The sequence below is a fragment of the Pedobacter gandavensis genome, assembly GCF_032678745.1.
GTDB lineage: Bacteria > Bacteroidota > Bacteroidia > Sphingobacteriales > Sphingobacteriaceae > Pedobacter > Pedobacter gandavensis_C.
Genome location: NZ_JAVTST010000003.1, coordinates 1 through 57,671, shown reverse-complemented (window position 1 = coordinate 57,671; position 57,671 = coordinate 1). Strand labels below are relative to the sequence as shown.

Annotated in this window: 48 protein-coding genes and 1 riboswitch (1 of these 49 running past the window's edge); of the genes, 23 read left to right on the top strand and 25 right to left on the bottom strand. The window is 41.5% G+C overall.

The genetic code is table 11. The features are described 5' to 3' along the window. The 13 genes from R2S10_RS11675 to R2S10_RS11615 all read left to right on the top strand — a co-directional run. On the top strand, positions 1–1,332 hold the 3' portion of the coding sequence (locus R2S10_RS11675; RefSeq protein WP_316840616.1) for a murein hydrolase activator EnvC family protein. Its footprint begins 21 nt before the window's first position; the window shows 1,332 of its 1,353 coding nt (coding positions 22–1,353); its start codon lies beyond the left edge, outside the window; it ends in the stop codon at positions 1,330–1,332. A gap of 56 nt (positions 1,333–1,388) precedes the next feature. After that, positions 1,389–1,781, top strand: a complete 393-nt coding sequence (gene tatA, locus R2S10_RS11670; RefSeq protein WP_316840615.1) for a twin-arginine translocase TatA/TatE family subunit — start codon at positions 1,389–1,391, stop codon at positions 1,779–1,781. A gap of 11 nt (positions 1,782–1,792) precedes the next feature. After that, positions 1,793–1,999: a twin-arginine translocase TatA/TatE family subunit gene (locus R2S10_RS11665; protein WP_316840614.1), complete on the top strand. Its 207-nt coding sequence runs from the start codon at positions 1,793–1,795 to the stop codon at positions 1,997–1,999. Between the two features lie 39 nt (positions 2,000–2,038). Further along, on the top strand, positions 2,039–3,457 hold the full coding sequence (gene gatA, locus R2S10_RS11660) for an Asp-tRNA(Asn)/Glu-tRNA(Gln) amidotransferase subunit GatA (protein ID WP_316840613.1): 1,419 nt from the start codon (positions 2,039–2,041) through the stop codon (positions 3,455–3,457). A 23-nt stretch (positions 3,458–3,480) separates the two neighbouring features. Continuing rightward, the gene (locus R2S10_RS11655) at positions 3,481–4,716 is read left to right on the top strand and encodes a lytic transglycosylase domain-containing protein (RefSeq protein WP_316840612.1); all 1,236 of its coding nucleotides are present in this window, start codon (positions 3,481–3,483) and stop codon (positions 4,714–4,716) included. An 84-nt stretch (positions 4,717–4,800) separates the two neighbouring features. Beyond that, the gene (locus tag R2S10_RS11650; RefSeq protein WP_316840611.1) at positions 4,801–7,116 is read left to right on the top strand and encodes an NADP-dependent malic enzyme; all 2,316 of its coding nucleotides are present in this window, start codon (positions 4,801–4,803) and stop codon (positions 7,114–7,116) included. Positions 7,117–7,119: 3 nt separating this feature from the next. Continuing rightward, positions 7,120–7,704: a Holliday junction branch migration protein RuvA gene (gene ruvA / locus R2S10_RS11645; protein ID WP_316840610.1), complete on the top strand. Its 585-nt coding sequence runs from the start codon at positions 7,120–7,122 to the stop codon at positions 7,702–7,704. Positions 7,705–7,711: 7 nt separating this feature from the next. Then, on the top strand, positions 7,712–14,881 hold the full coding sequence (gene sprA / locus R2S10_RS11640) for a cell surface protein SprA (RefSeq protein WP_316840609.1): 7,170 nt from the start codon (positions 7,712–7,714) through the stop codon (positions 14,879–14,881). A 97-nt stretch (positions 14,882–14,978) separates the two neighbouring features. Further along, on the top strand, positions 14,979–15,359 hold the full coding sequence (gcvH, locus tag R2S10_RS11635; protein ID WP_062546707.1) for a glycine cleavage system protein GcvH: 381 nt from the start codon (positions 14,979–14,981) through the stop codon (positions 15,357–15,359). Positions 15,360–15,362: 3 nt separating this feature from the next. After that, positions 15,363–15,785: a VanZ family protein gene (locus tag R2S10_RS11630; RefSeq protein ID WP_316840608.1), complete on the top strand. Its 423-nt coding sequence runs from the start codon at positions 15,363–15,365 to the stop codon at positions 15,783–15,785. A gap of 298 nt (positions 15,786–16,083) precedes the next feature. Further along, positions 16,084–16,299: a ferrous iron transport protein A gene (locus R2S10_RS11625; RefSeq protein ID WP_062546709.1), complete on the top strand. Its 216-nt coding sequence runs from the start codon at positions 16,084–16,086 to the stop codon at positions 16,297–16,299. 17 nt (positions 16,300–16,316) lie between these two features. Further along, positions 16,317–18,422: a ferrous iron transport protein B gene (gene feoB / locus R2S10_RS11620; RefSeq protein WP_316840607.1), complete on the top strand. Its 2,106-nt coding sequence runs from the start codon at positions 16,317–16,319 to the stop codon at positions 18,420–18,422. Between the two features lie 18 nt (positions 18,423–18,440). Next, positions 18,441–19,055 carry a sprT domain-containing protein gene (locus R2S10_RS11615; RefSeq protein WP_316840606.1) on the top strand — a complete coding sequence of 205 codons (615 nt, stop codon included), beginning with the start codon at positions 18,441–18,443 and terminating at the stop codon, positions 19,053–19,055. On the opposite strand, the gene R2S10_RS11610 is transcribed toward R2S10_RS11615, so the two are convergent. From R2S10_RS11610 to R2S10_RS11600, 3 genes are all read right to left on the bottom strand, one after another. After that, entirely contained in the window at positions 19,004–19,828 is an 825-nt protein-coding gene (locus tag R2S10_RS11610) for a hypothetical protein (RefSeq protein WP_316840605.1), read from the bottom strand. The genes R2S10_RS11615 and R2S10_RS11610 overlap by 52 nt on opposite strands. 583 nt (positions 19,829–20,411) lie before the next feature. Beyond that, complete coding sequence (locus R2S10_RS11605; protein WP_316840604.1) at positions 20,412–22,394, bottom strand: dehydrogenase E1 component subunit alpha/beta; 1,983 nt, start codon at positions 22,392–22,394, stop codon at positions 20,412–20,414. Positions 22,395–22,396: 2 nt separating this feature from the next. Further along, positions 22,397–23,791, bottom strand: a complete 1,395-nt coding sequence (locus R2S10_RS11600; RefSeq protein ID WP_316840603.1) for a LutB/LldF family L-lactate oxidation iron-sulfur protein — start codon at positions 23,789–23,791, stop codon at positions 22,397–22,399. A 279-nt stretch (positions 23,792–24,070) separates the two neighbouring features. On the opposite strand from R2S10_RS11600, the gene R2S10_RS11595 reads away from it, so the two are divergent. Then, positions 24,071–24,610 (top strand): GIN domain-containing protein, encoded by a 540-nt coding sequence (locus R2S10_RS11595; RefSeq protein ID WP_316840602.1) that lies wholly within the window; start codon positions 24,071–24,073, stop codon positions 24,608–24,610. Between the two features lie 162 nt (positions 24,611–24,772). Here R2S10_RS11595 and R2S10_RS11590 read toward each other — a convergent pair whose 3' ends face one another. The 10 genes from R2S10_RS11590 to pdxA form a co-directional block, all read right to left on the bottom strand. Beyond that, positions 24,773–26,365 carry a M28 family peptidase gene (locus R2S10_RS11590; RefSeq protein WP_316840601.1) on the bottom strand — a complete coding sequence of 531 codons (1,593 nt, stop codon included), beginning with the start codon at positions 26,363–26,365 and terminating at the stop codon, positions 24,773–24,775. 21 nt (positions 26,366–26,386) lie between these two features. After that, positions 26,387–26,809: a ribose 5-phosphate isomerase B gene (gene rpiB, locus R2S10_RS11585; RefSeq protein ID WP_410478972.1), complete on the bottom strand. Its 423-nt coding sequence runs from the start codon at positions 26,807–26,809 to the stop codon at positions 26,387–26,389. Between the two features lie 40 nt (positions 26,810–26,849). Further along, a complete protein-coding gene (gene tatC, locus R2S10_RS11580) occupies positions 26,850–27,740 on the bottom strand; it encodes a twin-arginine translocase subunit TatC (protein ID WP_316840599.1) in 891 nt (296 codons plus the stop codon). Between the two features lie 137 nt (positions 27,741–27,877). After that, the gene (gene accC, locus R2S10_RS11575; protein ID WP_316840598.1) at positions 27,878–29,218 is read right to left on the bottom strand and encodes an acetyl-CoA carboxylase biotin carboxylase subunit; all 1,341 of its coding nucleotides are present in this window, start codon (positions 29,216–29,218) and stop codon (positions 27,878–27,880) included. A 98-nt stretch (positions 29,219–29,316) separates the two neighbouring features. Beyond that, positions 29,317–29,793 (bottom strand): acetyl-CoA carboxylase biotin carboxyl carrier protein, encoded by a 477-nt coding sequence (accB, locus tag R2S10_RS11570; protein WP_316840597.1) that lies wholly within the window; start codon positions 29,791–29,793, stop codon positions 29,317–29,319. 71 nt (positions 29,794–29,864) lie between these two features. After that, positions 29,865–30,854, bottom strand: a complete 990-nt coding sequence (locus tag R2S10_RS11565) for a beta-ketoacyl-ACP synthase III (RefSeq protein ID WP_062546720.1) — start codon at positions 30,852–30,854, stop codon at positions 29,865–29,867. An 11-nt stretch (positions 30,855–30,865) separates the two neighbouring features. Further along, positions 30,866–31,804: a phosphate acyltransferase PlsX gene (plsX, locus tag R2S10_RS11560; RefSeq protein WP_316840596.1), complete on the bottom strand. Its 939-nt coding sequence runs from the start codon at positions 31,802–31,804 to the stop codon at positions 30,866–30,868. Positions 31,805–31,906: 102 nt separating this feature from the next. Then, on the bottom strand, positions 31,907–32,098 hold the full coding sequence (gene rpmF, locus R2S10_RS11555) for a 50S ribosomal protein L32 (RefSeq protein WP_073238280.1): 192 nt from the start codon (positions 32,096–32,098) through the stop codon (positions 31,907–31,909). Between the two features lie 18 nt (positions 32,099–32,116). Beyond that, positions 32,117–32,656, bottom strand: coding sequence for a DUF177 domain-containing protein (locus R2S10_RS11550; protein WP_316840595.1), 540 nt, complete (start codon positions 32,654–32,656; stop codon positions 32,117–32,119). 64 nt (positions 32,657–32,720) lie between these two features. After that, the gene (pdxA, locus tag R2S10_RS11545; RefSeq protein WP_316840594.1) at positions 32,721–33,800 is read right to left on the bottom strand and encodes a 4-hydroxythreonine-4-phosphate dehydrogenase PdxA; all 1,080 of its coding nucleotides are present in this window, start codon (positions 33,798–33,800) and stop codon (positions 32,721–32,723) included. Between the two features lie 181 nt (positions 33,801–33,981). Between pdxA and rsmA the strand changes: the two genes are divergently transcribed. The 4 genes from rsmA to R2S10_RS11525 all read left to right on the top strand — a co-directional run bounded on the left by rsmA (position 33,982) and on the right by R2S10_RS11525 (position 36,782). Further along, positions 33,982–34,764: a 16S rRNA (adenine(1518)-N(6)/adenine(1519)-N(6))-dimethyltransferase RsmA gene (gene rsmA / locus R2S10_RS11540; protein WP_316841098.1), complete on the top strand. Its 783-nt coding sequence runs from the start codon at positions 33,982–33,984 to the stop codon at positions 34,762–34,764. 29 nt (positions 34,765–34,793) lie between these two features. After that, positions 34,794–35,723 (top strand): 2-hydroxyacid dehydrogenase, encoded by a 930-nt coding sequence (locus tag R2S10_RS11535; RefSeq protein ID WP_316840593.1) that lies wholly within the window; start codon positions 34,794–34,796, stop codon positions 35,721–35,723. A 158-nt stretch (positions 35,724–35,881) separates the two neighbouring features. Beyond that, a complete protein-coding gene (greA, locus tag R2S10_RS11530; protein ID WP_187666133.1) occupies positions 35,882–36,355 on the top strand; it encodes a transcription elongation factor GreA in 474 nt (157 codons plus the stop codon). A gap of 19 nt (positions 36,356–36,374) precedes the next feature. Further along, positions 36,375–36,782 (top strand): HIT family protein, encoded by a 408-nt coding sequence (locus tag R2S10_RS11525; RefSeq protein ID WP_316840592.1) that lies wholly within the window; start codon positions 36,375–36,377, stop codon positions 36,780–36,782. Between the two features lie 321 nt (positions 36,783–37,103). Here the strand turns inward: R2S10_RS11525 and R2S10_RS11520 are convergent, their stop codons facing one another. Beyond that, positions 37,104–38,279 (bottom strand): histidine decarboxylase, encoded by a 1,176-nt coding sequence (locus R2S10_RS11520; RefSeq protein WP_316840591.1) that lies wholly within the window; start codon positions 38,277–38,279, stop codon positions 37,104–37,106. 159 nt (positions 38,280–38,438) lie between these two features. Between R2S10_RS11520 and R2S10_RS11515 the strand changes: the two genes are divergently transcribed. Continuing rightward, a complete protein-coding gene (locus R2S10_RS11515; protein WP_316840590.1) occupies positions 38,439–38,906 on the top strand; it encodes an Lrp/AsnC family transcriptional regulator in 468 nt (155 codons plus the stop codon). Between the two features lie 4 nt (positions 38,907–38,910). Here the strand turns inward: R2S10_RS11515 and R2S10_RS11510 are convergent, their stop codons facing one another. The 3 genes from R2S10_RS11510 to rsgA are packed head-to-tail and all read right to left on the bottom strand — an operon-like array spanning position 38,911 to position 40,630. Then, positions 38,911–39,237, bottom strand: coding sequence for a nucleotide pyrophosphohydrolase (locus R2S10_RS11510; RefSeq protein ID WP_316840589.1), 327 nt, complete (start codon positions 39,235–39,237; stop codon positions 38,911–38,913). A 1-nt stretch (position 39,238) separates the two neighbouring features. Beyond that, entirely contained in the window at positions 39,239–39,691 is a 453-nt protein-coding gene (gene dtd / locus R2S10_RS11505; protein WP_316840588.1) for a D-aminoacyl-tRNA deacylase, read from the bottom strand. An 18-nt stretch (positions 39,692–39,709) separates the two neighbouring features. Next, positions 39,710–40,630, bottom strand: a complete 921-nt coding sequence (gene rsgA, locus R2S10_RS11500) for a ribosome small subunit-dependent GTPase A (RefSeq protein ID WP_316840587.1) — start codon at positions 40,628–40,630, stop codon at positions 39,710–39,712. A 431-nt stretch (positions 40,631–41,061) separates the two neighbouring features. Here rsgA and thrA point away from each other — a divergent pair, with 431 nt between their 5' ends. The 3 genes from thrA to thrC are packed head-to-tail and all read left to right on the top strand — an operon-like array spanning position 41,062 to position 45,766. Then, positions 41,062–43,509: a bifunctional aspartate kinase/homoserine dehydrogenase I gene (gene thrA / locus R2S10_RS11495; RefSeq protein WP_316840586.1), complete on the top strand. Its 2,448-nt coding sequence runs from the start codon at positions 41,062–41,064 to the stop codon at positions 43,507–43,509. Then, positions 43,506–44,441 carry a homoserine kinase gene (locus R2S10_RS11490; RefSeq protein ID WP_316840585.1) on the top strand — a complete coding sequence of 312 codons (936 nt, stop codon included), beginning with the start codon at positions 43,506–43,508 and terminating at the stop codon, positions 44,439–44,441. Before thrA ends, R2S10_RS11490 begins: the two co-directional genes overlap by 4 nt. Before the next feature lie 5 nt (positions 44,442–44,446). After that, on the top strand, positions 44,447–45,766 hold the full coding sequence (gene thrC / locus R2S10_RS11485; RefSeq protein ID WP_316840584.1) for a threonine synthase: 1,320 nt from the start codon (positions 44,447–44,449) through the stop codon (positions 45,764–45,766). Here thrC and R2S10_RS11480 read toward each other — a convergent pair. From R2S10_RS11480 to murQ, 6 genes are all read right to left on the bottom strand, one after another. Next, positions 45,744–46,175: an META domain-containing protein gene (locus R2S10_RS11480; RefSeq protein WP_316840583.1), complete on the bottom strand. Its 432-nt coding sequence runs from the start codon at positions 46,173–46,175 to the stop codon at positions 45,744–45,746. The two genes, thrC and R2S10_RS11480, sit on opposite strands and share 23 nt — an antisense overlap. 74 nt (positions 46,176–46,249) lie before the next feature. Beyond that, positions 46,250–47,206 (bottom strand): methylenetetrahydrofolate reductase, encoded by a 957-nt coding sequence (locus tag R2S10_RS11475; protein ID WP_316840582.1) that lies wholly within the window; start codon positions 47,204–47,206, stop codon positions 46,250–46,252. A gap of 36 nt (positions 47,207–47,242) precedes the next feature. Next, positions 47,243–50,929 carry a methionine synthase gene (gene metH / locus R2S10_RS11470; RefSeq protein WP_316840581.1) on the bottom strand — a complete coding sequence of 1,229 codons (3,687 nt, stop codon included), beginning with the start codon at positions 50,927–50,929 and terminating at the stop codon, positions 47,243–47,245. An 88-nt stretch (positions 50,930–51,017) separates the two neighbouring features. Next, positions 51,018–51,127: riboswitch (SAM riboswitch) on the bottom strand. A 244-nt stretch (positions 51,128–51,371) separates the two neighbouring features. After that, positions 51,372–52,124, bottom strand: a complete 753-nt coding sequence (locus tag R2S10_RS11465) for a Bax inhibitor-1/YccA family protein (RefSeq protein ID WP_316840580.1) — start codon at positions 52,122–52,124, stop codon at positions 51,372–51,374. Between the two features lie 55 nt (positions 52,125–52,179). Further along, positions 52,180–52,749, bottom strand: coding sequence for a hypothetical protein (locus R2S10_RS11460; protein ID WP_316840579.1), 570 nt, complete (start codon positions 52,747–52,749; stop codon positions 52,180–52,182). An 11-nt stretch (positions 52,750–52,760) separates the two neighbouring features. Continuing rightward, positions 52,761–53,567, bottom strand: coding sequence for an N-acetylmuramic acid 6-phosphate etherase (gene murQ, locus R2S10_RS11455; protein ID WP_316840578.1), 807 nt, complete (start codon positions 53,565–53,567; stop codon positions 52,761–52,763). A 184-nt stretch (positions 53,568–53,751) separates the two neighbouring features. Here murQ and R2S10_RS11450 point away from each other — a divergent pair, with 184 nt between their 5' ends. Continuing rightward, positions 53,752–55,326 carry a S41 family peptidase gene (locus tag R2S10_RS11450; RefSeq protein WP_316840577.1) on the top strand — a complete coding sequence of 525 codons (1,575 nt, stop codon included), beginning with the start codon at positions 53,752–53,754 and terminating at the stop codon, positions 55,324–55,326. Between the two features lie 8 nt (positions 55,327–55,334). On the opposite strand, the gene der is transcribed toward R2S10_RS11450, so the two are convergent. Further along, complete coding sequence (gene der / locus R2S10_RS11445; protein WP_316840576.1) at positions 55,335–56,636, bottom strand: ribosome biogenesis GTPase Der; 1,302 nt, start codon at positions 56,634–56,636, stop codon at positions 55,335–55,337. A gap of 47 nt (positions 56,637–56,683) precedes the next feature. Further along, positions 56,684–57,562 carry a GTPase Era gene (era, locus tag R2S10_RS11440; protein ID WP_316840575.1) on the bottom strand — a complete coding sequence of 293 codons (879 nt, stop codon included), beginning with the start codon at positions 57,560–57,562 and terminating at the stop codon, positions 56,684–56,686. Positions 57,563–57,671 lie beyond the last annotated feature (109 nt).

Sequence of the window (57,671 nt, the reverse complement as noted above, 5' to 3'; positions counted from 1 at the left end):
TTCCTCTTCTTATTTTTATTATCCGCAAACTTCGCCGTTGCGCAGAACAGTTCAGAGCTTAAAAGAAAAAAAGAAGCCATACAACGGGAGATAGAACTGCTTCAGAGAAACCTGACCAAGACGGCTAAAAACAAGAAACTTACGCAAAGCCAGATCAATGCCTTAAACACCAAAATCAGTTTAATGCAGGATAAGATCACGGTTATCAATTCTGAGATTAAGAACCTGGACAACCAGATTCACGAAAATACCAATACGGTTATCAATTTAAAAGGACAGCTGTCGCAACTTAAAAAAGAGTATGCGGGGATGATCCGTTTTGCACAACGCAACCAGAACGCCTACGATAAGATGATGTTTGTGTTTGCCGCCAGCGATTTTAATCAGGCTTATAAAAGGATCAAATACCTGCAGCAATTTGGCCAATACCGGAAAAAGCAGGCAGGATATATTCAGGGAACACAAAAAGACCTGAACTATAAGATTGTAGTACTGGACAAAAACTTAAAGCAAAAAAGCAGTTTGCTGCATGAGCAGGAAAGTGAAAAAGATAAACTGGGCAAGAACAAGAATGAGCAGGCTCAGGTATTGAATAAATTCAACAAGCAGGAAAAACAATATAAACAAGACATTGTAACCCGTAAGAAACAACAGGCACAGATCGACAGAAGCATTCGTGCAGCGATTGCAAGAGAGATTGCGATTGCCAAGAAGAAAGCGGAAGACGAAGCGAGAGCTGCGGCAGAGCGTGTCAGACTTGCTGAAGAACGTGCGAGAGTGGCTGCAGAACGCGCCAGAGCTGCGGCAGTTGCGAAAGCAAAGGCTGAAAATAAACCTGTTCCTGTTGCCCCGGCACCTGTAGCCAAGGCTAAAGTGGCCACGGTAAATAGGAGTAACAATTACCTGACGGCAACTCCGGAAGCCGCAAAGCTATCTGCTGCATTTGAAAGCAATAGAGGTTCCCTGCCATGGCCGGTAGCCACTGGAACAACTACAGAGAGTTTCGGTAAGCATAAAGAAGGACAAGCGAGCTACGATAATGCTGGTATTACCATACAAACCAACGAGGGCGCTGCGGTAAGAGCGGTATTTAACGGAAAAGTTACCCAAATCGGAAATGCATTGGGGAGGTACTATGTACTGATCAAACACGGACAGTATTTTACCGTGTATCAGAACCTTAAATCCGTTAGTGTAGGCAAGGGAGAGGATGTAAGTACCAAACAAACCATCGGAACAGTCGCTTCCTCAGGTGATAGCCCGGAACTTCAATTCCAGATTTATAGAGGTCAGGTTGCACAAAATCCTGCGGGTTGGCTCTCTGCAAAATAGAGGATTGAGCGAGAAATGTTTATATTTGTATATTGAACTAAAAAATAGAGCTTAAAATGTATTCAGGAACAGTATTGGAATTCTTAAATATGGGCGGTGGTGAGATTATGTTGATCCTGGCCGTTGTTCTTTTGTTATTTGGAGGTAAAAAACTTCCAGAATTGGCAAGAGGTTTAGGAAAAGGAATCCGCGACTTTAAAGATGCCTCAGAAGGGGTGAAAAGAGAAATCCATCGCAATATTAATTCCGTAGGTATCGTAGACGATCTTAATGATGTGATCAACGACAATAGTCGTCACCATCCAAAAGAAACAAGTTTGGAGGAACAAATGTATCCAGGTAGCACACCTGCTCCTGCTGCAGAAGGAATTGATTTAGAGAAAAAGGATGTCGTTGCTGCAACAAGCACTGAAAATCCAAAAATTGAAACAGATAAAACACAACTTTAACCAATAATATCATGTTAAACACATTCTTAATAGCTGGCTTAGGTGGCGCGGAAATCGCCATTATCTTGGTAATTGTTTTATTGCTTTTTGGTGGTAAAAAAATTCCAGAACTAATGCGTGGCTTAGGTAAAGGCATTAAAGAATTTAAAGACGGAAAAGACGGGATGGATGATGCTGCTGACAAAGTAGAACAAAACCGCAGTAACAAACCACTATAGGTTTTAATCCGATTTTTAAATTTAACCTATTCTTGAAATTTGAAGAAGTATAACTCCTTATCAGAGATACAAACCCTTATTGCTCAAAAAAAACTAAGTTTAACTGAGCTGCTGGATCACTATTTTAAGCAAATAGAAACTCATGAACACCTCAATGCTTTTAATGAGGTGTTTTTTTATTCTGCGGCCGCTCAGGCAAAAGTAGTTCAGGAGAAAATTGACAATGGAACTGCCGGTAAACTGGCAGGCATGGTGATTGGTATTAAAGACAATATTTGTTATAAAGACCATATCGTAACCGCATCTTCCAAAATGTTGGAAGGTTTTGTTGCTCCTTATTCTGCTACCGTAGTAGAGCGTCTATTGGCGGAAGATGCCATCATCATCGGAAGACTCAATTGTGACGAGTTTGCCATGGGTGGCTCTAATGAAACTTCTTTTTATGGCGCGGTGAAAAACGCGGCAGATGCAGAACGTGTTGCCGGAGGCTCTTCAGGAGGTTCGGCAGTAGCGGTACAGGCAGACCTATGCTTATCAGCATTGGGAACCGATACTGGTGGTTCTGTAAGACAGCCTGCTGCTTTTTGCGGTTGTATCGGAATGAAGCCTACTTATGGCCGCATCTCCAGGTACGGCGTAATCGCGTACGCTTCTTCTTTTGATCAGGTAGGTACCATCACTTCTTCTATCTCTGATGCTGCATTGTTGCTAGAAGTTCTGGCAGGTGTAGATGAGTATGATAGCACTGTTTCTAAAAAAGAAGTGCCGGATTATACCGCTGAGTTAGCAGCAGTAGCTCCAAAAAAGATTGCCGTATTAAAAGAGACACTGGAAAGTGAAGCTTTAGATCCGGAAATTAAAGCAGCTATCCTTAGCGCAATCGAGCGTTTTAAAAGTCAGGGGCATACCGTAGAGTATGTGTCATTTGACTTGCTGGATTACCTGGTTCCTGCTTACTATGTATTAACAACAGCCGAAGCTTCTTCTAATTTATCCCGTTACGATGGGGTTCATTATGGGCATCGAAATATGGACGCGGTTACTTTGAACGACTTATACAAGACTTCCAGAGCGGAAGGTTTTGGAGAAGAAGTGAAAAAACGCATCCTGATTGGTACGTTTGTTTTGAGTGCGGGATACTACGATGCGTACTATCAGAAAGCACAACAGGTGAGAAGACTGATCCGCGAAAAGATGGAAGAAATGCTGGTAGATTACGATGTAATCTTAAGTCCGGTGGCTCCAACTCCTGCTTTCAAAATCGGTGAAAACATGGACGATCCATTGGTGATGTACATGGCAGATATCTTTACCGTATTGGCATCGCTGACAGGAATTCCGGCAATCGCAATTCCTTTGGGCAATAATAATAATGGTTTACCGTTAAGTTTACAGCTTATGGCAAAGCACTTTAGGGAACAGGAACTCTTGTCTCTGTCCCATACATTTTTAACCTAGACCCATGTCACCAAACATTGCCTATGAAAATAAATGTACTATTTGCATCCTGTATTGTAGCATTAACCAGCTTTTCAGCAGCAGCCCAACAACAACGGCAACAACAAGGTTCTTTAGCAATTATTGATACCGTTGCCCTACCAATTTTAGCAGAAACACCAAGTTTTTACAACCATAATTACGTGTTTAAGGCCAGACTGGATTCCATTCAGAAAATGGTTCCACTCAGCTATAATGAACATGTACAAAAGTACATCGACATTTATAGTGGCCGCAAAGACATGATGGGGAAGATGCTCGGCTTGTCCGAATACTATTTCCCTGTTTTTGAAAAAGCACTGAAAAATTATAATATTCCCGAAGAAATTAAATACTTGCCCATCATAGAGTCTTCTATGAATGCCCATGCGGTTTCCAGGGTAGGCGCCACAGGTTTATGGCAGTTCATGTTTGCTACGGCGAAAGATTATGGACTGAACATGGACAACTTTGTGGATGAAAGAAAAGACCCAATACAGGCCAGTTACGCAGCAGCAGCTTATTTTAGAGATGCTTATCAGGAATTGGGCGACTGGCTCCTGGCCATTGCCGCCTATAACTGTGGAATGGGCAATGTGAAAAGAGCCATCATAAAAGCGGATTCCCATGATTTCTGGGAAATCAGACCTTATCTCCCGCTGGAAACACGTAATTATGTGCCTGCATTTATTGCCGCCATCTATGTGATGAACTATTCAGGGAAACACCAGATTAAATCACAACAATCTGCATTCGTTAAATATACCGATACCATCCATGTCAATCGTTTTGTGTCTTTGCCTCAATTGGCAACGGCATTGAGCATAGAGGAAGATGCCCTTTGCAGTCTAAATCCAAGCTATAAAAAGAAGATTGTGAATGGCACAGAACTGGAACCTAAGCGCATCATTATTCCTAAAGTGAATATGGCACAGTTTGCAGAAATTTATGAGGTATTGAACAATACGGAACTGGATGTAAATCAACAGGTATTTCTGGCTTCTAACGATGACCGTAGGAAGTTAAAGAAGAAAATTGCCCCGAAACCTGCCGCTGCCATCAGCTATCATAAAGTAACTCCTGGACAAACATTGAGCGCTATTGCCGATAAATATCATGTAGAAGTACAGGACATAAAAGTGTGGAATAGTCTTAAAAGCTCTTCGATTGTACCCGGGCAAAAGTTAAAAATCCATAACCCAGAAACTGCTAAACGTAAATTATCCGCCATTAAAGGCTAATCCTTGCTTCCCAATTCTGATTCCTTTTTTATTTCAGGGCTAATTAAAAGATTGTAACTTTGGCCCTTTATAAATGACTGATTTATGAGTAAAATTAACAGGAAGCAAGATGCTTTGGATTACCACTCGCAAGGGCGACCGGGAAAAATACAAGTTATACCCACGAAACCAACGAACTCTCAGAGAGATTTGGCGCTGGCATATTCTCCAGGGGTAGCTGAACCTTGTTTAAAAATAGCAGAAAACGTTGAAGATGTATATAAATATACTGCCAAAGGTAACCTGGTAGCTGTAATCAGTAATGGTACAGCTGTTTTAGGTCTTGGTGATATTGGTCCGGAAGCGGGTAAACCGGTGATGGAAGGTAAAGGCCTTCTTTTCAAGATCTTTGCTGATATCGATGTTTTTGATCTGGAACTGGATACTAAAAACGTTGACGACTTTGTTAAAATCGTAAAAGCCCTTGAGCCAACTTTCGGTGGGGTGAATTTAGAAGATATCAAAGCACCTGAGTGTTTTGAAATTGAGCGTCGCTTAAAAGAGGAGATGAATATCCCTGTAATGCACGACGATCAGCATGGTACCGCCATTATCTCTGCAGCAGCATTAATCAATGCTTGTGAGTTGCAGAAAAAGAAAATGGATAAGGTGAAGATTGTGGTGAATGGTGCCGGTGCTGCCGCGATTTCATGTACCCGTCTTTATGTATCTTTAGGTGTTAAAAAAGAAAATATTGTGATGTGCGACCGTTCTGGCGTCATCAGAGCAGATAGAGCTGTACTGGATGCAATCAAAGCTGAATTTGCAACTAAAAGAGACTTAAATACGCTGGAAGAAGCAATGAAAGATTCGGATGTATTCATCGGTCTTTCTTCTGCAGATTGCGTAACTGTAGATATGTTGAAATCGATGGCTAAGAATCCTATTGTTTTTGCAATGGCGAATCCTAACCCGGAGATTGCTTACGAACTGGCTATCAGCTCTCGTAAAGACTTAATTATGGCTACAGGACGTTCTGATTATCCTAATCAGGTGAATAACGTACTGGGCTTCCCATATATTTTTAGAGGTGCTTTAGATGTTAGGGCAACCAGCATCAATGAGGAAATGAAAATTGCTGCAGTGAAAGCGATTGCTGAACTGGCTAAAAAATCTGTTCCTGAGGCTGTAAACATGGCCTACAATGAAAAGAATATCAAATTTGGTAAGGATTATATCATTCCTAAGCCGGTAGATTTGCGATTGATGACCAATGTTTCTTCGGCAGTAGCCAAAGCAGCAATTGATTCTGGTGTTGCCCGTAAAATCATCACCGACTGGGATGCTTATACTGAAGAGTTGAAAACCAGATTAGGTATGGACGATGCGATTATGCGCGCCATCACTAATAAAGCGAAATCTGATCCGAAACGTGTGGTATTCACTGAGGCGGATAACTATAAAATCCTGAAAGCAGCACAGATTGTTAAGGATGAAAATATTGCTATTCCTATTTTATTAGGAAAAAGAGAGGTTATCGAGCAGATCATTGAAGAGAATGCACTGGAATTAGAAGGTGTAGAAATCATTGATCCAATGTTGGAGCCGGAACGCATGCAAAAATATGCGGAATCTTTGTATCAAAAGAGACAAAGAAGAGGGGTGACCTTGTTCGAAGCCAATAAGTTTTTACGCGATAGAAATTACTTCGGTGCTTCTATGGTGGAATTCGGTGAGGCAGATGCGATGATCTCTGGTCTGACTAAAAATTATGTGTCTACCATCAAGCCTGCTTTGCATGTGATTGGTACGGAACCAGGTGTAAACCGTGTTGCCGGAATGTACATGATGATGACCAAAAAAGGTCCGGTTTTCTTTGGTGATACGACCGTAAATGTAGACCCTACAGTGGAAGAATTGGTAGATATTACCCTATTGCTGGATCAGGCGGTACGTAAGTTTAACATTCAACCACGTATTGCCCTACTTTCTTACTCTAATTTTGGGTCAAACGAAGGTGTTGTTCCTGAAAAAGTGAGAAAAGCGGTGAAGATTCTTCATGAAAAACACCCTGAAATTATCGTAGACGGCGAAATGCAAGGAAATTTTGCAATTAACAACTCTTTATTGAAAGATAACTTTCCTTTTAGTAGCTTAGTAGATGCCCCTGCAAATACACTGGTTTTCCCTAATCTGGAATCTGGAAATATTGCCTATAAATTGTTGCAGGAACTTGGTGGTGCAGAAGCGGTTGGTCCGATTTTATTAGGATTGAACAAACCTGTTCACATTGTACAGTTGGGTAGTTCAGTTCGTGAGATTGTAAACATGGTGACTTTAGCTGTGTTAGATGTACAGTCGAAAGAACAGGAAGCACTAGCTAAAAAAGGTGGTCTATTGAAAAAGTTAATTAAGAAGTAAGATATGTATGAATATATTGATGGTAAGCTCACCTTTAAATGCCCCGCTTATATTGTTGTGGAGGCCGGAGGAATTGGTTACCATATCAATATTTCACTAAATACTTATAGCAGTCTGGCAGATGTGGAAAGATGTAAGGTTTACCTCTGGACACATATCAAAGAAGATGCACATACCTTATATGGATTTGCAGAGGAGGGAGAGCGCAGGCTCTTCCTTCATCTGATTTCCGTTTCTGGAATCGGCCCGAATACGGGTAGAATGATGCTTTCTTCAATTACCCCTGTGGAAATTCAGACGGCTATTGTAAATGGTGATTTACCTTTGATTCAGCGGATTAAAGGAATTGGTGCGAAAACTGCGCAACGCCTGGTATTGGAGTTGCAAGACAAGTTGAAAAAAGAAGGTACAGGATCATTGATCGCTGCACCATTAAATAATACTGCTAGAGAAGAAGCTTTATCTGCCCTGATGATGCTCGGGTTTGCAAAACAACCAGCGGAAAAATCAATTGACAGTGCAGTGAAAAATGGAGGTACGGATTTAACAGTAGAACAAATGATAAAAATCGCTTTGAAGAACTTATAGAATTACCTTGAAAACCCTATTAACGCTCCTCTTTACCTTTCTACTCTGCTTTGGCGGACAAGCTGCTTTTTCACAAACGGTGAGGCCTCAGCAAAGAAATTCCGATACGACCAGAAATTCCTTCAGTTTGAAGGAAAAACAACGCTTAGGGCTTAGAAACCTCAATAACTCCTTCAAACCGCTTCCCGATAATGTGAAAAGGGAAGTCGAGTATGATGCGAAAAATAAAAGATACATCATCCGTCAGTTGATTGGCAACCAGTTGTTCGCCGCCCCGCAATACCTGACGATCGAAGAATACCAGCGTTTGGTAAACTCTGAGATGAAGCGCGACAATTGGCGCATGTATTCCAACGAAGAAATTAATGAAGTCAGAAAGACTGGGATTATCCCTAGTTTAAAGGTCAATAGTAAGGCTTTTGAACGCATTTTTGGCGGTACAACCATAGATATCCAGCCTCGTGGTGAGGCCGAACTGACCTTCCTGGGAAGAATCAATAAGAATGAAAATCCGCTGTTTAATGAGCGCCAACGCGTACAGGGGAATTTTGATTTTAACCAGCGCATCCAGATGGATGTGATCGGTAATATTGGTACCCGGATGAAGGTCAATATGAACTACAATACCGAAGCTCAGTTTGATTTTGAAAATCAGGTGAAGCTGGATTACGTAGGTGGAAAGGATGATATCATCCAGAAGATTGAAGCCGGTAATGTGAGTCTGCCTTTAAGTACCTCTTTAATCAACGGTACACAAGCCCTTTTCGGGGTAAAAACACAATTGCAATTCGGTAAGCTGAATGTGAGTACGGTATTCTCTCAACAGAAATCGCAATCGCGGGAGATCCGCATCAATAATGGGGCACAACAGAATGAATTTAGACTGAGTGCCGATAATTATGAAGCCAACAAACACTATTTCCTAGCCCATTATTTTAGAGACAATTACAATAAAACCCTTTCTACGCCACCAACGATTACTTCAGGGGTGTTGATTACCAGGGTAGAAGTCTGGATTACCAATAAAACAGGAAATACGCAGGGTTCCAGAGATGTGATGGCTTTAATGGATTTAGGAGAGAACAGGCCTTATAACCCGACGATTGTGGGCGGTGCTTCTGCGCTTCCTTCCGGATTTGACAATCCGCAGTTCCCCAGACAATCGAATAGTTTGTTGTCACAATTGCCGGCAGATGCGCGATTTACCAATTCCAATGCAATCATTCCTTTCTTTGCCGCTACCGGGGCAACAGACAACTATGCCAAGCTAACTTATGCCAGAAAACTGGCCGATAGAGAGTTTACCTTCCATCCACAGCTGGGTTATATTTCCCTGAACAATGCCTTGAATACAGATGAGGTGTTGACCGTTGCTTACCGATACACTTACCGTGGGGTCGAGTATCAGGTAGGGGAGTTCTCTACAGACGTTTCTTTTGATGCAGGTCAGCCAAAGGTTTTGTTTACCAAAATGCTGAAAAATGAAACTTTGAAAACGAAGTTGCCTATCTGGGATCTGATGATGAAAAACATCTATTCTATCGGTGGATACCAGATCAGCCCAATGAATTTTAGACTGGACATTCTTCGTATTGACGATAAATCTGGGGTAGAAAAGCCTTATATCGAAGTTGGAGAAAAGCTGGATGCAGACCGTAGGCCGCTAAAGAATAAGCAATGGATTCAGGTGACTGGCTTAGACCGATTGAATCAACAAAAGGAACGTCAGCCTGATGGGGTTTTTGATTTTGAAGCAGAGAATAAACCTTTCGGAACCAATGAAAATATCTCATTTAATACGCCGGTAAATAACAATCCGGGGAATACAAATAGTTCGAATACCAATCTGACCAATTTCTCTACCAATACGATTAATGGTTATATCACCATCGACCCATTGAACGGGAAGGTGATTTTCCCTTTAATTGAACCTTTTGGTAAGGATTTAGCTGATCAGTTTGATCCTTCAGAATTGGCCTATATCAATCAATATACTTATCCTGCTTTATACGATTCGACTAAAGTGGTGGCGCAACAGTTGTTCAGCAACCAGAACCGCTATTTCATTAAAGGAGCCTACCAAAGTCAGGTGGCTTCAGAATTCAGTTTAAACTCCATCAATGTTCCGGAAGGATCGGTAAAAGTATTTGCCGGTACGATTCCTTTGCAGGAAGGGGTGGATTATACGGTGGATTATCAGGGTGGAAGAGTGAGAATCCTGAATACGGCAGTCCTGATTTCTGGTCAGCCGATTAGAATCTCGACAGAAAATAATGAGCTTTTTGGTTTACAGCAACGTTCGTTGTTTGGGACCAGATTCGATTATAAAGTAAACAATAAATTGAATTTGGGGGCAACCCTGATGAACCTGACGGAGAAACCGCTTACCCCAAAGGTGAATGTGGGTGAAGAGCCGATTTCGAATACCATGTGGGGCGTAGATTTAAGCTATAGCACCCCTTCGAGGTTCCTGACGAAATTGGTGGATAAGCTACCTTTCATCTCTACGAAAGTACCTTCGAGCCTGACTTTCTCCGGGGAGTTTGCACAGTTGATTCCTGGTCACCCGAAAGCCCTGAATTTTGGCGGACAAAAAGGTGGCGTGAGTTACCTGGATGATTTTGAAGCTTCACGATCGGTGATTGATTTGAAAAGTTCAATGGCATGGCAGTTGTCGGGAACACCACAATTGTTTTCTGAATCTCAAAGGATCGACGACCTGAGCTACGGTTTCAACAGGGCATTGATTGCTTTCTATAACATTGACCCGATATTTTACAATAGGAATGATGGCAGTCTGCCTGCCGGGTTAAGGAATAATAAACAGGAACTTTCTAACCATTATGTTCGTCAGGTGATCGAACAGGAAGTATTCCCTTTTAAAGAAACTGGTACAGGACAGCCTTTTGCTTTGCCTACTTTGGATGTTGCCTTTTATCCAACCGTTCGTGGTCCATATAACTATACGCCTACAGGATTTAATCCTTCAGGACAGTTGAACAATCCAAGAACCCGTTGGGGTGGTTTGTTCAGAAGAATTGAAACGAATGATTTCGAAGCCTTAAATATTGAGTTCATTGAGCTTTGGGTAATGGACCCGAATATTTATAAACCGAATGGTTTGGGTGGTGATTTGTACTTCAATCTCGGTAACATCTCTGAAGACATTTTGAAAGATGGAAGAAAGAGTTTGGAGAATGGTCTTCCTGCCAATGGCGATCCTTCTATGTACGATGAAACGAAATGGGGAAGGGTACCGAAATTGCAACCGGTAGTTCAGGCTTTCGACAATGATCCGAATGCCAGAAAAGCACAGGATGTAGGATTAGACGGATTGGCTAATAAAGATGAGCAAACGAAATTTTCTGACCTGATCAACCAGATCAAAGGACAGCTGAATCCGGATGCTGCTTCGGCTATTGAAAATGACCCTTCTTCTGATGATTACTTATATTTTAGAGGTCCGGAATTTGACCGTGAGAATGCAGGGATCTTAAAGCGTTACCAGCACTATAACGGAACGGAGGGTAACTCTAAAACTGCAGAGCAATCACGTGCTGAACTGGGCGTAGAGAACTCGGCTTCTACTTCTTTGCCTGATGGAGAAGACATCAACAGAGATAACAATATGACACAATCTGATGAGTACTTCCAGTATAAAGTTTCTATGCGTCCGGGCGATCTGATGGTAGGGCAAAACTTTGTTACGGACAAGGTGACTTCTCAGGTGAAACTGGCTAACGGTAGTACGCAACCGGTAACCTGGTATCAGATTCGTATCCCTCTTGCACAATACGAGGACCGTATTGGTGGTATCCAGGATTTCAAATCTATTCGTTTTATCAGAATGTTCCTGACCAACTTTGCCGATACTACGGTATTGAGGTTTGGAAAAATCCAATTGGTAAGGGGAGAATGGAGACAATACAATGCCAATGATGAAGCTTCACAAACGATCGTAGATCCTGCTTTAGGCACGAATGCACCAGACGGTTCTACTATTGAAGTGGCTACAGTGAATATTGAAGAGAATGGAAAACGTACGCCGATTCCTTATGTGATTCCTCCGGGAATTGAAAGAGAGCGTGATTTTAGCAATTACCGTGGGGATACCCGTCAGAATGAACAGGCACTTTCCCTGACTTTCAAGAGCCTGAAAGATGGTTATGGCAGGGCGGCATTCAAAACTGGATTCAACGATTTCAGGTCTTATAAACACCTGGAAATGTACATCCATGCGGAAGCTTTAGGTTCAAGTAATTTAAAAGACAACGACCTGAGTGCCTTCCTGAGAATTGGTACCGACAATCAGGACAACTATTACGAGTATACACAACCTTTAAAGGTGACACTTCCAGGAACCAGCGACCCTTATGCGATCTGGCCGGAACAGAATAAAATGGACATTACGCTGGAACATTTCCAAAAAGCGAAACTGGCCAGAAATAATGCGAAAACGAGTACCGGTGCGCCTTGGCCAATCAATATCCCCTTTAATTATACCGTAGATGGTAAAACAATTACCATCAAAGGACAACCGGATATGAGTAAGGTAAGGGTGTATATGCTGGGGGTTAAAAATCCTTACCAAAGCAATGGTGATGATGGTATGGATAAGAATGGTATTGTATGGTTCAATGAGCTGCGTTTAACGGAATTTGATGAACGTGGTGGTTGGGCTGCTACTGCCAGAATGAATGCGAAACTGGCAGATTTTGCCGATGTGAATGTATCCGGTAGTAAATCAACCATCGGTTTCGGTTCTTTAGAAACCCGGGTGAGTGAGAGAAACAGAGCCGACAATGTATTTTTTGACATCTCTGCAAGTATGGAACTGGGTAAGTTCTTCCCTAAGAAAACAGGGATTAAGGTGCCGATGTTTGTGAGTTATTCGAGCCAGGTAGCGACGCCTCAATACAACCCGAGCATGCCGGATATTGAGTTGAAAAATGCGCTGGATGCCGCTTCAAAATCACAACGCGATTCGATCCTGAATTTTGCGCAGGACTATACCACAAGAAGTAGTATCAACTTCACAAATGTGAGAAAAGAAAGAACAGATCCGGAGGCAAAAGCTAAGGTTTGGGATATAGAAAACTTTAATGTGAGCTATGCTTATACCAAGTATTCGCACCGCGATTTTATCATAGAAAGTAATTTCCAGAAAACTTACAGGGCTTCGCTAGGTTATAATTATTCGGGTATGCCGAGGGTTTATGAGCCTTTCAAAAAGATCATTAAGAACAATACACTGGCGCTGTTAAAGGATTTCAATTTTAGCCTGATGCCTTCTTCGATCAATTTCAGAATTGATGTAGACCGTTTCTATGCGGAGAACAGTTTGAGAAACAATGATCCGATGAACTCTATTCCGGTGAATACGACCTTTAATAAAAACTTCCTGGTGTCCAGAGTTTATGGAATTTCATGGAACTTGAGTAAGTCACTGACCATGGACATTGATGCGACCAATTATTCGATTATTGATGAGCCTTTTGGTAGAATTCAGGGATTAAAAAGAGATACCTTATGGCAGAATATGATGAGGTTAGGACGTACGACAGATTATAGTCACAACCTGAACTTCACCTATAATTTGCCAATCAATAAGATTCCGGGAATGGATTGGGTAAGTGTAGCGACACGTTACGGTACCAATTTTAACTGGCAAACGGAGCCACTTTCTACATTGAGAGATCCAAATATCAATCTTGGAAATACAATTCAGAACTCCAGAACGATCCAGATCAACCCTAATTTAAACCTGGCATCGCTTTACAATAAGTTCGGCTTTGTACGTAAAGGAAGCGGACAAGGCAAACAAAATGTTTGGGTAGGCTTGCTAACCAGTGTGAAAAACGTGGTGGGTGCTTATACGCAAAGCAAGGGTATTTTCTTGCCGGGTTATTTGCCGAAAACAAATTACTTCGGAATTGATCAGGCAACAGGTGCGCCGGGATTAGGTTTCGTATTGGGTAGTCAGCGGGACATTAGAAATGAGGCTTTACTGAAAGGCTGGATCACCAGTGATACCTTACAGTCGCAGTTGTACATCAACACGATGAGGGAGGATCTAAGCTTTACGAGTTTAGTGGAACCGATCAAAGATTTGTCGATTACGTTAACGGCCAACAGAAATAGAACGAGGAACTATTCTACCAATTTCAGGTATGATGAGGAATCGAGAGGATTTTCAAACTTTAGCCCTTTTACAACGGGTGATTACAGCATTTCTTATATCAGTCTGGGTACTGCTTTCTCGGAGAAATCCGGTGCTACGATGTCTAAACTGTTCAACGAGTTTATGTCGAACAGGGTAGTAATTTCGCAACGCTTAGGTTTGTTGAATCCGAACTCTTCAGGTGTAAGAAACGGGGCATATGCAGATGGTTATGGCGGGGAGTCACAGGATGTATTGACTGCTGCTTTCCTTGCTGCTTACAGCGGTAAAGATGCGAAGAAGTCTAGCCTGAACTCTATGCCTAATATTCCATTGCCGAACTGGAGATTGAGTTACAGAGGACTAATCGGGATTCCGTTTATTGCCGATCGTTTTAGTTCATTTGACTTGAGACATTCTTATCGCTCTGTGTACAGCATCAGTAGCTTTAACTCGCTATTGAAGTACCAGGAGAAAGATGGTTCGGTAGTAAGTAGAGATTTAAACGACAACTTCCTTCCGGAGTTCCAGTATGCGCAGGTGACGATTGCAGAACAGTTCTCTCCTTTGATCGGTATTGATACGCGTTTGAAAAACAACCTGACGGCTAATTTTGAGATTGGCAGGTCTCGTTTATTGGGCTTAAATATGTCGAATAGTCAGCTGGCACAGTTAACGGAAAACAATATGGTTTTCGGACTGGGTTATCGTACTACGAAGTTCAGGTTCCCGTTTGGCTTGTTCAAAGGATTGAAAATGGACAACAATATGGACTTTAAACTGGATGTGGCAATCAGGGATAACAAGACGGTGATATACCGTGCAGACATCCTGGAGGCAGAAGTTTCTTCCGGTGCGAAGAACATTACCTTAAGACCTAGTGTGGATTATATCCTGAACCAACGTTTTAATGTGCGCTTGTTTTACGATTCGAACATCACGAAGCCTTATACTTCACAAACCTTTAATACGTCATTTAGTAATTTCGGATTTAGTTTGAGAGTTACCCTGAATTAGGCATTGTGATAAATGCTTATATTAATTACCTTTGAATCGGCAGAAGCGTAAAGTAGAAGCCAAGAGTTTAAGCAACGACAATAAAAAAATTATACACATGAATTTTCCATCAGAATTAAAGTACACTAAAGACCACGAATGGGTTAAAATTGAAGGTAACGAAGCCTATATCGGTATTACTGATTTTGCACAACGTGAGTTAGGTGATATTGTATACATCGATATTAATACCGTGGGTGATGAAGTAAGCAAAGACGATGTATTCGGTACAGTAGAAGCTGTTAAGACTGTTTCTGATTTGTTTATGCCAGTTACTGCTACTGTAACTGAAACTAATCCTGAATTGAATGACAACCCTGAATTGGTAAATTCTGACCCTTATGGAAAAGGATGGATGGTTAAAGTAACACTTTCTGATGCTGCAGAAGTTGCAGGTTTATTAGATGCTGATGCTTATAAAGCTCTTGTAGGAGCTTAATCAATGAATTCTAAAGCATTAAAATATCAGGTATGGTCCATATTATGGACTGTGGTCATTTTAATCCTTTGTAATATGAAAATGCCTGCCTCTACTTCGGGGTCAGGCATTTTTTTTGAAGGATTTGATAAGTTGGTACATCTTGGGTTTTTCTTTGTATTGACCATTTTGCTATTTTATGGAAGGATCAATTATCAGCACAGCTATAGCTTTGGCTCCTTAACCATTTTCAAGGTGATCCTGATTACTGCAGGTTTAGGTGCAGGGATTGAGTTTCTGCAATGGAAGGTATTTACCTACCGATCTGCTGAGTGGTGGGATTTCGGTTGCGATATGATTGGTGTGTTTATGGGGGTATTCAGTTTTGTGTTATTGCATAAGTCGGATTATCATAAATCTCTTCAACATGAAAAAAGTAAAGGTTAAACTATTGCTGTTATTTGTTGCGGTTGCGCTAAGTAGCTGCGGTATTTTTAAAGGAGGCTGTCAATGTCCTCCGGTAAGTTATAACAGCTATCCACAGCGATAAAAATAAGGGGTATCCAAATAGTTACCCTACTGTGACTTTCGGATTATTTAATAGTGCTTATAATGCTGTTAAACGGGATTCTATGGGGGCTCTAAGCGGCTCTGGTATTTGGAATTATTATAAATTAAGGCTAAATTGCGCCTGGTTCAGGAAAGGAAATCAGTTCCGATCCGAACATAAATAACCTATAGAAAGATGAAGCTATCACAATTGAATCCAGGGGAAAGAGGTACTATAGTTGAGTTTACAGATCTTGAAATGTCTGTAAAACTAATGGAAATGGGCTGCTTGCCTGGGGAAGTTGTAGAGGTAGAAAGATTTGCTCCACTTGGTGATCCGATCGCGATCCGTGTGGCCGGCTATCAACTTTGTTTGCGTAAGAACGAAGCATCTGTTATCATAATTCAGTAATCATATTGGCTAAGGATTTGAAAATAGCGCTGGTTGGGAATCCCAATACAGGCAAGTCTACTCTTTTTAACCTGCTGACAGGTTTAAATCAAAAGATCGGTAATTTTCCGGGTATCACCGTCGACAAAAAAGTTGGTTATTGTAAGCTTGCTGATGGCAAGGTTGCAGAAATTATCGACCTTCCGGGAACGTATAGCTTATATCCAAAGAGTAAGGATGAAAGCATTGTGTTCCAGGTATTGGCAGATAAGGGAAATGCAAGTTACCCGGATGTGATCGTTTTGGTGGCTGATGCGACCAATTTAAGAAGGAACTTATTATTGTATACGCAGGTTGCGGATTTGGAATTGCCGATGATATTGGCGCTGAACATGACCGATATGGCCCAGAAGGAAGGAATCGACATCAATGTCAACCTGCTTTCAGAAAGATTGGGTATTCAGGTGGTGGCGATCTCGGCAAGGAGCAAAACCGGATTAACGGAATTAAAACAAGCGATTGCAAATACCACCAAAATTGCCACTCAGGCAAAAGGTGCAGATATATTGGCCTTAGCTCCGGAAGCAATTCAGGAGGTGAAAGCCAGAATAAAAACAGACAACGACTATTATGCGATGCAGGTTTTACACCAGCACCAGCATTTAGATATTTTCTCTGATGAAGACCATGCGGCATTTGAACAGATTAAAAAAGCGCATGATTTTGAAACATCAAAGATCCAGACTGCAGAAACGATTGCCCGCTACCGTCATTTAGGAACGGTACTAACTGGGGTAATCGAGGATACCGGTGCAGCGAAAAAGTTTGCATTTTCTGATAAAATCGATGCAGTACTGACCAATAAGTTTTGGGGTTTCCTGATTTTTATTGGCATCCTGTTCTTCATTTTTAACTCTATTTTCTCCTGGTCAACGTACCCAATGGAGATGATTGAGGCAGGTTTTATGAAGCTGACAGAACTTGGTCATGAATATTTACCGGAAGGTATATTGACCAATTTATTTCTCGATGGGGTGCTGGCAGGTTTAGGTGGTGTGGTGGTCTTTATCCCACAAATTGCCATTCTCTTTGCATTTATCTCCATATTGGAAGATACCGGATACATGGCCAGGGTAACCTTTATGATGGATAGAATCATGAGGAAGTTTGGCTTGAGTGGTAAGTCCGTGGTTCCTATGATTGGTAGTTTGGCTTGTGCCGTTCCATCCATCATGAGTGCCAGAAACATAGAAAGCTGGAAAGATAGAATCATTACTATCATGGTAGCTCCTTTGGTGAGCTGCTCGGCAAGGCTACCTGTATATACCTTATTGATCGGTTTAGTAGTGCCGGAGAAAATGGTATGGGGTTTCATTAACCTGCAAGGTTTAACCTTAATGGGAATGTACCTGATCAGTATTGTAGCTGCGGTATTGGTGGCTTTTGTGATGAAATTTATCATCAAAGCAAAAGAGAAATCTTACTTCATCATGGAGTTGCCGGTATATAGAATGCCGCGTTGGGGCAATGTGCTGTTCACGATGTACGAGAAGTCTAAGACTTTCGTTTTCGAAGCGGGTAAGGTGATTATCGCGATTTCTATTATCCTATGGGTGATGGCTTCTTACGGACCTTCGGATAGCTTTGCCATGATTGACAAGAAATACGACATGATAGAGGCTCAAAAAGATAGTGTGCAGATTTCTACGCTGGAAAGAGATAAGTCGGCAGAGAAGCTGGAAAATTCTTACGCAGGGATATTAGGTCATGCGATAGAGCCGGCAATTAAGCCTTTAGGTTTTGATTGGAAAATAGGGATTGCATTGATCACTTCATTTGCTGCCAGAGAAGCTTTTGTAGGAACCATGGCCACGATTTATAGTGTGGATGGTGGTGATGAAGCAGTAGGTACGATCCGTGATAAGATGAGGGCCGCTGTGAATCCGGATACCGGGTTACCAGTGTTTACTTTTGCTACCGCATTTTCATTGATGCTCTTTTATGCTTTTGCGATGCAGTGTATGAGTACGGTTGCGGTAGTATTCAGGGAAACGAAGTCCTGGAAATGGCCTTTAATACAGCTGACCTATATGACCGCAATGGCCTATATAGCCAGTCTGATTGCCTTCCAGCTTTTGAAGTAATTTACTTATCTTGAGCAGGTGAAGAAGGAGGATATTTTAGCGCAATATATGCCCCCGGCGGCAGCACCGATCATCGCGAAGTGGATAGACTATTTTCAATGTGAGTTTAAAATATCTAAAAACCGGGTGACTAAATTGGGTGATTACCGCCATCCCTACCAAGGGCTGGGGCACAAAATATCCGTGAACAACGACCTGAATCCTTATGCTTTTCTGGTCACGACTGTTCATGAATTTGCACATCTACTCACCTGGAACGACCATAAGAATAAAGTGAAGCCGCATGGCGGAGAATGGAAGCACAATTTTAAGCGGATGATGGCGCCTTTTATTGAGCAGAGTATTTTCCCTAAGGATGTGGAACTGGCAATTGTAAGCTACCTTCATAACCCTTCTGCTGCAAGTTGCACGGATTTAAAACTCTCCCGTGCGCTAAAGAAACATGATCCCTTAAAAGAGGCTTCCCGATTAGAAGAACTGCCTTTAGATGCCGTATTTACCATCAAAGATGGCCGACAGTTTAAAAAAGGAGAGCGACTGAGGAAAAGATACCGCTGCCTTTGTCTGGATAACGGTAGTGTCTATTTGTTTAATCCTTTGGCAGAAGTCACTTTGGCTGCGACAGGGACATAAACCGCCTCTTTATCGGCTATTTCCCATTTAAAATTTAACTTTTCATTCTTGAATATAGTAGGTTGCTGCTGCAGGCTGTCGATCAGGGCATCTGTTGTTTTGACTATTACATTGGCGGTATAACCATTTTGTCCAGCACCTTTAAGTTGTATGATGCTTTCTTCGGGGATGTCTATAAACTGCTCAAAATACATTGCAAAAGGGCCTCTTTGTGCAATGGCATCTTCCATTGTTTTCAATTGCTGTTCTTCGTTTGATGTGGTTTGAGAAGCGGTAGCCACCTGGGTACTTGTAGCCGATTTCAAGGATAAAAAAGGTTGTTTTTTGAGGGCTTTCTCTTCGGTTGCGCTACGTTGTTCTTTTTTAAAGGCAATGTTATTTCTGAAATAGGTACGCGTTTCAGTCAGGCCATTACTGCTCTTGTTGAGTTCATGGATGAGGATTAAGCTGTCGTTTTTCAGGTAGTATTTTTTGCTGCGGTTGCTGATCAGCTTATTGTCCAGATATTCTTCATATAGGGCTGGCTTGCCATTATAATTGTACTTTTCTACATACATCGACTGCTCGCCCTGGAGGTAGATCAGACTGCTTTGCTTCTCCAATGCGGCAAGATTTTTCTGGATGGAATCTGCGTATTGAAGGATAGATTTATCAGTCATTGCAGTGGCTGAGCTTTGATTTATCAGGTCTGCCTGAGGATGTTTGGGTTGTTGATTACAGCCAAATATAGAGAGGGTTATAGGGAGAATGAATAATAGATAAGTGTGCTTCATAAGATTCCTTAGGTAATTCAAGGAACTAAAATGCGATTATCGTGCCATGAAATAGTTTAGTTTTTAGTCTGCGTAAATAGGGGGGTAAATTAAATTAGTTTATTTTAGTATAGTTTGAGTAATCCACCAAAAATAGACCACTTGATGAATTCGCTGTTTTTTCTTGGATTACGGGAAATAAAAAAGTGAGTTTCGGTAACTTGGAAATGATGGATTATAGTCAACTAAAAATGTATAACAGGAAACTTAATCAAAACTAATGGGTGATATATTTGGACTACTTATAGGAATTGCAATATGTGTACTTATATTTCTTGCTCTTCGCCAAATCATGTTGTGGTACTGGAAGGTCGATACAATTATTGAAAATCAAGAGAAGTTGATAAAACTTCTAGAGGAGCAGGCTGTAAATCAAATAAAGCATAATCAGTATATTGAAAAGAACGTATATGCTATTAAACATCATTTAACCGAGCCTAAATAATGACCAATGACATATTTCAAAACTCTCACCACCGGTGAGACAAATTAGCTGGAAGATTAATATGATGGATAATAGGTTTTTAAAGGAGGAATGACCTTTTTAGTAAGCAAGCAACTTGTCAATCACTCCGGATAACCTGCTTTTCGCAAGAAAATTGTCTTCCAGTACCTTACTCATGGGAATAGCGGTATCTGAGCTTGCACAACGCATCACGGGTGCATCCAAATCGTTGAAGCAATGTTCTCCGATCCATGCGGCTAGTTCTGCGCCAAATCCACTGCTTAAGGTATCTTCATGAAGGATCAGGACTCTGCCGGTTTGTTTTACAGCATCGCTTACTGCCGTTTTATCCCAGGGTTGTAAGCTGCGTAAATCCAGGAGTGTGATGCTCAATTCAGGATGTGCTTCAATATAGGATAATGCCCAATGTACGCCAAGACCGTAAGTAATAATACTCAGCTGCGTACCTGTTTTCAGTACCTTGGCTTTACCAATTTCAACATGATATTCCCCTGTTGGAACGGGGCCTGTTAAACTTCGGTAAAGATATTTGTGTTCAAAAAATAACACTGGATTAGGATCATCAATGGCGGCAAGCAAGAGTCCTTTAGCATCTTCCGGAGTGGAGGGGTAGACGATTTTTAGCCCGGGGGTTTTCGTAAACCAGGCCTCATTGCTTTGCGAATGAAAAGGACCTGCACCTGTTCCGGCTCCTGTAGGCATCCTGATCACGACATCTGCTTTTTCTCCCCAACGGTAATGGGTTTTGGCCAAATTGTTCACGATTTGATTGAAGGCACAGGTCACGAAATCTGCAAATTGCATTTCTACAACAGATTTATAGCCATTGATGGAAAGGCCAAGGGCCGCACCTACAATCGCGGATTCACAGATGGGTGTATTTCTTACCCTTGCTTTACCAAAAATAGCGGTAAATCCTTCTGTAATCTTGAAAGCACCACCATATTCGGCAATATCCTGACCCATTAAGACCAGGTTATCGTGCTTATACATCCCAATTTTCAGGGCACCTGTAATCGCATCCAGGTAGCGCATTTCTGTACGCTCAACTTCTTCCGGAAGTAACACAGGTTCGAAATTAACAGGGGCATACATATCTTCCAATTCGGCAGTAGTATTGGCTGTAGGCTCTTCTTCCTGGAATGCGGCTTCTATTTCATGCTCGATACCGGCTTTAAAATCTGCCTTAATCTCCGCGATGATCTCGTCGGTTAATACGTTTTCCGACATTAGGTAGCGCTCAAAGTTCGCTACAGGGTCTTTCTCTGCCCAGGCATCCATTAATTCCTGAGGAACATATTTCGTGCCTGAAGCCTCCTCATGACCCCTCATTCTAAAGGTTAAACACTCTACCAATACTGGTTTCGGATCTTTTCGGATTTGAGTAGCAATGGCGGCTAAAGTATCATAAACTTCCAGGACATTATTCCCATCAATTTGAACGCCTTCAATACCGTATCCTACTGCGCGATCTACCAGGTCCTGACATTTATATTGTTCGCTGGTAGGGGTAGAGAGGCCGTAGCCATTGTTTTCTATCAGAAAAATCACAGGAAGGTTCCATACAGCGGCCACATTGATGGCTTCATGAAAATCACCTTCACTGGTGGCGCCATCACCGGTATATACTAAAGTTGCTTTTTCCTGACCGGAGATCAGGTCGGCAAGAGCGATACCATCGGCAACAGCCATTTGAGGTCCCAGATGGGAAATCATGCCGATGATTTTATAGTCCTGAGTACCGAAATGGAAGGAGCGATCGCGGCCTTTTGTAAAGCCGTTCAATTTGCCCTGCCACTGCGCCATTAGTTTTTTCAAAGGGATATTACGTGCGGTAAATACCCCCAGGTTTCTGTGCATAGGGAGGATATACTCGGATTCCTCCATTGCCAGTGTACTTCCAACGGCAATGGCTTCCTGACCGATGCCGGAAAACCATTTGCCAATTCTGCCTTGACGTAATAGGATAAGCATTTTTTCCTCTACCATTCTGGGGTAAAGCAATTGCGTATATAAACTTAATAATACCGCATCATTCTTATCTTTTCTGTCGAACTGCATATTTATGGGTTTTTGTTTGCTTTCTTTTTCTCCTCGTAAAGCTTCGCAAAAGACTTAGGTGCAACCTCCGGCATGTTCCGGTATTTGCCCCAGCTCTTTTTGAAGAAAAACCTTAGGAAGAAGTTTTTCATTTTTCCACCTATCATGTCCATTCTCGACCTTTTCTGCATTCCAGTCGTGAAGGCATTCCATCCGATTTCTTCCGTTTTGGTGTTTTTATTGTCTGCCACAGCATCTCTTCTATTCAGCAATAACATCTTGTGAACGTCAATTTTTACCGGGCAGACCTCTGTACACTTGCCACATAAACTGGAAGCATTGCTGAGGTGTTTGAACTCTTTCATCCCCTGTAAATGTGGGGTGATGATGGAGCCGATTGGCCCACTATAAGTGGTGTTATACGTATGACCGCCTATATTCTTGTATACCGGGCAAGCATTTAAGCATGCTCCGCAACGGATACAATATAGCGCCTGACGTTGTTCTTTTTGTGCCAGTAAATTGGTGCGACCATTGTCTAGCAGTACCACATACATCTCTTCCGGACCATCTGTTTCATTTGCTTGTCTCGGGCCACTCAGTATCGTATTGTATACGGTTAGGTTTTGTCCGGTGCCATGGCTGGATAATAATGGCCAGAACAAGTCCAGATCCGCCATAGAAGGGATTACCTTTTCAATCCCTACAATCGCAATATGGATTTTAGGAAAGGTGGTACATAATCTGGCATTTCCTTCATTTTCCGTTAGGGCGATACTGCCGGTATCTGCAATTAAGAAGTTTCCTCCGGAGATACCGATGTCTGCTCTCAGGTATTTTTCCCTAAGCAGTTCCCTTGCCTTTTGGGTAAGTTGTTGTGGTGTGGCATCTATTGGGGTGCCAAATTTATCATGGAACAGCTTTGCAATTTCCTCTTTGCTGAGGTGCATTGCAGGGGTAACAATATGGTATGGAGCCTGACCTAGCAGCTGAACAATATATTCGCCAAGGTCGCTCTCTAAGGATTCAATGTTATTTTTCTCCAGGAAGTCGTTCAGGTGAATTTCTTCGGTGGTCATTGATTTTGACTTGATCACCGTTTTTCCACCACTTTTCTGGATGATGCTTAAGATCTCTCTCTGTGCTTCTTCTACATCATTTGCCCAGATTACTTTCCCCCCTCTACGTTGAAAATTGGTTTCAAATTCAGGAAGAAACTTATCCAGGTTCTCCATCACCCTCCATTTAATCACATGCGCTTTCTTCTTTGAGTTTTCTAAATTCTCAAACCTCGACACACCCCGCTCTACCGCAACATTATACTTGCCAATATTATGATTAATTGTCTTGCGATGCCCTAAATCAAAGGCTTTTTCATCGGCCTTAACCAAAAATTCATCAGATATCTTCATCGTCATCAAATATAAAAATAATTAAGCTTCGGTTGTGACCTGCATCATTTATTTCAGGATCAAAAGGTTTTTAGGCGATTTGACCGGATTTCCCTGCTTAAATCACAAGATAAGGAAAGGAAGAGGAGTATCGACGAAATTATTTCGTCGATTGGTCGAGAAGTTATGGGCGTTCGTCGAGAGGTACACTGTTGTGGTCTAAAGCGCCAAAAACCGCTGAAACGTTTCTCCCATGAGGACGTCTTAATTACAAAACAACCTTAAAAACTTAAAAAATTAAAAGATATGAAAACTGCAATCAAAACTCTAATCGCTTCAACATTAACAGCTATCGTTTTAACTTCTTCAGCCCTTACTACTATCGCTAAAGATAAACCAGCAACGAGCATCAGCGCTCCTGTAAAATTCAATAAAGTAGTAGTTACCGGAAATGCCAATGTGGTACTGGTACAAGGAAGCAGAGAAGACATCAAGAGCTTTGATGCGATTGATGAGAATAGCACCAGTGTGAAACAAAAAGGCTATACCTTATACATCAACTCTACGGATAAAAGCACGATTTATGTGTATGTGAAAGACCTGCAAAGAATTGATGTGGCGAACACAGCAAACGTTAAAACTCGTGGTAACTTTGATTTAGCAGTTCTTCAGGTCTTCTTAAAAGACGAAGCTAAAGCAAACTTGAATGCTACTGTAGGTAGTCTTTATACAGACATCAGCGGTTCTTCAGACCTGAAAATGGCGGGTTCTTCAAAAGAACATGCATTGGTTAGACATGATGTTTCTAAACTAAACCTGAACGACTTTGTAATCGCTAAACTTTAATAGCCTTCAACAATCAAACCACCAGCCTACATTGGCTGTCGACATATACCTGACACACATAGGAAACATCCTGACAAAGAACCGCTCTAAACCTGGGCGGTTTTTTTGTGCATAAAAAAACCTGCTCGAGGCAGGTTTTTAATATTTTAAAGCGGGTACTGATTAATTCTTTTTGGTACCGTCTTCGTTCTTATCCACTTTCGGACGGGTAGGACGATTTGCCAATTCCCAGGCCGTGTGGTATACTAATCTTGCTCTTTTAGCCAGCATTGGGAAATCGATCTTACTGATTTCATCTCCTGGCTGGTGGTAATCCTCATGTACACCGTTGAAATAGAAAATTACAGGGATGCCATGTTTAGCAAAGTTGTAATGATCTGAGCGGTAATAGTAGCGGTTTGGATCAGTTCTATTGTTGTAACGTTCGTCCAATTGAATGCCTACATAGTCTTTATTTGCTTTCTTACCAATCTGATCTAATTCAGAACTCAACATATCCGAACCAATGATGTATACGAAGTTATTGTCTTTTTCATGCTCTTTATCACCACGGCCAATCATATCGATATTCAGGTTGGTAATTGTGTTTTCCAAAGGAAATATCGGATGCTCAGAATACCATTCAGAACCTAGAAGACCTTTTTCTTCACCGGTAACGGTCATGAACAGGATGCTTCTTTTAGGGCCTTTACCAGCTTTTTTCGCTTTGCTAAAAGCTTCTGCCAACAGCAATACGCCGGTTGTTCCGGAGCCATCATCATCAGCACCATTGTTGATCTTATCGTCACCTTTTACTTCTGGAGTGATGCCGATATGGTCGTAATGACCAGTAACCACCAACACTTCATTTTTAAGTTTCGGATCAGAACCTTCCAGGAAGCCCAATACATTTTCTGCTCTCACTTTTTCCTCTATTCTCTTTGCAGAGGCAGAGATGGAAACATTGATTTCCTGTGTTGCAGGTTTACCGCTATCAGCGATTTTCTTTTTTAAGTCTGTCAGGTTAGTTTTTGCGGCTGCAAGGATTTGATTGGCAACACCTGATCCGATATAGATCACCGGAGTTTCTTGTGGGCCATTCAGTTTTTCAAGCTCTTCCTTGGTTCTCATGACTAACTTTGGGGCAGTCAGGTAAGTTCTAAGGTTTTCCGGCATCACTTCTACTGTAGGATCGATCAGTAACACTGCTGCTGCCTTTTTCTCCGTTAGGTATTTTACTTTAGCCATCATTGCAGACCTGCTGTTCGAAGAACCTGCAGTACCATTTGGCTCTCCTGATTTGAAGACCATCACCACTTTTCCGGCAACGTCTACGCCTTCAAAATCATTGTAACCTTCTTTATTCAAGCCATAGCCTGCAAATAACACATTACTGGTATTGAAGCCGAAACCTGCTCCTGAAACAGTTTGTGGAATGATATAAAATTGTTTTAAAGCTTCTGCAGGTTGACCATTGATGGTTAAAACTTGCGAAAGCGTAATGGTTACCATATCAATTGGCTGGAAATAATCTCCGTTTACCGGTCCTTTTAAGCCCAGGCTTTTGAAATAGTTCTTGATATAATCGGCAGCCATCCAACCTCCTTTTTTACCTGTTTCTCTGCCTTCATATTCATCAGAAGCAAGCACGGAAAGGTGTTTATAGGCATTGTCTTTGTTAATGGTTTTGCTGAAGCGAACGGCATCTTTATTTTGTGCAGTAGCGGAGCAAGCCATTGTAAGTACGAAACTGGCGTACAATAAATGTTTTTTCATCAGGTTATTTTTGGTTAGCAATTAGCAAGAAATCTTGTTGACTCTGTTCTCATGTCTGCCACCTTCAAATGCAGTATTTAAGAAGGTAGTTGTCATTTCTTTCGCCAGATCTTCAGATACAAATCTTGCTGGAATACATAATACATTGGCATTGTTGTGTACCCTTGCCAATTCCGCAATCTCGTTCAACCAGCAAATGGCTGCACGGATATGCTGGTGTTTATTCGCAGTGATGGCCACGCCATTTGCGCTACCGCAAACCAGGATGCCGAAAGTATATTCTTTGCTTTCTACAGCCAATGCCACAGGGTGAGCAAAGTCAGGATAGTCAACTGATTGCGAGGAATGCGTCCCGAAATCTTTGACTTCATAGTCGGAAAGAAAAGACTTTAATAATTCTTTGTACTCAAAACCGGCATGGTCGGCGCCGATTGCAATTTTCATTTTTGGGGCTGTTGACATCTTCAAAAATATGTAGTAAAGGTTAGTATTTTCTAATTCTGGCTACGCCATAAAGCTCTTTGTTTCTTTTACGCTCAATTGCGGCTGAGATATAAATACTGAATTCATACAACAGGAACAGTGGAGCAGCAACAATCAGCATGGTATATGGATCAGCAGTTGGCGTAACTATAGCCGCAACAATCAGGATTAATACAGACGAATATCTTCTGCTGGCACGCATAAATGCCGGGGTCATGACGCCCAGTTTAGATAGAATGTAAATGATGACTGGCAATTGGAAAATCACACCAGAACCGATGGTCAGCGTCATTACCGAAGACAAGTAAGAATCGATGGTAAAAGTATTTTCAATGTCCGGACTCACAGTAAAGTTGGTCAGGAAGTTGATAGATAATGGACAAATCAGGAAGTAACCGAACATAATCCCCAGGAAGAAAAGGAAGGAGGCGAATGCCACAAATCCACTTGCGGATCTTCTTTCATTGTCATGAAGGGCAGGTTTTACAAACAGCCATACTTCAAACAGGAGGTAAGGGATTCCTAAAATAATTCCGACCATTACACAGGAGTTCAGTTGCAGGGTAAATTGTCCTGCCATTTCCGTGTTGATAATTTTGGCATCGATCTTAGTGATACAGAGGTCCTGGCCCAGAGTAGGGAATTTCTCTACCAGTTTACACATCATTCTGTAGGTCCAGAAGTTAGGGTTTTTAGGCCCCATGATGATGGTATTAAAAATATAGTCAGTAAAATAAAAAGCTCCGGCTGTTAATAATAAGACTACTGCTAATGCGCGCAACAGATGTTTACGGAGGACGTCGATATGGTCAAAGAATGACATTTCTGCCTCTAAAGTTTTTCCTTTTTCTTTTATAGCACCAATAAGGTCCCTTTTCTTAGTATCACTCATGTACGTTATTTGTAAAACAAAAATACCATTCTATTTTGTTTAGAATGGTATTTACGTTTTAAATCTACTAAATAGTTTTTATTAGCGGGAATTTGCTTTGTAACAAGTATAAATCCCGCTAATACGATGACAAATTCTTACTCTGTAAAAACAAAAGTCTCCATGAATTTAGTGGTAAAGTTACCTGCTCTAAAGTTTGGATCTTTCATTAATTTCAGGTGGAAAGGAATCGTCGTTTTAATACCTTCGATTACAAATTCACTTAAAGCACGCTCCATAGTACTGATGGCTTCTTCGCGGGTTTGAGCCACACAAATTAGTTTAGCAATCATGGAATCGTAGTTAGAAGGAATCTGGTAGCCTGCATATACGTGCGTATCTACTCTTACCCCATGACCACCCGGAGAGTGGAAGTTGGTAATTTTTCCAGGACAAGGTCTGAAGTTATTGAATGGATCTTCAGCATTGATCCTGCACTCGATAGCGTGCATATTTGGCAAGTAATTTTTTCCTGAGATTGGTACGCCTGAAGCTACTTTGATCTGTTCTTTGATCAGGTCATAGTTGATTACTTCTTCGGTTACCGGGTGTTCTACCTGGATACGGGTATTCATCTCCATGAAGTAGAAATTACGGTGTTTGTCTACCAGGAACTCAATTGTTCCGGCACCTTCATATTGTACCGCGATGGCACCTTTGATGGCTGCTTCACCCATTTTCTCACGAAGTTCAGGAGTCATGAAAGGAGATGGTGCTTCTTCAACCAGCTTTTGATGGCGACGTTGAATAGAACAATCACGTTCTGACAAGTGACAAGCCTTACCATATTGATCTCCGATGATCTGGATTTCAATGTGACGAGGATCTTCGATATATTTTTCTAAGTAAAGACCATCATTACCAAAGGCTGCACCCGACTCTTGTCTGGCACTATCCCAGGCATTTTCAAAATCTTCATCTTTCCAGACTACGCGCATTCCACGGCCACCACCACCGGCAGTTGCTTTAAGGATAACCGGGTAGCCCATTTCATTGGCTATTTTAATACCATCTTTGAAATTATCAAGCAAACCTTCCGAACCTGGAATGGTTGGAACACCTGCTTTTTTCATCGTTTCTTTTGCGGAAGCTTTATCACCCATTGAGTTGATTTGCTCCGGTGTAGCACCGATAAATTTAATTCCATAATCACGGCAAACTGAAGAAAACTTAGCGTTTTCAGAAAGGAAACCGTAACCTGGGTGAATGGCATCTGCATTTGTTAATTCTGCAGCTGAAATAATATTCGGGATGCTCAGGTAAGAATCCTTACTTGGTGGCGGCCCTATACAAACGGCTTCATCGGCAAAACGTACATGTAAACTCTCTCTGTCTGCAGTAGAGTAAACAGCTACGGTTTTGATGCCCATTTCTTTACAGGTGCGGATGATACGCAAAGCGATCTCGCCCCTGTTGGCAATTAGTATCTTTTTAAACATATATTTTTTCTTTTCCCCCCTGAATTTAGCCAGGGTGTATTAAGTAATGAGCTGTTGATCTTTTTCTTCCCTAAGGAGTATAGATTCAACAAAACGAATTACATAGGTTCAACTAAAAATAACGGTTGGTCATATTCTACCGGAGAAGCATTTTCTACAAGAACCTTAACGATTCTACCAGAAACTTCACTTTCGATTTCATTGAACAATTTCATCGCTTCGATAATACAGATCACTTTACCTACTGGGAATTCATCACCTACATTTACGAAAGAAGGTTTATCCGGGCTAGCTGAACGGTAGAAAGTACCGATCATTGGTGATTTAATAGTGATGTATTTTGAATCATCTTCCGCAGCAACAGGTGCTTTAGTTTCTGTTGGGGTAGTTGGTTGCGGAGCTGCTGCTGCCGGAGCCACTGCTGGAGCAATCTGTGCTGGTACCGTTGCCTGAACGTAGGTAGGAGCTTGATTGGTTTTAATCGTTATTTTGAAATCTTCCTGCTCAATAGCGACTTCATTTACGCCCGAACGAGAAACAAATTTAATAAGTTCCTGAATTTGTTTGATATCCATTTTTTGGTGTTTTTTAGAGAAAACAGTATGTCTTAACAATTATCTAAGTTAAGATTAATTATTTTATAAAATTAATAAGCCCATTTTAAGTACACGGAACCCCAGGTGAAACCACCTCCAAATGCCGCAAGGATGATGTTATCGCCTTTTTTCAATTGGCTTTCCCATTCCCATAAACACAGTGGAATTGTTCCATTGGTTGTATTTCCGTAACGTTGAATGTTGATCATTACCTTTTCTGTGCCGAGTCCCATTCTTGATGCTGTAGCATCGATGATTCTTTTATTGGCTTGATGTGGAACCAACCAGGTCACATCATCAGAAGTCAGGTTATTGCGTTCCATGATTTCGGCCGCAACATCTGCCATATTGGTGACTGCAAATTTGAATACTGCCTGCCCTTCCTGATGCACTACGTGCTCATTATTGTCGACTGTCTCATGGCTTGCAGGTCTGGCAGAACCGCCAGCTTTTTGGTGTAAGAATTGACGACCGGCACCATCGCTTTTCAGGATGGAGTCCTGGATGCCCATTCCTTCCTCATTTGGCTCTAAAAGAACAGCACCACAACCATCACCAAAGATGATGCAGGTAGTACGGTCCTGGTAATTGATGATCGATGACATTTTATCGCCACCAACAACCAATACTTTTTTATGTTTACCGGATTCGATGAACTGAGCCCCTGTAGATAGTCCGAAGATGAATCCTGAACAGGCAGCCTGCAGGTCATATCCCCAAGCATTTTTCGCACCGATTTTGTCGGCAAGAATATTTGCTGAAGCAGGGAAAGGCATATCAGGAGTAGTGGTACAGAAGATGATCAACTCGATCTCTTCTGCGGTAATTCCACGTTTCTTAAGTAGACCATTCACGGCATGAACTGCCATGTCTGATGTCCCTAATCCTTCACCTTTCAATATTCTCCGCTCCTTGATCCCGGTTCTGGATAAAATCCATTCGTCCGTAGTTTCTACAATGGATTCTAGCTCTTTATTAGTCAGTACGTAATCTGGTACGTAACCATTAACAGCCGTAATCGCAGCGTGAATTTTATTCATTTTCAATGTTCTTATTTAAATGCAGCTTGAATTTTACCTACCAAGCCAGTAGTAATCATGTCTCTTGACTGAAGAATCATGTTTTTAACTGCTGTCGGACTTGAAATGCCATGACCTATGACCACAGGAGCATTGACACCTAAAACCGGGCTTCCGCCATAGTTTTCATAGTTAAATCGGTCAAAGAAATCATCCTTTAAACCTCTTTTTAGTGTCAGTACATAAAATGATTCTGCTAGTTTCAGCATCACATTTCCTGTAAATCCATCGCATACAATTACGTCAGCCTTGTCGTTGAATAAGTCCCTTCCTTCTACATTACCCACAAAGTTGAATAGATTGGTATCCCTCATTAAAGGGAAAGTAGCCAAACTAAGCATATTGCCTTTTTCATCTTCTTCACCAATGTTTAATAAAGCAACTTTAGGTTGTTCTATACCAAACATACATTCGGCATACAAACTACCTACAGCACCAAATTGAAGCAAGGTATCTGGCTTACAGTCGGCATTAGCACCAACATCAAGCATTAAACCCAGGCCTCCAGAGAGTTTTGGAAGAATTGTTGTGATACATGGCCTGATGATTCCCGGAATAGTTTTGACACTAAACACGGCACCAACAAGCATTGCACCAGAATTACCGGCGCTAGCAAAGGCATCGATTTTACCTTCTTTAAGTAAGGAAAAGCCGACAGCAATGCTGGAATTAGGCTTTTGAACAATAGCCTTAGTGGGATGTTCGCCCATACCAATCACTTCTTCGGTATGAACATATTCAAAGTGATCCGGATTGAATCCGTTTTCAGTGAGAAGGGGCTTAATCTGCTGAGTATCTCCGATCAACACTATGTGTTCCCCGGGAGATAACAATTGATGGGCAGCTATTGCTCCTAAAACGTTCGCTTTAGGAGCATAGTCTCCGCCCATTATATCGAGACCTATTTTCATAGTAAAAAATCAGTTTGTGTTTAGAAGGCTAAATTGCCCTTGTTTTCCTTCGCTAAAGGTAATCGTTAGCGAACTTAAAACACAAACTATTTTTCAAGAAAATTAACCTATTGAAGTGTTTTCAATAACCAATTTACCGTTGTAGTATAGGTTACCATCAACGTTGTATGCATGGTGAGGTACGTGAATTGCACCAGTGGTTTGACAAGTAGCCAAAGAAGGAGCTACCGCTTTATAGTGAGTTCTTCTTTTATCTCTTCTACTCTTAGAAATCTTGCGTTTTGGATGTGCCATTGCTGATTTGTTTAATTATTATTTTAATTTTTTTAATGCTGCCCAACGCGGGTCATCATCGTTATTTTCTTCTTGTTGTTGTTCTTGTTTATCAATTGAAAAACTTTCCAGTCTTGCAATCATTTCCTGGTCGCATTTCTGGCCATTGCCATCCTGCTCACAGGCTTTAATATACGGTACAGATACATTGATGAGTTCATAAATCGGAAGTGCAACATCTAGTTCACTTTCTTTTTTACTCAGGACAATGATTTCTAAATCATCACTTTCCAGTTCATCTTCAGCAAATTTTACAATCTGCCTTTCTTGTATACTTATTGGTGCATTAAACTCCGACAAACATTTGTCACAATCCAATACGATTGTTCCTTTGATGTCGAAATGCAAAAGTAGCATTGTTTCCTGTTTATCCAGTTCAATGCCAACTTTTAAGTTTCCTTTTTTTACTAAAGAGTAGTCAAAGGCATCAAAAAAGCTGTTATCAACCTCAAATTCAAACTGATGCTTGCCGATTTTAAGGCCGGTAAATGGGATTGAAAATTGTTTTAATGGTTTCAATTGTAACAAAATTTTAGCCCGCAAATGTAGGAATTATTTTATAGAATTAAAATGTTTTTTCATTCTAATTTGCGTCGTCTTTTATATCCGCTGCAGTTTCTATAATTTTTCCACCACTTCTCAGTTGATTTTTCAATAATTCTTCCTGTTCTCTTCTGTTCCTCACGATGTGAGTTGCTGCAAATAAGGCTTCTATAAATGAAGTCGGATCAGCGAGGTTCTTTCCTGCAATGTCGTATCCTGTGCCATGATCTGGTGAGGTACGGACGATTTTCAGGCCTGCAGAATAGTTCACTCCGGTGCCAAAAGCGATGGTCTTAAAAGGGATCAAACCCTGGTCATGATACATCGCCAATACGGCATCAAATTGCTTGTAACTTCCCTTGCCAAAAAATCCATCAGCAGGGTAAGGACCGAAACAAATTACACCTTTATCGAAAGCTTGCTGGATGGCCGGCATTATAATTTCCGCTTCCTCCTGTCCCAACAATCCGTTATCGCCGGCATGAGGATTTAACCCTAAGACTGCGATTTTCGGTTTTTCAATCCAGAAATCTTTCTTTAAACTTTCATTCATCATGACCAGTTTCTTCACAATTTTCTCAATCGTGATGCTTTTTGAAACTTCGGTGATTGGAATATGTCCGGTTACTACGCCTACTTTAATGTCTTCACTCACCAAAAGCATCAATACGTCGTTGCTTCCACTGCGTTCCATCAGGTATTCGGTATGTCCCGGGAATTTAAAGGTATCTGATTGTATGTTGTGTTTGTTGATCGGGGCAGTTACCAATGCATCAATTTCTCCTTTGATCAGGTCTTCTGTTGCTTTCTCTAAAGAGAGCAGGGCATATTTTCCACCAATTTCATTGGCTACGCCCAGGTCGATTTTTACATCTTCCTCCCAGCAATTGATCATATTCGCCTTCTTCGGATTGGCCAATGCAGCCTCAGTAATCACATTGAAGTTGAAATCACTCAGCCCTAAAGCCTTGCGATGGTAAGAAGCAACTTTGGTATGTCCATAAACGATAGGGGTACAGTAATCGAGGATTTTGCTCTCTGCTAAAGTCTTAAGGATGACCTCCAAACCTATGCCGTTCACATCTCCGATGCTGATTCCAATTTTAATCTTATTGCTCATACTTCAAAAAAATTTAGCGCAAATTACAGATTTCATTTTAAAATGGTTGGTTTTTCCTACGCTTGTATTTAATTCTCAAAATGATATCCTTATTTTTGATGGTGTAGAGGCTGTTTTAGTGGATTGTTGGTCTGATACTCGCAAAACTTTGCTTATTTTGCAGCTTTTAGAAGGAGAATATATGAGTTTGGTTAGGGCAAAAAAACATTTAGGACAGCATTTTTTAACGGATAAAAAGATTGCCGCGAAAATCGTGAACGGTCTGGTACATACCGATCAGTACAAACAAGTGCTGGAAGTAGGACCAGGGATGGGGATTCTCTCCGACCTTTTATTGGAAAGAGAAGATTTAGAAACTTTCATGATTGATATCGATGTGGAGTCTTATCATTTCCTGCAGGAGAAGTATCCGCAATTGGGAACGCGTTTAATTAATGGCGACTTTTTAGCACTGGACCTTTCTTCGATCTTCAAAGAAAAATACGCCATCATTGGTAACTTTCCTTATAATATCTCTTCTCAGATTCTCTTCAAAATCCTGGAAAACAGGTCGCAGGTAGTAGAAATGGTAGGGATGTTCCAGAAAGAAGTTGCAGAACGTTGTGCTTCCAAAGAAGGGACGAAAGATTACGGAATTTTAAGTGTCCTGATTCAGGCCTATTACAATATAGAGTATTTATTTACCGTGAAACCGGGTACGTTTAACCCACCGCCAAAAGTAAATTCTGGCGTGATCAGGTTGAGTCGTAATGATGTGGAAACATTGCCATGTGATGAGAAGCTCTTCTGGCGTACGGTGAAAGCTGGCTTTAACCAACGTAGAAAAACCTTGAGAAATGCACTTTCAGGGGTAGTTCCAAAAGATAAAATGGACGATCATATCTTCTTCGACAAACGTGCAGAGCAATTGAGTGTGGCGCAGTTTATTGAGCTGACGCAGCATTTAGCCCATCTTTCACAATAATTTATTAGTATCAAATCATCAGCCATAATATGAGTAAAGGAAGAATTTTAATCGTGGATGAGCTACATCCTGTTTTTAAGGAAGCTGCCATCGCTTTAGGATATGAAGTGGATGATCAGCCGCTGTATACCCGCGAGCAAACACTGGCAGCGATTTCCAATTATCAGGGGATTGCCGTTAGAACGAAATTCAGAATCGATCAGGAGTTGATGGCCGCAGCGCCTTCATTGAAATTTATTGCCAGAGCGGGTGCCGGATTAGACAATATTGATGTGGATTACGCAAAGAGTCGTAACATCGAACTGTTAAATGCGCCGGAAGGCAATATGGATGCGGTAGGAGAGCATGCCACCGGGATGCTGTTGTCTTTGATGAACAATTTGCGTAAGGCTGATCTGGAGGTTCGTAATGGCAGCTGGGACAGAGAGGGCAATCGCGGTTATGAGCTGAAAGGTAAAACTGTTGGGATCATCGGTTACGGATTTATGGGCAAGAGTTTTGCAAAGAAACTTGCCGGATTTGAAGTAAACGTGATTGCTTATGATAAGTATAAGACAGGTTTCAGTGATGCCTATGCCAAAGAGGTGAGTATGGAAGAGATCGTGAAACAAAGCGATGTATTGAGTCTGCACATTCCTTTGACTACGGAAACCCGTCAGATGGTGGATGAAGAATACTTCTTTCATTTCCGTAAACCTATCTTTTTTATCAATACTGCCAGAGGCGAAATTGTCAACACCGAAGCCGTGTTACAAGCGATTAATTCAGGGAAAATCCTGGCCGCTGGTTTAGATGTGCTGGAAGTGGAGAAATTTCCGGCTTTGCAAAATACCCCATGGTTTGAGGCGCTTAAATCGTCCGGAAAAGTAATCCTAAGCCCACATGTTGGCGGCTGGACCTTTGAATCTTACCGTAAAATTTCGGAAGTTTTGGCAGATAAGCTTGCTGCCGTCATTTAAACAGACATTTTAGATAAACTGCCCAAAATCAAATTAAATAATTTGTTTTTGTGGTTATACCCCATTATCTTCGTTTTTATTGAAGCAAGACTATGTTGGCTTAACAGCCTAATATAGTCTTGTTTGTTTTTATAGTACTACATAAAATAAATTGAGCTATGACAGAGGTTACCTATTATACCCAAGATGGTTTAGACAGACTAAAGGAAGAATTACATCATATGAAAACTACCGGAAGACAACAAATCTCTAAGGCAATTGCCGAAGCAAGAGATAAGGGTGATCTTTCCGAGAATGCGGAATATGATGCAGCGAAGGAAGCGCAGGGTTTGCACGAAGCTAAAATAGCAAAATTGGCAACCACGTTGTCTACCGCCAGATTAATTGATGAATCAAAGCTGGATACTTCTAAAGTATTGGCATTATCTATAGTAAAGATCAAAAATGTAAAGAACGGTTCCACCATGTCTTACCAATTGGTAGCAGAAAGTGAAGCGGATCTTAAAACTGGAAAAATCTCCGTTAAATCTCCGATTGCCAAAGGTTTACTTGGTAAATCAGTAGGTGATACCATAGAAATTCAGGTTCCTGCGGGAATGATTGAATTTGAAATATTAGAGATTACCCGATAACCCATTAATTCCCCATTCCATGGCAAGTATATTTTCAAAAATAGTAGATGGTGAGATCCCTGCACATGTTGTAGCGGAAACTACCGAATTTCTGGCTTTCTTAGATGTTAGTCCCCTTACCATGGGCCATGTCCTGGTGATTCCTAAAAAGGAAATTGATTACATCTTTGATATGGAAGAGGAAAGCTATGTTGGACTAATGATGTTTGCTAAGATTGTGGCTACAGGGCTAAAAGAAGCATTCCCATGCAAAAAAGTAGGCGTAGCCGTAATCGGCCTGGAAGTACCGCATGTACACATCCACCTGATCCCTATGAATGCAGTGAATGATATGAACTTTAGCAAAGAAAAACTGAAGCCTTCACAAGAAGAATTGGCGGAAGCAGCATTGAAGATCAAAGCAGCGTTAAATGAAACGACCGCTTAATCGATAAAAGAACAAGGGTGTTTACCCGAAATGAAAGGGCGTCTTTATAGGCGCCCTTTTTTTATGGAAAAAATCGCCTTGCGCTCTGGAAGACTGGCAGGTTCAGATAGGGTTGGGAAGGGGTTCGGTTAGGGTTCAGTAAGGGTTGGTATAGGGTAAAGGTATCCAAACCCTTACTGAACCCTATGTCAACCCTAAGCAAACTAGCCATTCATCCCGGACTGTTGGCCGGTTTTTGACCATAGCGATATTTAAGAGTAATTTCTTGTTTTTGGAAGGTAATGAAATGAAGGCTGCCCAAGAATTTTGGGCAGCCGATTTCTATAGGGGGGTAAATGTAGGGGCAGGTTGTTGTTGCTGGAAGCTGTAATTGATCCCCTCTGGGTTGGCTACCAGGTCGGCAATCAATTCATCAATCTGTGCATGGTCCACATTGGGCATGCAGATGATGTGGGAAAGGCCATTTTCTGAGGCCAGTTGCCATTTCTGACAAATCCACCTCGAAGGTGCAGGGAAAACTACCGTAATGGCGTTTGGATTGCTCCAGGCTTCTATTCCTAAATCTTTCAATCTGGCTTCCGCATAGGCAGCAATACTCAGACTGTGTAATGCCCTTTCTTTTAAGCCTTTCAGGCCTAGTTTTTTAAGGGTATACCAAAGGAATAACGGTGTATGGCCATTTCTGGAGCCCGTAATCGTGGTATCAACACTTCCAATGTAATCAATGGATCTTGCGATCCTGTCGCGGTTGGTTTTCTTGACAATCACTAATCCGCAGGGGATCGGTGATCCCAGGAATTTATGACCGCTAATGGCAATACTATCTGCGCCATCGGCAAAGTCGAATGCAGGTCTAGGCTCAATAAAGGCACTATAGCTGCCAGACAAAGCACCATCTGCATGAATGTAATGGTTCTTTATGGCCAGGTTTTTCAGGATGCCCTTGATCTTTTTCACATCATCTTTCGCTTCGGTCATTGTGGTGCCGATATTGGCAAAAATAACCACGGGAAGGTGTCTGTTCATCAATAAACTATTGTGGAGATCTTCATAATCCATCTCACCATTTTCCTGAGAACGAATGGCAATGTTTGGCATGTTTAGCAATAGCAGGTTCTTCTGTACACTGTAATGTGTAGAATCAGAATAGTACACCATTGCCTTTGGGTAAAGCTCTCTGGCCAGATAAAGGCCATATAGGTTGCCTTCGGAACCACCATTGGTCACGTATCCCCACCAGTTATCGGTAGGAGCGCGAAACAGGTTTGCAAAAAACGCAATGACTTCTCTTTCCATCTCTCTTGTATCTACCGCATAGGTGGATTCTGTAAAGGGATCTCCAAGGTTATTGATCGGATATTGTAAGAATGGCAATAGATCGGTATAATCAAAATCTTTAGCTACTGGATAGCCGAGAAATAATCGCGTTCTATCCTGTACTTTTTCGTAGAGGTCAGATAATCTTTTGTTGTCTTCGCTGGAAAGATGAGTTGTCATGGTTCTTTTAGGTGGTTCAGACTACAAATCTATAGATCTCCATTCAATTGACCTTTGATGTGGCTTATATTAGAAAATAAACACTTAATTTTGTAGATATGTAGTTTTATTCATCTTAATGAGGAAGAATTGCTGCAAAAATCAGAAAAACTAAACTAGATGGAACAGTTCGATAAGATGGATCAGCGCATATTAAATGCGTTACAGCAGAATGCAAGGCTAAATACAAAGGAGATTGCGCATAAGGTAGGGCTTACCGTAACGCCTACTTACGAACGTTTGAAGAAGATTGAAAAGACGGGGGTGATCAAGAATTATGTGACTTTGCTGGATCGGGAAAAGATCGGGAAAACACTGGCCGCATTTTGCAACGTGACCTTGCAGGTGCATTCTCTTCCTTTGTTAAAGAATTTTGAAGCGGCAATGACTAAGCTCGATGAGGTGATGGAATGTTACCACGTTGCCGGAACCTACGATTATCTGTTAAAAGTAGTGGTGAATGACATGAATAAATACCAGGATTTTTTAACGAATAAGCTGGCCGCAATAGAAAATATTGCCAACGTAAACAGTTTGTTTGTGATGACAGAAATCAAGCACAATACTGCCTATACGATTGATAAATAAAAGACTATTTAAGTTTTTCGTTGTTTTTATGACGGTCGGTATCTCTGATCGTCTTTTTAACGAGGTTTTTTTCCAGGGCGCTGGTCAGGTCAATTCCGGTCTGATTGGCCAGGCAGATCAACACAAATAGCACATCGGCCATTTCATCGCCAAGGTCTACGGCTTCATCACTTTTTTTGAAGGATTGCTCGCCATATTTTCTGGACATGATTCTGGCCACTTCACCCACTTCTTCCATAAGAATTGCGGTATTGGTGAGCTCATTGAAATAACGGATTCCTGTTTTATTGATCCATTGGTCTACGGTTTCCTGGGCTTCTGCTATCGTCATGTTATTCTTTATTTTTAGTATCCATCATAATGGTGACAGGTCCATCATTCACTAAACTGATCTTCATATCTGCACCAAAGATTCCTGTTTTGATTTCTTTTTGAAGGAGGCTAGAGAGTTTTGCAATCATTTCTTCATACAAAGGAATGGCTTTATCTGGTCTTGCAGCTCTGGTAAAACCAGGTCTATTGCCTTTTTTTGTTGCCGCGAAGAGGGTAAACTGACTGATCAGGAGAATATTTCCACCAACATCTGCAAGAGATTTATTCATCAGGTCATTTTCATCTCCAAAGATTCTCATGTTTACAATCTTCTGGCTAAGCCAGTCCAGGTCTTCTGAGGTATCGCTATCTTCAATACCCAATAATACTAGAAAACCAGTGTCGATATTGCCAGTAGTTTTTCCTTCTACTACACAACTGGCTTGGGTAACTCTTTGTATAATTGCTCTCATAGGGATTAAAAAGCGGGATTAAGCGCGGGTTTCGTTACCATGGAAAATACTCAGGTAACTTTCATACCTGCTGATTTCAATTTCTCCATCTTCTACCGCCTTAAGTACGGCACAACCTGGTTCATTGACGTGTCTGCAGTTGTTAAACTTACATTTGTTCATCAAGGCACGCATTTCTACAAAATAATGGCCTAGTTCTTCAGGTCTGATATCGAAAATACCCAATTCACGTATGCCGGGAGTATCAATCAGGTATCCGCCAAAAGGTAAGATATGCATTTCTGCAAAAGTGGTGGTATGTTGACCTTTGTCACTCGCTTCCGAGATTTCTCCGGTTTTGATGTGTCTATCTGGAAGTAAAGCATTGATCAGACTTGATTTTCCTACGCCGGAGTGTCCGGAAAACAGGGTAGTTTTATCTTTTAACAGGCTTTCTATTTGTGGGATGTTAGTCCCTTCTAATGCCGATACCGTATAACAAGGGTAGCCGATGTTTTCATAGATGTGCTTGTATTCTTCTAAAACGGCAAGTCCGTCTTCATTGAACAAATCCAGTTTATTGAAGATCAATACTGCAGGAATGCGATAAGCTTCCGCGGTAGCGAGAAAACGATCAATAAAACCTAGTGAGGTTCTTGGAGAAACCAGGGTGACCACTAAAAATGCCTGATCCATATTGGCGGCAATGATTTGCGCCTGCTTAGATAGGTTGATGGATTTACGGATGATGTAATTGTTCCGCTCATGTAATTTGTGAATTACCCCATTTTCTGAGTTTGGCTCCAGCTCAAAGTCTACCTGATCGCCTACGGCAATAGGGTTGGTGGTTTGAATGCCCTTGATCCGGAACTTCCCTTTAATACGGCAGTCGTATCTGTTGCCGTCTTCTGCCTGTACCTGATACCAGCTTCCTGTTGATTTTATGACTAATCCTTGCATATGATGGCGTAAAGGTAAGAAAATGTTTGTCGGGAATCAGGGTTTGCAAGTGCTTAGCTGTTGCTTTCCGCAAAACCGGGGTAAATTTACTGCTGTGTCGGCTTTTCCTGATTTTTGCTATTGAATATGAGTGTGTTAAGAAGATGTTTTTCGGAAAGTACGCTGTAGGGGGCTTAATCGTGATTTTTTTAATATTTGAGCAAATATTTATGTAATCATTTGTTAATTAGAAAAATATAACTTTACTTTACGGCATACAGCACTAAGTGTAAAAAGTACAATGTTTAATAATTCAACCATTATTTCCATTATTATTACCACCGGGATCTCTCGGAGGGAGGATAGCTAATGGGTATAAAATACTAAAAATAAAAACCACAAAAAGCGCCTTCCTCTAATCGGGGAAGGCGCTTTTTTTTTAACCTAAAACTATGAACATATTAAAATTTGGAGGTACATCTGTTGGTTCCCTGGAAAGCATTACTGCTTTGCTGGGCATCTTAAAGGAGCAGCAAAGCGCTGAAAATCCTATCGTCGTCTTATCTGCCATGAGTGGGGTAACGAATGCCCTGGTCGATATGGCAGAAAACGCAGGAAAAGGGAAGATTTATAGTGGGGAAATGGCGGCAATTGAAAAGAAACATTTTGAAGTGATCCGCACATTATTGCCTGCTGGGGCGCAAAACCCGGTACTTACCAAGCTGAAAATCTATTTTAATGAACTGGAAGATATTTTGCAGTCGGTCTATAACCTGAAAGAACTGAGCCTGCAAACGAAAGACCTCATTTTAAGCTATGGAGAGCGCTGCTCGGCAGTGATGGTTAGCCATATTGCGAAGCAAACTTTCCCGAATGCCCTATATGTAGATGGTTCTGAATTGATAAAAACAGACCATAACTTCGGACAAGCGAAGGTAAATACCTACCTAACAGAGACGTTAATCAAAGATTTTTATGAGTCAAATGCCGATAAATTATTATTTGTAACTGGTTTTATTGCCAGTAATGATGAAGGCAGAATTACCACTTTAGGAAGAGGTGGAAGCGATTATACTGCTGCAATCTGGGGTTCGGCCTTGAATGCACAGGAAATTCAGGTATGGACTGATGTTGACGGAATGCTGACTGCCGATCCAAGAATCGTGAAAAAAGCCTTTTCTCTAGCGGAGTTGAGCTATACGGAAGCGATGGAGCTTTCTTATTTTGGCGCTAAGGTGATTTATCCGCCAACGATGATTCCCGCTTTCTTAAAGCGTATTCCTATTGTCATCAAGAATACTTTCAATACCGATTTTCCAGGTACTTATATTAAACATGGTGCAGGGAGTTCAAAATTGCCGATAAAAGGGATTTCTTCTATCGATGAGATCAGTGTATTGAACCTTTCCGGTAGTGGAATGGTAGGAAAAGCAGGTTTTAGCGGACGCTTGTTCTCGATGCTTTCCCGTGAGCAGATCAATGTGATTCTCATTACACAGTCTTCTTCTGAGCATAGCATTACTTTTGCCGTTAAACCAAGCGATGCCTTGAAAGCATTGGCATTGATCAATAAAGAGTTTGAATTGGAATTGCAGGCCAGAAAGCTGGAATATCCAGAAGTAGAAAACGGTCTTGCTGCATTGGCCATTGTAGGTGAAAACATGAGACGTACCCCTGGAATGTCAGGAAAGTTGTTCCATGCTTTAGGTAGAAACGGGGTTAATGTAAGGGCAATAGCCCAGGGTTCTTCGGAATACAACATCTCTGTAATCATCTCTAAACCGGATTTGTCGAAAGCAGTAAATGCAGTGCATGATGCTTTTTATGCAAATCTGAAAAGAACACTCCATGTGTTTTGTTTGGGAACTGGGAATATTGGAAAGACTTTATTTGCACAATTGGAAGCACAAACGGACTTCCTGGCCACTAATAATGACCTGCAGGTAAAGGTAATGGGCGTTTGTAATACCCGTAAAATGCACCAGAATGTAGATGGTATCGCCCTGAGCAATTGGGAAGAAAACCTGGAAAGTAATGGTGAGCCAGCTGATTTGCCATTATTCATCAAAAAAATGAAGGCAATGAACCTGCCGAATTGTGTGTTTGTAGACAATACTGCGAGTCATAATCCAATTCAGTTTTATCAGGATGTGTTGCAATCGAGCATTTCTGTGGTGACTTGTAATAAGATTGGTAATTCTGCAGATTATGAGCAATATGTGGCCTTTAAACAGGCGGCAAGAACTTATGGTGTAGATTTTCATTATGAAACCAATGTGGGTGCGGGCTTACCGATCATCCGTACTTTAAAGGATCTGATGATGAGTGGAGACCGGATTGATCGCATTGAAGCCATCTTATCAGGTACCATCTCTTATATTTTCAACAATTATAAAGACGATAAATTGTTCCATGAAGTGGTGAAGGAAGCGCAGGATAAAGGCTATACGGAACCGGATCCTAGAGACGATTTGAATGGAAAAGACTTTATGCGTAAAATGTTGATCTTGGCGCGTGATGCAGGTTATCCATTAGAAGAGACTGATATTAAGATCGAAAGCATGCTTCCTCCGGCTTGTCTGGCTGCAGCTACAGTAGCTGATTTTTATCAGGAACTTGAAAACAATACTGAATATTTTGAAAAGTTAAAGAAACAGGCAGCAGAGGAGAAAAAAGTGTTGCGCTATATCGGGAAACTGGAAGCAGGGAAGGTGGAAATCACTTTGCAGATGGTAGATGATGGCCATCCTTTCTATATGTTATCTGGAAGTGACAATATTATTTCATTTACCACCGACCGTTACAAAGACCGTCCATTGGTAGTTAAAGGCCCTGGTGCGGGTGCAGAGGTGACTGCCGCAGGTGTTTTCGCTGATATTATAAACGTTGGTAAACGATGAGAGAATCTATAAAAGTTTTTGCCCCGGCTACTGTAGCCAATGTGGTTTGTGGCTATGATGTGTTGGGTTTCGCGGTGAATGAGCCGGGTGATGAAGTGATCATGAAATTAACTGGTGGTTCTGGAATCACCATTACAAAGATTACGGGAGATGATGGGCGTTTGCCATTAGACCCTAAGAAAAATACGGTTAGCGCGAGTGTGCAACATTACTTAAACCATATCGGGAAACCGGATACCGGGATAGAGATTGAACTGCATAAAAAAATGCCTATTGGCAGTGGATTGGGTTCCAGCTCGGCGAGTACGGTAGCGGGATTGTTTGCCGTGAATAATTTATTTGATGAATTATTGACTAATAAAGAGTTGGTTCCTTTTGCAATGAAAGGGGAGGAACTGGCCTGTGGGTATGGGCATGCGGATAATGTGGCTCCGGCTTTAATGGGAGGTTTTGTGCTGATCAGAAGTTATGAGCCTTTAGACATTATCAGTTTACCGCACCCGGATGATTTATATGCGGCAATCGTTTATCCTGAAGTGGATGTGCCGACAAAAGATGCCAGACAAATGATCCGCTCTAAAGTCTTGCTGAAAGATGCCGTGACGCAATGGGGGAATGTTGCCGGTTTGGTGAGCGGTCTGTTTTTGAAAGACCACGAACTGATTGGTCGCAGTATGACGGATATTTTGGTGGAGCCTACGCGTTCCATCCTGATTCCTGATTTCTACAAGATGAGGTCTCTGGCGATGAAAACCGGTGCCATTGGATTTGGGATCTCCGGTTCCGGACCTTCGGTGTTTGCTTTAACAAAAGATGAGGAAACGGCTAGATCCATCACCCAGAAACTTCAGCAGCATTTAAAAGGAATTGGCATCAACAGCCTTTCTTTTGTATCCTCAGTAAATAAAAAAGGCCCTGTTATTTTAGACTAAGAACGATGAAATTATACAGTACAAACAACCACGAATTAAACGTCGACTTCCCAACAGCTGTTTTTAACAGCATGCCTTTGGATAAAGGCTTATATATGCCGGTAAATGTTCCTTTACTGGAGCCGGAATTTATTGAGAACATCCATAAATATAGTCTGCCGGAGATTGCTTTTAAAGTGGCTTCCACTCTATTGGAAGGCGCAATTCCTTTGGATGATCTGAAGAAAATTGTGGAGGATACCATCAGTTTTGATGCACCAGTGGTGGAATTGGAAAAGGATACCTATGTATTGGAGCTTTTTCATGGCCCATCATTGGCTTTTAAAGATTTTGGTGCCCGTTTTATGAGTCGGATTATGGCTTATTTCTTAAAAGATGGGGAGCAAATGCTGGATGTGTTGGTGGCTACTTCCGGTGATACCGGAGGTGCAGTGGCACTGGGTTTCCTTGGGGTGCCCAATACCAGGGTGACGATCCTTTATCCAAAAGGAAAAGTATCCGAGATTCAGGAGTTACAACTGTGTACAAATGGGCATAATATTCATGCAGTAGAAGTAGATGGTACTTTTGATGATTGTCAGCATTTGGTGAAACAGGCTTTTTCTGATGTAGAATTGAATGAGAAATTGCGCTTAACTTCTGCGAATTCGATCAATATCGCCAGATTGATTCCGCAAACTTTTTATTACTTCAATGCCTGGGCACGCTTGCGCAGAGCGGGTAAGAAAGCGGTGGTTTTCTCGGTGCCTAGTGGTAATTTCGGGAATATTGCGGCGGGATTACTGGCTTATAAAATGGGCTTGCCAGTGCAGCAATTCATTGCGGCAACCAATGTAAATGATACGGTTCCTCGTTTTCTGGAGACAGGTGTATACGAGACCAGGCCATCGGTGCAGACTTATGCAAATGCGATGGATGTGGGTGCGCCAAGCAATTGGGTGAGGATTATGGATCTTTTTAAACAAGATCGGGAAGCTTTAAAAACTGTGTTGAAAAGCTATACCTATACGGATGAGCAAACGCTGGCAGGTATCCAGTCTATTTATGATCAGTATGGGTATATCGCTTGTCCGCATACCGCGATTGCAGCGCTGGCCTTACAGGACTATAAAAAAGAAAACCCAGCGCAAGATGCGGCGGGTGTGTTTTTATCTACGGCTCATGCCTGTAAGTTTCCAGATGTGTTTCCTGCAGCATTAGCGGCAAAGATGGAGATCCCTGCTTCCGTACAAGAGTTGGCACTAAAGACCAAACACGCAGAGCGGATGGATACTGCTTATGGTTCTTTTAAGAACTACCTGACTACTTTTTATGAAAACGCATAATGGCAATGTCACCCATCATGAAATTGAGGGTGCTGTCGCTGATTGAATAACTACTGGTTTTCTTTAACATTTCTAAGAAAGTGGCCTCTCCTTCACCGGGACAGGCCATTTTTGTCATGGCCATCGGATGGGTGAAATTGATGGTGCTGTCGTCCGCCACTAAAGCGCCGGAAAAAGAATTACAACTGGTATTGCCGCTTACTTTCTTATTGGTAATGTCGAAAGTTAGGGTTGGTTTTTTTGCCGGATACAATCCGTTAAAGGCAATTCTAGGGCCTGAAATATAATCCAACTCCCATGTTCCTCCTAGCTCAGACAAGCCACCATTTCCTATTGTTCCAGGTTTTAGGGTGGTACACGCAGCAAAACTGCTGGTCATGACGATTGCCAGTAAGATGATTCTTTTCATAGCCTTATGATTTTAATGATAGCCGAAAGGTACAAAGAGTATTCCAAAAAATACCGATCGGCTATCAGGAAGGCCTAAAATACAGCGTTAGCGATTTTTTTAGTAGGCTCTGGATTCCCCATTGTATAGAAGTGAAGAACTGGTGCGCCCATTTCTTTCAGCTCTTTACATTGGTTGATCATCCATTCTATTCCTACCTCTTTTACGTCTTTTTCAGACTTACAAGATTGGATCGCTTCGCTCAGTTCCAAAGGAATATCCAGGTGGAAAATTTTTGGTAAACTGATCAGTTGTTTACTGCTGGTAATTGGTTTTAAACCCGGGATAATAGGGACATTAATCCCGTTTTCGCGGCATTTATCTACCAGGGCTTTATATTTTTTATTGTCGAAAAACATCTGGGTAACGATGAAATCTGCACCCAGATCTACCTTATGTTTTAAGTATTTGAAATCGGTATCCAGGTTTGGCGACTCATAATGTTTCTCCGGATATCCGGCTACTCCGATACAGAAATCTGTCTTCTCTGAGTTCTCCATATCGTCGTGCAGGTAGCGTCCATTGTTCATGTCTACTACATGTTGTAACAATTCTGAGGCATAGGCATGACCATCCGGTGTAGGGATAAAAGCGTTGTCGCTTTTTCGGGCATCACCACGCAATACCAGGACATTATCAATACCCAGGAACTGAAGATCGATCAATGCATTTTCAGTTTCATCTTTGGTGAAACCTCCGCAAATCAAATGAGGAACCGCATCTACTTTGTACTTGTTCATGATTGCGGCACAAGTGGCAACTGTACTTGGACGTTTTCGGTAAGCTACTTTTTCCAACAGGCCGTTAGCATGTTGTTTGTAGATGTAATCTTCCCTTAAATAGGTCACATCAATAAAAGGAGGATTGAATTCCATCAAAGGATCTATGGCGTCAAAAATGCCTTTAATACTTTGTCCTTTGATAGGTGGCAAAAGCTCAAATGAGAACAGGGTTTTTCCTTTTGCGTTACTGATGTGGTCTACGATCTTCATTAAAATATTGCTTGTTAGGTGTCGTTATCTGTTTAATTAGTAAGCCAGGTTAGGGCTTAACCATCTTTCCACTTCTTCCAGTGGCATGTTTTTTCTACTGGCATATTCTTCCACCTGATCTTTGGTGATTTTTCCCAGACCGAAATATCTTGACTGCGGGTGAGCGAAGTAAAAACCACTAACTGCTGCAGTAGGATACATGGCATAGCTTTCTGTTAAGCGGAGTCCGATTCTGTTTTCGGCATCCAGCAATTCAAAAAGGGTTCCTTTTTCACTGTGTTCCGGACAAGCAGGATAGCCTGGTGCCGGACGAATACCTGCGTATTCTTCTTTGATCAGGTCTTCGTTGCTCAGTTTTTCATCCTTTGCATAACCCCAGTAATCTTTACGTACCAGCTCATGCATTCTTTCTGCGAAAGCTTCTGCAAGCCTGTCGGCCAATGCTTTTGCCATGATACTGTTATAATCGTCGTAGTTGGCTTCAAATTCTGCAACTAATTCATCACAACCAATACCTGTGGTTACGGCAAAGCCTCCGAAGTAATCTGCTACACCTGATTCTTTTGGTGCGACAAAGTCGGATAGGGCATAGTAAGGTTCTCCGGCCACTTTTTCCGCCTGTTGGCGAAGGGTGTGGATGGTTACTTCTTTACCTTCAACGTCCAGGATAATGTCGTCGCCAACGGTATTTGCCGGCCAGAATCCAATCACGCCTTTAGCGGTCAGTAATTTCTCCTCTACAATGCGTTTCAACAAGGCCTGAGCATCATCAAATAGTTTTTTCGCCTCATCACCAACGGTTTTGTCGTTGAAGATTTTAGGGTAACTGCCACGCAATTCCCAGGTATGGAAGAAAGGTGTCCAGTCGATATAAGGAACAAGATCTTCCAATGGGTAATCTTCAAATACTTTGGTTCCTGTAAATGCAGGGGCAGGAGCTACCTGATCCAGGTCGATCTGAAACTGATCTTTTCTGGCTTCTTCAAGGGTTTTAAAGCGTTTATCAGAGCGTTTGTTTAAATGCGCTTCTCTTGCTTTATCATATTCCTGTTTGATTCCCTCAATATAGGCACCTCTGGTTTCCTGATTCATCAGGGTACTGCAAACGGTTACACTTCTGGAAGCATCCAATACGTGAATTGCAGGGCCTGAATAGTTTGGCGCTACTTTTACAGCGGCGTGGATTCTGGAAGTCGTTGCACCACCAATAATCAGAGGAATTGTAAATCCTTCGCGCTCCATTTCTTTGGCGAAATGTACCATTTCATCCAATGAAGGCGTGATTAAACCACTCAATCCGATAATGTCGGCATTGATTTCTTTGGCTTTTTGAATGATGGTTTGTGCGGGTACCATTACGCCCATATCTACGATTTCGAAGTTATTACAGGCCAGTACTACACCTACAATGTTTTTACCGATATCATGCACATCACCTTTTACAGTGGCCATTAATATTCTTCCTGCTGAAGAGCTGGTGTTTCCATCAGGATTGTCCAGTTTTTCCTGCTCAATAAATGGAAGGAGGTAAGCTACCGCCTTTTTCATTACACGGGCAGATTTTACTACCTGTGGCAGGAACATTTTTCCAGCACCAAAAAGGTCTCCAACGATGTTCATTCCGTCCATTAAAGGACCTTCGATCACATGGATTGGTTTTGGGTATTTTTGTCTGGCTTCCTCTACGTCGGCATCCAGGTATTCAATAATTCCTTTTACAAGAGAATGGGAAAGTCTTTCTTCTACAGAGGTTTTTCTCCACTCTTCGTCTCTTACAATCTCTTTACCTTTAGATTTGATGGTCTCAGCAAATTCTACCAATCGCTCTGTAGCATCTTCTCTACGGTTCAGCAATACATCTTCCACGCGTTCTAATAGTGCCGGTGGAATTTCCTGGTATACTTCCAGCATCCCTGCGTTTACAATCCCCATATCCAGACCTGCTTTAATGGCATGGTACAGGAATGCAGAGTGCATCGCTTCCCTTACGGTATTGTTTCCGCGGAAAGAGAAGGAAATGTTAGATACTCCACCACTTACTTTGGCATGAGGCAGGTTTTCTTTGATCCAACGTGTCGCATTGATAAAATCTACGGCATAGTTGTTATGTTCTTCCAGACCGGTGGCTACGGTCAGGATATTCGGGTCAAATATGATGTCTTGTGGCGGGAAACCTACTTCATCCACGAGGATGTCGTAAGAGCGTTTACAGATTTCTTTTCTACGCTCAAAGTTATCCGCTTGTCCTTGTTCGTCGAAGGCCATCACTACTACAGCTGCGCCATAGTTCATGATCTTTTTGGCACTCTCAATGAATTTCTCCGATCCTTCTTTTAGAGAGATGGAGTTCACAATTCCTTTTCCCTGTAAACATTTTAATCCAGCTTCAATCACCGACCATTTCGAGGAATCGACCATGATTGGCAGCTTTGAAATGTCTGGTTCAGAAGCGATCAGGTTCAGGAATTTCACCATAGCGGCTTCGCCATCCAACATCCCTTCATCCATGTTGACGTCGATGATTTGGGCACCACCTTCTACTTGCTGACGGGCAACAGTCAAAGCGGCTTCATAATCACCACCTAAAATCAGCTTGGAGAATTTCGGAGATCCGGTGATATTGGTACGTTCTCCGATGTTGACGAAAATGCTTTCTGGAGTAACGGTTACCGCTTCCAGTCCACTTAATCTTAAATATGGAGGTACTGTAGGAATTTTTCTTGGTGCTATTTTTTTAGCTTTAGCAGCGATACAGGCGATGTGTTCCGGAGTTGTTCCGCAACAACCACCAACGATATTTACGAAACCATGCTGGATGAAATCTTCCACCAGGTGTGCAGTTTCATGCGGCATTTCGTCGTAAGCACCAAACTCATTAGGTAATCCTGCATTTGGATAGGCAGATACATAACAAGTGGCTTTTGCAGAAAGCTCTTCAATGTGTGGTCTCATGTCTTTAGCGCCTAAAGCACAATTGAAACCGATGCTGATCGGGTCGGCATGGATCACAGAGTTTAGGAATGCCTCTACGGTTTGTCCGGATAGGGTTCTTCCTGAAGCATCGGTAATGGTTCCAGAGATCATGATCTCTATCTTTTTACCGATTTCTTTCTCGTATTTTTTGATGGAAAATATGGCAGCTTTAGCGTTTAGCGTATCGAAAATGGTTTCAATCAGCAATACATCAGAACCACCGTCTACCAATCCACGTACCTGCTGGTCATAAGCGGAAACGAGTTCATCAAAGGTTAGTGCCCTGTATCCAGGGTCGTTCACATCTGGTGAAAGGGAAAGGGTTCTGTTGGTTGGCCCTACGGCACCTGCCACGAAAGATCTTCTATCCGGGTTTGCCGCCATGAAATCGTCTACCGCTTCGCGTGCAACTTTTGCACCGGCATAACTCATTTCATAGTCCAGCTCTTCCATCTGGTAATCCGCCAGGGAAATGCGTTGGGTACTAAAGGTGTTGGTCTCAATAATATCTGCACCGGCCTTAAGGTATTCGGTATGTATTGCTTTGATAATATCGGGACGGGTAAGGTTCAGCAAATCGTTATTGCCTTTCACATCACAAGGGTGATCTTTGAATCTTTCACCTCTAAAATCTTCTTCTGTCAGGATGTAACGCTGGATCATGGTACCCATGGCTCCGTCAATAATCAATATGCGTTTCTCTAACTCTGCTCTAATGTCCATTTTTTTATTTCTCCGGGTAACGCGCATTTGTTTATATCCAGACAGGAGTGTCCTGTCGGGTATGTTTTATACGCTTCAAAAAGCTTATTGAAAAGTCCGGTATCGGGTCGACTTTAACTTATCTTTCGGGATCCAATGGTCCGGTTCCAGTAGAATGTAGCACCTTGTAAGCACAGGTTGCTAAGACATCGCAGGGTCTAATCCCTCCGTCTTTCTCTATAAGCCCTGCAAAAGTGCAACAAAGAAAAATGATTTCCAAAAAAACAGCACTTAAAGCATATAATATTGCAATTGCCGGTAGTATTATCAGGCAGATCGGAATAATATTCTGAAAATCTGTGGGTTTGTGCTTCAAAATGCTTTGAAAAATGAGCGCTGCTTAATGGTTTCCTATAAGATTTAGGAAAGTATCAGATACGCAGAAGGGCCATCAAAAATTTGACGGCCCTTCTGCTAATGTGTTTTTAGATTATTTTCTATCTCCGAAGATTCTCAATAAGAATAAGAAGATATTGATAAAGTCAAGGTATAGTGACAATGCACCCATGATCGCTAATTTTTTACCATCAGCTTGTACGATAGGATCACCACTTTCTTCCAGACCTGCACCAATACGTTTCAGTTTTTGAACGTCATAGGCAGTTAATGCAGTAAAGATGGCTACACCAAAGAAGCTCATTACATAACTGAATGTTGGGCTACCTATCCATAAATTGATAAGACTGGCGATGAATAAGCCAATTACACCTACACCTAAGATAGGACCAAATTTAGTTAAGTCTAATTCTGTAGTATATCCTAAGAAGGCCATGATTCCGAAAATACCTGCTGCGGCACCAAAACAGGCCACAATAGATCCTGCGGTATATATTAATAAGATATAGCTTAAACTGATTCCCAATAAGATGGAGAAAAGTACAAATACTCCTAATAGGGCGCCATAAGAAAGGCGGTTAAAGCCAGCTCCCATCAGCATCACTAATCCTAGTGGGGCAAACATAGCGACATATCCTAAAATGGTATTTCTTCCAGTTTCTGGGCTTCTCAACATATCTAATGCTGCTGGTGAGCTTGATACCAGAAAGGCTGCCAGGGTTGATACACTTAAGGCAATGAACATCCACAGGAATACATTTGCGAAGAATTTCTTAGCAACGACTCCTCTTTGCTGCTCCACAAATACTGATTTGTGTGCCCATTCGTAATTATTGTTGTTATCCATTTTTCTTTTAATTTTATTATTTAAAGATACTAATTTGTTTACGTTCTTACAAAACCTATGCCCCAAGCCTTTTTGTCAGCGTTTCCTCTACTTTCTTGAAAATTTGCAGGGGTTTTAGGGTTCTCCATGCCAAATCGTCAAGCTGACCGCCAAAGTTGATGTAGTAATCGAGGTTTGCACTTCTGAATTCTTCGATTACATGTTCCTGGAAATTGATACCGCAAATCCATCCATCTTCAACATCCTGGAACCACTCTTCATAATAGCTGTCTTCGGAAGAATGGAAGTTCAATATGTTTTCTCCGATGAGAATAAATTTGTTGATGCCTTCATCTATCATGAGTTCCAGAATCTCTCTTTTGAGTAACATGATGTCGTTGTCTATAGCATCATTCCATTCTCCGATAAACTCAATAATCGCATAATTCCGCTCATAATCCGCGTACAATACTTTTATGTATAGGGTGTTGGAGCCGAAATCATCCCATTGGGGGTGGATTAAAAAGTTATACAGTTGCTTATCAAAATAGAATTCTGAGTATTCTGTATCATAAAATGGGGAACGTTCATCTTCTGCTGCGATGTAATCGTCGCGCCACAGGTAGAAAGGTTCGATTTCGTGCATATAAATTCCTGTTATTTGCTGCCAGCTTCTACTGCTTTACGCACGCTGCCGTACCGTAAAAGTAAGTCTTCTGCTTTCGCATAGTCAATATTTAGTTCTTCCATTACCATTTGTGTGCCACGATCTACCAGTTTATGGTTGGTCAGTTGCATATCTACCATTTTATTTCCTCTCACCCTTCCGAGTTTAATCATGACGGTAGTACTCAACATATTTAAAACCAGTTTTTGTGCAGTTCCTGATTTCATACGGGTAGAACCGGTCAGAAATTCGGGGCCTACCACTACTTCTACCGGGAAATCGCTTTCTGCAGCAATGGGGCCGCCTTCATTACATACGATACATCCGGTAAGGATGCCATGCTGACGCGCAGTATTTAATCCGCCAACTACATAGGGTGTAGTGCCGGAGGCTGCCAATCCAATTAAACAGTCTTTTTCATTGATCTGGTACTCCTGAAGATCGATCCAGGCTTGTTTGTCGTCATCTTCTGCATTTTCTACTGCTTTTCTGATCGCGGTATCGCCACCGGCAATAATACCTACTACCCAGTCGAATGGAACACCAAATGTTGGCGGGCATTCTGAGGCATCAACAACCCCCAGACGGCCGCTAGTGCCTGCACCAATGTAAAATAAGCGCCCACCATTGCTCATGCGTTCGGTTACTGCAGTTGCCAGTTTTTCTATTTTTGGGATCACTTTCTCCACAGCTAAAGGGACGGTTTGATCTTCCTTATTGATGCCCTGAAGAATTTCAAGGACAGACATCTGATCGATGTGATGATATGTTGATTCCTGCTCGGTTACTCTGATCATGTTTTTTTTGTTAAAATTGAGTATTATCTTTTTAAACGCGAAATATTCGCCTATGATATAGGTTCTTTGGGAACAAAGTTGCAACATTCTTGTTAATTCTTAGAAAGAGTAAACAATTGTTAATGATTAGGACTTAATTTACTAAATGATAGGGTTATTTTATAACTTTACGCAGCAATAAACCATGAAAAAGACCACCCGTAACCACCTTTTAATCGCCCTTACCTATTCTCTAACTTTAATAGGGGGGATGTTTGCTGGGTATAAGTTTTTAAAAGATCAGGGTTATAAGCTTCAAAAGCCATTGGCTTACGCGGCGGATAGCAGCAGGAAGGTCGATGAAATCATTCATATCATCAATAAAAACTACGTTGACGAGGTGAATGCGGATAGTATGCACCATTTGCCAATCGATAGTTTACTCCATCAACTGGATCCACACAGTGTTTACCTGCCTCCGGCTAAAGCCAATGAATTTGCAGAAACATTGGGCGGTAATTTTGAGGGAATTGGTATCGAGTATTACATTTTGAATGATACTTTATTGGTGACGAATGTGGTAAAAGATGGTCCGGCATTTCTTTCCGGGATCCGTCAGGGAGATAAAATCCTTAAAATAGATACCATGTTTGTGAGCGGAAGGGATTTGCCGAGAGAACAAATGATCGGTAAAATCAAGGGTAAGAAAGGAACTGCGGTGAAATTAAGTATCCTGCATCCGGGAAATCCTCAGCCAGTATTGCTTAGTGTGAACCGCGCAAGGGTAAAAGTGAGCAGTATTGATGCCGCTTATATGCTCAATCAGGAAACGGGATATGTGCGCATCAGTAAGTTTGGTGCCGATACGGACTCAGACTTTGTAGAATCTGTACGCAACCTGAAAGGAAAAGGAATGAAAAAGTTGGTGTTGGACCTTCGCGACAATGGGGGAGGCTATCTGACAGCTGCAACTGGCCTGGCCAATCAAATTCTTTCTGAAAATAAACTAATTGTATATACCCAAGGAAAACATGAGCCGCGTACCGATTACTTTACTACCGGTGGTGGGGAGTTTGAACAGGGTAAGCTGGCGATATTAATCAATGAAAACTCTGCTTCTGCGAGCGAAATTCTTGCCGGAGCGGTTCAAGACCTGGATCGTGGCATTATCATCGGACGCCGTTCTTTTGGTAAGGGATTGGTGCAGGAGCAATTCCCTTTTGTGGATGGATCTGCTTTAAATCTGACTATTGCCAGGTATTATACGCCATCGGGTAGAAGTATTCAGAAGTCATATAAGAAAGGCTATAATGCCTATCAGAATGAAATCGAAGACCGCTTCAATGATGGAGAGCTGACTTCTGTGGCTGTAAAAGATAGCTTGAAGAAGAGTAAAGCCTTTTTAGGAGGTGGCATCCAGCCGGATATCTATGTAAAAATGGATACCAGTGGTTTCAACAGGTTTTATGCGAAACTGATTGCCAAGAAGGTGTTGTTTGATTTTGTGTACGACGTATTGGGAAATCGTTATACAGGGCCCTTTTTAGAACAAAACCTTGCAACCTTTACCATTAATGATGCAGATTACAAGGATTTAGTTAAATATATTCAAAGTAAGAATATTGTCATAGAGCCTAAATTACTACAGGCAGCAAAACCTTTAATCCTGAATGATGTTAAAGTTTTGCTTTGTAAATACCACCTGGGTGATGCCGGTTATTACAAAGCACTCAACTTAAGCGATGCGATGGTCAAACAGGCATTATCCAGTTTGCAGTAATTTATAGATTATTTCTGTCTGAAATAGATCTGGATTGGTGATCCGGAAAAATCGAAGTTTTCACGAAGCTTGTTTTCAATGAAACGTTTATACGGTTCCTTGATGTATTGAGGTAAGTTACAGAAGAAAGCAAACATTGGTGAAGTACCATTGATTTGCGTAATGTATTTGATCTTGATGTACTTTCCTTTCAATGCTGGTGGCGGATATTTTTCAATAATCGGCAACATCACATCATTTAATTTAGAGGTTGGAACTTTCTTTCCTCTGTTTTTGTGTACTTCCAAAGCAGTTTCAATTGCCTGATGAATACGTTGTTTGTTGATTACTGAGGTGAAAACGATCGGTACGTCAGTGAATGGTTGCAATTTAGTACGAATCTGATCTTCAAAAATCTTAGTGGTCTTGCTGTCTTTTTCTACTAAATCCCATTTGTTTACCAGGATCACGATACCTTTTTTGTTTTTCTCAGCCAGGTGGAAAATGTTAACGTCTTGCGATTCTAACCCTTCCATTGCGTCGATCATTAAGATCACGACATCAGCTTCTTCCAAAGCTTTGATGGTACGCATTACAGAATAAAACTCAATGTTCTCTTTTACTTTGGTTTTCTTACGAAGCCCTGCAGTATCGATGAACATGAATTCATGTCCAAATTGATTGTAGTGGATATGTATAGAATCTCTTGTTGTTCCAGCGATTGGCGTTACAATATTTCTTTCTCTACCAATCAGTGCATTGATTAGTGATGATTTTCCAACGTTAGGTCTGCCAACAATAGTAAGTTTAGGCAATGTATTCTCTTCTTCTACTATATCTTCGAAGTGTTTGATGACATCATCTAATAAATCACCTGTTCCAGAACCGGTCATAGAAGAGATCGGGTAGATCTCACCTAAACCAAATCCGTAAAATACGGAAGCATCATTTTGTAATTGAGTATTGTCTACTTTATTTACAACGATGAATACAGGTTTATTGCTGCGTCTAAGTAACTGTGCAATTTCGTCATCCAGGTCGGTAATGCCGGTTACGACATCCACCATAAACAACAATACAGTTGCTTCTTCGATTGCAATAACCACTTGTTCGCGGATAGCTGCTTCAAATAAATCTTCGGAATTGGCTACATAGCCTCCGGTATCAATAACAGTAAACTGCTTATCAGTCCATTCTGCCGATCCGTAATGACGATCACGGGTTACACCGCTAAAATCATCAACAATGGCTTTACGACTCTCTGTTAAGCGGTTAAATAGGGTAGATTTGCCTACGTTTGGTCTTCCGACGATTGCGATAATGTTGCTCATGTGTATGTATGAATTGTATTAATTATTAAGGGGTTGCAAAGGTAAGCTTAATTTTCGTACCCGAAACTTTTTAAATAGTTCTTTTTACTACGCCAGTCTGGAACCACCTTTACAAAGGTCTCTAAAAAGACTTTTTGATCCAGGAATTTCTCGATATCCTTACGGGCCTCAGTACCAACCTTTTTAAGCATTGCTCCACCTTTACCAATCAGGATATTTTTCTGAGAATCACGTTCTACGATGATCTCTGCGCTAATCCTGGTGATTTTTTCTTCTTCTTTGAATGAAGTAATTACTACTTCTGTACTATATGGAATCTCTTTCTGGTAGTTGTTGAAGATCTTTTCTCTGATGATTTCTGAAACGAAGAACCTTTGTGTGCGGTCTGTCAAATCTTCTTTATCATAGAAAGGAGCATGTTCCGGTAATTGATTCAATACCGTTTCCATAATACCATCCAGGTTATATAGGTGTAATGCAGAGATGGCATATATATGTTTAGGATTTAGCTTCTCCTGCCAGAAGGCCATTTTGGCTTCTACCTCTTCTTGAGTAGCATTGTCGATCTTATTGATCAGGACAATCATTGGGATCGTAGTATCAATGATCTTATCTAATACATCGTTCTCATCATGTGTTTCGTTAATGTCGGTAACGAACAGAATAAGATCTGCATCAGTAAGCGCTCCTTTTACAGAACTCATCATGGAATCTTGTAAACCATAACGCGGTTTTATGATCCCCGGAGTGTCCGAAAATACGATTTGATAATTTTCTTCATTGACGATTCCCAGAATACGGTGACGGGTAGTCTGAGCTTTCGGAGTAATGATAGAAAGCTTTTCACCCACCAGGGCATTCATTAACGTTGATTTACCCGCATTGGGCTTACCAATTATACTTACAAAACCTGCTTTATGTGACATGAAAATATTTTTTGAAATAAATTTGCACCACAAAGAAACGAATTATATCTTTGCATTCCAATTCGGAGGAAGAGTTAACCAATTAATTAACACAATCGGAATTGTATAT

What these genes read in the sequence shown, in the direction of transcription:
- thrC (WP_316840584.1), top strand. Translation starts at nt 44,447, where the DNA reads ATGAAATTATACAGTACAAACAACCACGAATTAAACGTCGACTTCCCA.
- R2S10_RS11450 (WP_316840577.1), top strand. Translation starts at nt 53,752, where the DNA reads ATGAAAAAGACCACCCGTAACCACCTTTTAATCGCCCTTACCTATTCT.
- rsgA (WP_316840587.1), bottom strand. Translation starts at nt 40,630, where the DNA reads ATGCAAGGATTAGTCATAAAATCAACAGGAAGCTGGTATCAGGTACAG.
- R2S10_RS11525 (WP_316840592.1), top strand. Translation starts at nt 36,375, where the DNA reads ATGGCAAGTATATTTTCAAAAATAGTAGATGGTGAGATCCCTGCACAT.
- R2S10_RS11590 (WP_316840601.1), bottom strand. Translation starts at nt 26,365, where the DNA reads ATGAAAAAACATTTATTGTACGCCAGTTTCGTACTTACAATGGCTTGC.
- tatA (WP_316840615.1), top strand. Translation starts at nt 1,389, where the DNA reads ATGTATTCAGGAACAGTATTGGAATTCTTAAATATGGGCGGTGGTGAG.
- der (WP_316840576.1), bottom strand. Translation starts at nt 56,636, where the DNA reads ATGAGCAACATTATCGCAATCGTCGGAAGACCAAACGTAGGCAAATCT.
- R2S10_RS11520 (WP_316840591.1), bottom strand. Translation starts at nt 38,279, where the DNA reads ATGACAACTCATCTTTCCAGCGAAGACAACAAAAGATTATCTGACCTC.
- greA (WP_187666133.1), top strand. Translation starts at nt 35,882, where the DNA reads ATGACAGAGGTTACCTATTATACCCAAGATGGTTTAGACAGACTAAAG.
- R2S10_RS11595 (WP_316840602.1), top strand. Translation starts at nt 24,071, where the DNA reads ATGAAAACTGCAATCAAAACTCTAATCGCTTCAACATTAACAGCTATC.
- accC (WP_316840598.1), bottom strand. Translation starts at nt 29,218, where the DNA reads ATGTTTAAAAAGATACTAATTGCCAACAGGGGCGAGATCGCTTTGCGT.
- R2S10_RS11630 (WP_316840608.1), top strand. Translation starts at nt 15,363, where the DNA reads ATGAATTCTAAAGCATTAAAATATCAGGTATGGTCCATATTATGGACT.
- R2S10_RS11475 (WP_316840582.1), bottom strand. Translation starts at nt 47,206, where the DNA reads ATGAAGATCGTAGACCACATCAGTAACGCAAAAGGAAAAACCCTGTTC.
- thrA (WP_316840586.1), top strand. Translation starts at nt 41,062, where the DNA reads ATGAACATATTAAAATTTGGAGGTACATCTGTTGGTTCCCTGGAAAGC.
- R2S10_RS11625 (WP_062546709.1), top strand. Translation starts at nt 16,084, where the DNA reads ATGAAGCTATCACAATTGAATCCAGGGGAAAGAGGTACTATAGTTGAG.
- R2S10_RS11600 (WP_316840603.1), bottom strand. Translation starts at nt 23,791, where the DNA reads ATGACGATGAAGATATCTGATGAATTTTTGGTTAAGGCCGATGAAAAA.
- metH (WP_316840581.1), bottom strand. Translation starts at nt 50,929, where the DNA reads ATGCGCGTTACCCGGAGAAATAAAAAAATGGACATTAGAGCAGAGTTA.
- R2S10_RS11460 (WP_316840579.1), bottom strand. Translation starts at nt 52,749, where the DNA reads ATGCACGAAATCGAACCTTTCTACCTGTGGCGCGACGATTACATCGCA.
- R2S10_RS11510 (WP_316840589.1), bottom strand. Translation starts at nt 39,237, where the DNA reads ATGACGATAGCAGAAGCCCAGGAAACCGTAGACCAATGGATCAATAAA.
- R2S10_RS11535 (WP_316840593.1), top strand. Translation starts at nt 34,794, where the DNA reads ATGAGTAAAGGAAGAATTTTAATCGTGGATGAGCTACATCCTGTTTTT.
- tatC (WP_316840599.1), bottom strand. Translation starts at nt 27,740, where the DNA reads ATGAGTGATACTAAGAAAAGGGACCTTATTGGTGCTATAAAAGAAAAA.
- R2S10_RS11490 (WP_316840585.1), top strand. Translation starts at nt 43,506, where the DNA reads ATGAGAGAATCTATAAAAGTTTTTGCCCCGGCTACTGTAGCCAATGTG.
- R2S10_RS11665 (WP_316840614.1), top strand. Translation starts at nt 1,793, where the DNA reads ATGTTAAACACATTCTTAATAGCTGGCTTAGGTGGCGCGGAAATCGCC.
- R2S10_RS11650 (WP_316840611.1), top strand. Translation starts at nt 4,801, where the DNA reads ATGAGTAAAATTAACAGGAAGCAAGATGCTTTGGATTACCACTCGCAA.
- R2S10_RS11565 (WP_062546720.1), bottom strand. Translation starts at nt 30,854, where the DNA reads ATGAATAAAATTCACGCTGCGATTACGGCTGTTAATGGTTACGTACCA.
- R2S10_RS11610 (WP_316840605.1), bottom strand. Translation starts at nt 19,828, where the DNA reads ATGAAGCACACTTATCTATTATTCATTCTCCCTATAACCCTCTCTATA.
- R2S10_RS11480 (WP_316840583.1), bottom strand. Translation starts at nt 46,175, where the DNA reads ATGAAAAGAATCATCTTACTGGCAATCGTCATGACCAGCAGTTTTGCT.
- accB (WP_316840597.1), bottom strand. Translation starts at nt 29,793, where the DNA reads ATGGATATCAAACAAATTCAGGAACTTATTAAATTTGTTTCTCGTTCG.
- R2S10_RS11515 (WP_316840590.1), top strand. Translation starts at nt 38,439, where the DNA reads ATGGAACAGTTCGATAAGATGGATCAGCGCATATTAAATGCGTTACAG.
- era (WP_316840575.1), bottom strand. Translation starts at nt 57,562, where the DNA reads ATGTCACATAAAGCAGGTTTTGTAAGTATAATTGGTAAGCCCAATGCG.
- murQ (WP_316840578.1), bottom strand. Translation starts at nt 53,567, where the DNA reads ATGATCAGAGTAACCGAGCAGGAATCAACATATCATCACATCGATCAG.
- rpiB (WP_410478972.1), bottom strand. Translation starts at nt 26,809, where the DNA reads ATGAAAATTGCAATCGGCGCCGACCATGCCGGTTTTGAGTACAAAGAA.
- gcvH (WP_062546707.1), top strand. Translation starts at nt 14,979, where the DNA reads ATGAATTTTCCATCAGAATTAAAGTACACTAAAGACCACGAATGGGTT.
- R2S10_RS11605 (WP_316840604.1), bottom strand. Translation starts at nt 22,394, where the DNA reads ATGCAGTTCGACAGAAAAGATAAGAATGATGCGGTATTATTAAGTTTA.
- R2S10_RS11655 (WP_316840612.1), top strand. Translation starts at nt 3,481, where the DNA reads ATGAAAATAAATGTACTATTTGCATCCTGTATTGTAGCATTAACCAGC.
- rsmA (WP_316841098.1), top strand. Translation starts at nt 33,982, where the DNA reads ATGAGTTTGGTTAGGGCAAAAAAACATTTAGGACAGCATTTTTTAACG.
- pdxA (WP_316840594.1), bottom strand. Translation starts at nt 33,800, where the DNA reads ATGAGCAATAAGATTAAAATTGGAATCAGCATCGGAGATGTGAACGGC.
- dtd (WP_316840588.1), bottom strand. Translation starts at nt 39,691, where the DNA reads ATGAGAGCAATTATACAAAGAGTTACCCAAGCCAGTTGTGTAGTAGAA.
- rpmF (WP_073238280.1), bottom strand. Translation starts at nt 32,098, where the DNA reads ATGGCACATCCAAAACGCAAGATTTCTAAGAGTAGAAGAGATAAAAGA.
- R2S10_RS11465 (WP_316840580.1), bottom strand. Translation starts at nt 52,124, where the DNA reads ATGGATAACAACAATAATTACGAATGGGCACACAAATCAGTATTTGTG.
- plsX (WP_316840596.1), bottom strand. Translation starts at nt 31,804, where the DNA reads ATGAAAATAGGTCTCGATATAATGGGCGGAGACTATGCTCCTAAAGCG.
- ruvA (WP_316840610.1), top strand. Translation starts at nt 7,120, where the DNA reads ATGTATGAATATATTGATGGTAAGCTCACCTTTAAATGCCCCGCTTAT.